Source organism: Kitasatospora sp. NPDC092039, assembly GCF_044756065.1.
Lineage (GTDB): Bacteria > Actinomycetota > Actinomycetes > Streptomycetales > Streptomycetaceae > Kitasatospora.
On the sequence record NZ_JBIVSD010000004.1, the window covers coordinates 378,014 to 432,520 of the forward strand.

Here is a 54,507-nt window from a genome sequence, read left to right on the forward strand (position 1 = left end):
CCGCCTCCAGGTAACCCTCGCCGCCGCGCAGCACGGCGACGCCGAGCGCCCGGGCACCCGCCGGCAGGCCGGCCGCGATGCCGGCCAGGGTGCCGCCGGTGCCGACCGGGCAGCAGACCACGTCCCGCTCGCCGAGACCTGGCAGTTCGGCCGGGATCGCGGCCGCGCCGACGGCGGCCAGGGCGTTGGAGCCGCCCTCCGGGAGCACCAGGCAGGGGCCCCAGCGGCGGAGCAGGGCGTCCGTGCCGTGCTCCCCGCCGGCCCGGCCGGTGGCCTCCCGGTACTCGGCCCGGGTCAGGAACGCCAGCCGCATCCCCGCCGCCTCGGCGGCCCGCAGCGACCAGTTGCGCGGCCGGTCGGCCAGCTCCTCGCCGCGGACCAGCCCGACGCTCTCCAGCCCGAGCGCCCCGGCGGCGGCCGCGACGGCCCGCAGGTGGGTCGAGTAGGCGCCGCCGAAGGTCAGCAGCCGGGTGTGGCCGCGCTCCACGGCGGCGGCCAGGTTGGGCGCCAGCTTGCGCCACTTGTTGCCGGGGACGGTCGGGTGCAGCAGGTCGTCCCGCTTCAGCCGCAGCTCCACCCCGGCGCGGGCGAAGGCCTCGTCGGCGCAGTCCACCAGCGGGGTCGGCAGCAGGGCGGGTTCGAGCATCCGGCCAGCTTACGCGGGCCGCGAACGGCGGGCCCGGCCGCCGGAAGCGGCGGCCGGGCAGATGGGACGGGCCGGTCGGCCGGGTGCCCGGGAGGGGGCGGTCAGCCCGCCCCTCCGTCCGCGCTCTGCGCATTGACGGCCCGGCGCAGGGCGCGCGGGACGGGGCCGGCGGCGGGTGCCAGCTTGTCGATCCGGCCGCGGAACTCCCGGCGCTGGCGCCATGTCAGGGCCGAGCCCAGCCGGGCGGCGTCGACCAGCGCGACCAGGGCCGCGTCCGCCGGGTCGACCCGGCTGAACGGGCCGGTCAGCGCCGCCGCGACACCCGCCGCCAGCGCCTTGCGCACCCGGGGCTCCCGCAAGGTGACCCGCACGACCGGGAAGAGCCCGAGCACCCGGTGCTGCTCGACCCGGATCCGGCCGGCGGCCTCGAGCCCGTCGCGGACCACCCGGGCCGAGGCCGCCCGGCGCCCGATCCAGGTCTTCCAACTGCGTCGCCTCTCCTGACGGATCTGCTCCAGCAGCGCGGCCGAGAGCGGGTCGAGGCCGTCCCCCGCGCCGTCCACGCCGACCGGGTGCCGGCCGTCGTCGCGGATCAGCCCGCGGCGGAGGAGTTCGGTGAGCGCCGCCGCCCGCACGGCCAGGTCGAGGTGGAGGGCGGCGGTGACGCGCCCGCGCTCGGGGTCGTAGGCCAGCAGGTACAGCTTCTCGGGGAGGGTGGCGGGCAGGTCCATGTCGGTCTCCGGAAGGTCTTCGTGGGCCCGGCCGCCGGTCAGCTCGGCTCGGAGCCGCCGGGTTCGGGGCCGTCCTCGGCCGGGTTCTCCCCGGCCGGGCCGTCCTCGGCCGGGCTCTGCTTGGGTGGGCGTCCGCGCCGGGGAAGCCGGGCCGCGCCACCGGGCATCCGGCCCGCGTCGGTGAGGGCCCGGCGGAGCAGGAACTCGATCTGCGCATTGGTGCTGCGCAGGTCGTCCGCGGCCCATCGGGCGAGCGCGTCGTGAACTGAAGGGTCCAGTCGCAGCAGGAGCTTCTTCCGTTCCGTCGCCAAGGCCTCGCCTTACTGGTAGAGGGAGCCCGTGTTCACGACGGGCTGGGTGCCGCGTTCGCCGCAGAGCACCACCAGGAGGTTGCTCACCATGGCGGCCTTGCGCTCCTCGTCCAGCTCCACGACATCGCGTTCGGCGAGCCGTTCCAGCGCCTCCTCGACCATGCCGACGGCGCCCTCGACGATCAGCCTGCGCGCCGCGACCACGGCCCCGGCCTGCTGGCGCTGGAGCATCACCTGGGCGACCTCCGGAGCGTACGCGAGCCTGGTGATCCGGGACTCGACGACCCGCACTCCGGCCGAGGCGACCCGGGCGGCGATCTCCGCGGAGAGCATGCGGGCGACCTCGTCCGCGCCGTCGCGCAGCGACAACTGGCCCTCGTGGTGGGCGTCGTACGGGTAGCTGGTGGCGATGTGCCGCACGGCCGTCTCGGTCTGGATGGCGACGAAGTCGGCGTAGTCGTCCACCTCGAACATCGCCATCGCGGTGTCCTCGACCTGCCAGACCACCACGGCGGCGATCTCGATCGGATTGCCGTCCGCGTCGTTGACCTTGGTGGTCTCGGTCTCGTGGTTGCGGATCCGCAGCGATATGTGCCGGCGGTTGGTGAACGGGTTCAGCCAGGTCAGGCCCTCGGAGCGGACGGTGCCCCGGTAGTTCCCGAGCAGCTGCACCACCCGGGCCTGGCCGGGCGAGACCACGGTCAGCCCGAACGTCAGCAGCAGCGAGCCGAGCACCAGCAGCGGCCCGACGACCACCAGGGCGATGCCCAAAGCGCTCGTCCGCCCGGCCAGTTGGGCCGCGCCGACGACGGTCGAGCCGATCCCGGCGAGCAGGCCGAGCAGCGAGCCGCCGAGCACCGGCAGACCGGCCGCCCCGGTGATGACCCGTTCGGTGATCTTGGGGACCGGGAGGTCCAGCACAGGGCCGTCCTCGACGGCGAAAGGCTGTGTGGTCATGGGAGCGACTCCTTCGACGAGCATCCGCATCCGATGGCAAAGTGATATCACTTTTTCGCCGCAGAACGCCAGGGACGGGCGCGGGGACGCGTGGACGGACGGCCGCCGAGGGGCGGTGGACGGCGGTCGGGAACCGCCGGGGCCGATGCCCACGGGCGGGTGAATTCCGGCGCGCCACCCGGGAAAGGAAGTGGCCGCGGCCTAGACTCTGCGACGTCGCAGGAGGTGGGAGAGGTGGCGGGGCTCCGGCCCGACGGCCCGCCCGCGAAAGGTCGTGCGACGCTCGTCGCACGTCGAGAAGGTGGGGCGGGTGGGACTCGAACCCACGACCAAGGGATTATGAGTCCCCTGCTCTAACCGGCTGAGCTACCGCCCCGGTTCGCCGCACGCGCCGGTCGTCGGCACGGCAGCAGCAGACGGCCCCAGCGAGGCCGTCCCGGGCAGCATAGCCGGTCGATCACCCGTGGTGCGCGCCGGGGGCGCACCTGGGTGCGCGACGGTGCGCACCCCCCGGCGGCGCAACCCGGGTGGCGGCGGGGCACCCGTTCGGGGCAGCCTGGGCGGATGACGACACGTGGGACGGGGGTGGCGGCCGTGGCGTTGGCGCTGGTGCTGGCCGCGGCGGGCTGCACCACCGCGGCGGGACCGGTCGGCGGCGCCCCGACCGTCACCTCGGCACCGCCCACGGCCGCCGCCCCGGTCGACGGCCACGGCTGGAACCGGCAGCGGCTCAAGGCCGCGGCCGGCCGGCACACCGGGGTCACCCGCACCGCCAGGCCCACCGTGCTCAACGGGCTGGTCGGCGCGGTGTTCACGCGCACCGCCGACGGCGACCACTTCTGCACCGCCAGCGTGGTCGACAGCGCCGGGCTCAACCTCGTCGTCACCGCCGCCCACTGCGTCTGGGACCCGGGGCTCGGCCGGCGCGCCGACCTGGTCTTCGTGCCCGGCTACCGGGACGGCGAGACCCCCAGCGGCGTCTGGCCGCTGCTGGCCGTCACCGTGGACGACGGCTGGAACGACCACGCCGACCCGGACATGGACGTCGCCTTCGCGGTCGTCCAGGCGCAGAACGGGCGACAGGTCCAGCAGGTGCTCGGCGCCAACCGGCTGGGCGTCAACCGGGGTTACCGGCTCCCGGTGAAGGTCACCGGCTACCCGAGCAGCAGCGGCGTCCCGATCACCTGCTCCAACACCACCGCCCGGCAGAGCCCCACCCAGCTGCGGATCGACTGCCCCGACTACACCGGCGGCACCAGCGGCAGCCCCTGGGTCACCGACTTCGACCCGGCCACCAGGACCGGCACCGTGGTCGGCGTGATCGGCGGCTACCAGGAGGGCGGCGAGAGCCCGGACACCTCGTACAGCAGCTACTTCGGCGACCGCGTCCAGGCGCTGTACGACCGCGCCACCGGCTGACCGGGCGGCGGGCGGGCACCCGGTGGTGGCGCCGCCGGGCACGGCCTGGTAGATCTTCCTCACGAACGGCGGAACGCACGGCCCCGGTGCCCGCCCCGAGGAACGAGACGGAGCCCCGATGGACTCCCGCCCGGCACGGCCCGCGCGCACGGCGCGGACGGTCGCGCTGGCCGCCCTGCTGCTGGCCGTCGGCACCGGGTGCGGCGGGCAGGACGGGGCGCCCACGGCCGAGGTCGCGCAGCGGAGCCCCGCCCGGGACCGGATCGGCACCCTCTCCGTCCACACCGCGCAGGGCCCGCGGGCCTGCACCGCGAGCGTGGTGCGCAGCCCCCGGCGCAACCTGCTGGTCACCGCGGCGCACTGCGTGCAGTCCCGGCGGACCGGCCTGCTGAACGGCCTGGTGTTCACCCCCGGCTACCGCAACGGGTCCGCCCCGTACGGGACTTGGCCGGTGCAGGCGATCACCGTCGACCCGCGCTGGGCGGCCGGCGACGACCCGGAGTACGACGTGGCGTTCGTCACCGTGGGCCCCGTCGACGGCCGGCAGGTCGAGGACGCGGTCGGCGGCAACCCGATCGGCACCGGCCAGGGCTTCGGGCTGTCCGTCTCGGTCACCGGCTACCCGAACGAGAGCGACGAGCCGATCACCTGCGCGGCCCGGACCCGCTCGCAGAGCGCCACCCAGGAGCGCTTCGACTGCGGCGGCTACACCGACGGCACCAGCGGCAGCCCGTGGGTCGCCGGGGACGGCGCGGTGGTCGGCGTGATCGGCGGCTTCCAGGAGGGCGGGAGCACCCCCGGCACCTCGTACAGCATCACCTTCGACCAGCGGGTCGCCGACCTCTACCGGAGGGCGACCGCCTGACCCGGCATCCTTCCGGCGCCGGGCGGGGCGGCGGGGCGGGCCGCCGGGCGGTGTCGCGTACGTCACGCCCCGGAGCCGGGCGGCGACAACACGAAGGCCCCCCGGTCGACCGAGGGGCCTTCGCTCTGAGCAGTCACCGGGCGGACCCGGTGCAGCTCCCGCAATTGGACTCGAACCAATAACCTGCCGGTTAACAGCCGGCTGCTCTGCCAATTGAGCTATGCGGGATCGCGGTACTGGACTTCCGCACCACGGACGGGAGTCGAGCCCCGAAGGGCCTTCTCCCGAGCTCCCCCAATTGGACTCGAACCAATAACCTGCCGATTAACAGTCGGCTGCTCTGCCAATTGAGCTATGGGGGATCGGCTTCCGCTCCGGCTCCCGGTTTCCCGGGCTCCTCGGCGCTCGCTGCGGGACATACATTAGCGCACTCGGGGGGGTGGTCCGCCAATCGCTTTCCCCGGTTGCCGCCGGGCCGCCGCCCGGCGTGCCCCGCGCGCGCCCGGCGGCGGGGCCGGGGATGCTGGGGCACGGACGGTTCGCCGTCCCGACGGACGGGTAGGGCAATGCGGCAGAAGCCGCCAGGAGAGGGTGGATCCGACCATGTGGAAGCTGTCGTTGGCCGCGGGTTTCGCGGCCGGCTACGTCCTGGGCTCGCGGGCCGGGCACCGGCGCTACGAACAGATCGCCAAGGTCACCCGGCAGATCGCCCGGAACCCCACGGTCCAGGGCGCGACCGACCGGGCCCGGCAGCAGGCCGGGGCGGTGGCCGGGAAGGCCGCCGGCGCGGTCGCCGACCGGGTCGGCGACCGGCTGCCGAGCGCCGTCACGGACCGGGTGCCGTACTTCAACCGCTCCCGGACGGAGGACGACGGCTGGGGCACCTTCCGTCCGTGACGGGAGGGTGACACCAGGGCCGGGCGAGGCCCGACCCGGTGTCGCGAACCGGCAACGGCTCACCCGGCCCGGACGCGTCCCGGGCCGGGCTGAGGCATGATCTCGGCATGGCCATCGTCGCGGGGATAGACAGCTCGACCAACCGCACGCGGATCGTCGCGTGCGACGCCGACACCGGCGCCGTCCTGCGCTCCGGCAAGGCTCCGCACCCCGTCCCCGAGGACCAGGACCTGCGCCCGGGCGAGGCCGATCCGCAGGTCTGGCTGCACTCGCTCGGCGACGCCGCGACCGGCGGCCTGCTGGAGGGCGTCCGGGCGATCGGGGTCAGCGCCCAGCAGCACGGGATGATCGGCCTGGACGCGGGCGGGGTGCAGGTCCGCCCGGCGATCCTGTGGAACGACCCGCGCTCCAGCGGCGCCGCCGCCAAGCTGCTGGACGCCCTCGGCGGCCGGGCCGCCTGGACCGCCGCGATCGGCGCCGTGCCCGCCCCCACGTACACCATCGCCAAGCTGCGCTGGCTGGCCGAGTTCGAGCCGGCCAACGCGCGTCGGGTCGCCGAGGTGCTGCTGCCGCACGACTGGCTGGTCTGGCAGCTGCTCGGCCACCCCAAGCGCCGCACCACCGACCGCGGCGACGCCTCCGGCACCGGCTACTGGTCGCCGATCACCGGCGAGTACCGGCAGGACCTGGTCGAGCTGGCGCTCGGCCACGAGCTCAGGCTGCCCGACGTCCTGCCCCCGGCCGAGCCCGCCGGGCACACCCCCGAGGGCCTGCTGATCTCGGCCGGCACCGGGGACAACATGGCCGCCGCGCTGGGCCTGGGCCTCGGCCCGGGCGACGCGGTGGTCTCCCTCGGCAGCGCCGGGACGATCTTCGCGGTGCACGAGGAGGCCGTGGTGGACGCCTCCGGCCTGGTCTCCTCCTTCGCCGACGCCAGCGGCCGGCACCTGCCGATGGTCGCCACCCTCAACGCCGCCCAGGTGCTGCGCTCCACCGCCGACCTGCTCGGCCGGGACCTGGACGGCCTGAGCGACCTCGCCCTGCACTCCTCCCCCGGCTCCTACGGCCTGGTGCTGCTGCCCTACCTGGACGGCGAGCGCACCCCCGCGCTGCCGCACGCGGCCGGCACCCTGACGGGCCTGCGGGCCGAGGCGATGACCCCTCAGCACCTGGCCCGGGCCGCCGTCGAGGGCATGCTGTGCAACATCGCCGACGCCCTCGACGTGCTGCGCGCCCAGGGCGTGCCGGTGAAACGGGTGTTCCTGCTCGGCACGGCCGGGCGGCTGCCCGCCGTCCGGCACATCGCCCCGATGCTGTTCGGCGTCCCGGTCGTGGTGCCGCCGCCGGGCGCGCACGCCGCCCGCGGGGCCGCCCGGCAGGCCGCCTGGGCGCTGGCGGGCACCCCGGAGCCCCCGGAGTGGGAGCTGCCGGACGCCGAGACCGTCGAGCCCGACGGGGAACAGGACCTGGCGATCGGCTCGGCGGTGCGTCAGCAGTACCGGGCCGCCCGCGACCAGATCCACCCGGAGGCGGCGGCCTGAGCCCCGGTCCGGGGCGACGGACGCCCCGTCGGGGGAGACGGACCGCGCGGATGCGTCGCCCGGCACCCGGTGGCAGCGTGGGTCGGGACACGGCCACCGACGCGAAGGGCGGCAGGACGCCATGGCGCTGCACAAGGGGGCCGGCGGCGACCGCCGGCTGAGCACCGGCCCGTACCCGACCGTCGCCGACCCGCTGGGCGCGATGGAGCTGGCCCCGCCGTTGCACCGGCTCGGCGACCGCCCGGTCGCGGCCGACACCGCGTACCAGCTGATCCACGACGAGCTGATGCTGGACGGCAACGCGAAGCTCAACCTGGCGACCTTCGTCACCACGTCGATGGAGGCCCAGGCCACCCGGCTGATGACCGAGTGCCTCGACAAGAACATGATCGACAAGGACGAGTACCCGCAGACCGCCGAACTGGAGCGGCGCTGCGTGGCGATCCTCGCCGACCTCTGGCACGCCCCCGACCCGGACCGCGCGGTCGGCTGCTCCACCACCGGCTCCAGCGAGGCCTGCATGCTGGCCGGCATGGCGCTCAAGCGCCGCTGGACGCGCCGCAACCCCGACCGCTACGCCGCCGGGGCCCGGCCCAACCTGGTGATGGGCGTCAACGTGCAGGTCTGCTGGGAGAAGTTCTGCAACTTCTGGGAGGTCGAGGCGCGCACCGCGCCGATGGAGGGCACCCGCTTCCACCTGGACGCCGAGCGGGCGGTCGCGCTGTGCGACGAGAACACCATCGGTGTGGTCGGCGTGCTCGGCTCCACCTTCGACGGCTCCTACGAGCCGGTCGCGGAGATCTGCGCGGCGCTGGACGCCTTCCAGGAGCGCACCGGCACCGACGTCCCGGTGCACGTGGACGGCGCCTCCGGCGGCATGGTGGCGCCCTTCCTCGACCCCGGACTGGTCTGGGACTTCCGGCTGCCCCGGGTGGCCTCGATCAACACCTCCGGCCACAAGTACGGCCTGGTGTACCCGGGCGTGGGCTGGGCGCTCTGGCGCGACCAGGAGGCGCTGCCGGAGGAGCTGGTCTTCCGGGTCGACTACCTGGGCGGCGAGATGCCGACCTTCGCGCTCAACTTCTCCCGGCCCGGCGCCGAGGTGGTGGCCCAGTACTTCGTCTTCCTGCGGCTCGGCCGGAAGGGCTTCCGGGCCGTCCAGGGTGCCTGCCGCGAGGTCGCCACCCACCTGGCCGAACGGATCGGGGCGCTGGACGGCTTCCGGCTGCTGACGAGGGGCGACCAGGTCCCGGTGTTCGCCTTCACCACCGAGGGGGACCTCCCGTTCGACGTGTTCGACGTGTCCCGGCGGCTGCGCGAGCGCGGCTGGCAGGTGCCCGCGTACACCTTCCCGGCGAACCGGGAGGACCTGTCGGTGCTCCGGGTGGTCTGCCGCAACGGCTTCTCCCGGGACCTCGCCGACCTGCTGCTGGGCGACCTCGAGCGGCTGCTGCCGGAGCTGCGGCGCCAGCCCGTCCCGCTCAGGCGGCTCGGGGTGCCGGCCCGGTCGGGCTTCCACCACTGACCGCCCTCCCGGGAAACCTCACGGCGGGGAGGACGCAGTGAAGCGCCCTCCCCGCCGGAGCGTCCCGGGCGGTCCGGGGCAGCCTCCCCCCGCGAGGCTGCCCCGGACCGGTGGGGGGCCGGGAGCGGGTGCGGTCCGACGACGGGTGATCGATCGGCGTCCGAACGGTTCCACCGACGGGTGGACCGCACCGGCCAGAGAACTCTGCACGATGACCACGGGATTGTTCGAGCGCCTCCGGGGGTTGTGAGACACTTCCGTCCGTCTCAGCGCCATGACCTGGGGTTTGGGACGCCAGGCCGATCGGGTTGGAGACGCCGAACGGCCCGGGCCGGGGCCCTGCCGCTCATCCGTCCCCCTCCCGTTTCCCTCAATTGGAGCGCCCCATTGGGTTCCGCCTGGAAGCAGCTGTCCGAACCCGCCAGACGCCTGGCGGAGGAGCTCCGGGCCGTCAAGGACACCGCCGGGCTCTCGCTGTCCGAGCTGGCCGCCCGGACGCACTACAGCCGGGCCTCCTGGGAGCGCTGGCTGAACGGCAAACGGATCGTCACCGAGCAGGCGCTGGAGGCGCTGGTCGGGGCGGTCGAGTGCGACGGGGCCGCGCTGCGGGCGCTGTGGCGGCAGGCGACGGCCGCCGCCCCCGGTGAGGCGGTGAAGCGGCCGACCGCCGCCGGGGAGCCTGCGGGCCCGGCAGAGTCCGCAGCCGGGGAGCCCGCGGGCCCGGCGGAGCCCGTTGCCGGGGAGTTCGCGGGCCCGGCGGAGCCCGCCGCCGGGGAGGAGAGCGCCTCCGGCGAGGAGCCGCCCGTTGCGGAGCCCGCCGTCGCCGACGCGCCGGTGACCGGGCAGGAGCCCGGGCCCGCCGCCGTGCGCTGGTCGCGGCGCGCGGTGGCGCTGGTCTCCGGGGCGGCCGTGCTGGCACTGCTGCTGGTGCTGGTGGGCCTGCGGATCAGCCGGCACGACGGGCAGGCCGCGGCGGCCGACCAGGCCGCCGCCACGGCCGGCGTCTCCCCCGGCGCCAAACCCGGCCCGACCTCCCCGGCCTGCCGGGCCGTCGGCTGCGCCCACAAGGACCCGAAGACCACCGGCTGCGGCAAGGACGCCCGGACCCTGCAGACCCAGGTGATCGGCAAGGTGGTCGTCTACCTCCGGTACAGCCGGACCTGCCAGGCCGCCTGGGCGGCCATCACCGAGGGCGAGCCCAAGGACTACGCGACGATCAGCGACAACACCGGCGACAGCGAGACGGCGCTCATCCACTGGGGCTACGACAACTACTCGCCGATGCTGAACGCGGCGGACCCGGCCGTCGCCTTCCAGGTCTGCGGCTACCAGCCGGCCGGCCACGACTGCACCGCGGTGGTCTCCGACCTGGCCATGGTGGTGGCCTCCACCCCGATCCCGATCGGGCCCGCCTCGCCCCCGCCGGGCACCGGCGCGGGGGCGCCCACCACCCCGGCCCCGGCCACTCCGGCCCCGGCCACTCCGGCCGAACCGCCGGCTCCGGCCGATCCCGCTCCGGCCGACCCGGCGGCTCCGACGGCTCCGGTCGGCCCCGTGGCTCCGACGGGCTCCGCGGGTCCGTCCCCGTCGCCGTCGCCGTCCGCGTCCGTGTCCTAGCGCGCCGGTTCCCGGTCACCGGTCAGTCGAGGTAGCCGCGCAGCTGCTCGGCGTAGGCGTGGTCGCGGAGCTTGACCAGGGTCTTCGACTCGATCTGGCGGATCCGCTCCCGCGTCACGCCGAACACCGCGCCGATCTCCTCCAGGGTGCGCGGACGGCCGTCGTCCAGCCCGTAGCGGAGCTGGACCACCTGGCGCTCGCGCTCCCCCAGGGTGGCCAGGACGGCCTCCAGGTGCTGGCGCAGCAGCAGGAAGGTCGCGGACTCGGCGGGCGAGGCGGCGTCGGCGTCCTCGATCAGGTCCCCCAGCGCGACGTCCTCCTCCTCGCCGACCGGGGTGTGCAGCGAGATCGGCTCCTGGGCCAGCCGGAGCAGCTCGCGCACCCGCTCCTCGGTCAGCTCCAGGGCGACGGCGATCTCGGCCGCCGTCGGCTCCTGGCCGCGTTCCTGGAGCAGGGAGCGCTTCGCCCGGACCACCCGGTTGATCAGCTCGACCACGTGCACCGGCACCCGGATCGTCCGGGCCTGGTCGGCCAGCGCCCGGCTCATCGCCTGCCGGATCCACCAGGTCGCGTACGTGGAGAACTTGAAGCCGCGGGTGTAGTCGAACTTCTCCACCGCCCGGATCAGGCCCAGGTTGCCCTCCTGGACCAGGTCCAGCAGGGTCAGCCCGCGGCCGACGTAGCGCTTGGCCACCGAGACCACCAGCCGCAGGTTCGCCTCGATCAGCCGGCGCTTGGCGATCCGGCCCCGCACCACCAGGGCGTCCAGCTCGCCGGCCAGCGGGTCGGGCGGCGGCGGGTCGCCGTTCAGCCGCTCCTCGGCGAAGACGCCCGCCTCCACCCGCCGGGCCAGCTCGACCTCCTCCTCGGCGGTGAGCAGCCGGATCCGGCCGATCTCCCGCAGGTACTGGCGCAGCAGGTCGGCGGCCGGCCCGGTGTCGTCCACGGGGCCGCGGCGCTCCTCCGGGTCCTCGGCCCCGGGCTGGACGTCGGGGTCCGGGTCCGGGTCCAGGCTGTCCGGGTGGCCCTCCGGCAGGCCCTGGGCGGGGACCCTGGCACCGTCCGGGAGCACCGCCCCGGCCCGGCTGTGGTGGGTCTCCTGCTCCCCGGGGCCGTGCTGCCGGCCGTCGGCCGGTTCGGCGGGGCTCGCTCCCGCGCTGGTGGTGGTCGCTGAGACGAGGCCTTGGTCCACGGGCATCCCCTCGGGGCGGGCGCGACTCTGGCGGACCCGCGCTGTACGGAGGTGGGCGGCCTCCAGTGTGCGGTACGCCACACTCCGTGGCCGAGACTCGTGCGCCGATTTTCTGTGTGCAGGTCCTGCGACGGTGCCGAGGCGGAGGTTACAGCGCCGCCGCGCCCCGGCTGCGCAGCTGCTGCCCGTACTGCTGGAGCTGCCACAGCTCGGTCTGCACCGCGTGCAGCTGCTCGGCCTCGGCCCGGGGGCCGAGCCGCTGGAGGTAGCCGCGGACCTCGGTGATCCGCCGGTCCACCGCCAGCAGGCGCAGCTTGACCAGGAACTCCCCCGCGTAGACCGCGTCCGCCTTGCGGCGCGAGCGCACCGGCTCGACGGTCAGCTCGGTGACCAGCGAGCGCACCTGGTCGTCCGGGGCCGCCTCGCGCACCGCGCTGGTGAAGTCGGGCAGGGTCGCCCCGTACGCGGCGCCGCCGGCCTTGGCGACGGCCTGCCGCACGGCGGTGTACGGCGGGGTCGGGAACTCGTCGTCGCCGTAGTGGTCGAAGGCCGGGCTGACCAGGTCCGGGTGCTGGAGCGCCAGCTTGAGCAGTTCCCGCTCGACGAACTGGGCCGGGTCGCGCGGGTTGAGCCGGAAGGCGGGCCGCGCGGGGCGCTGCGGCTGGGCCGGCTCGGGGCGGCGCTGGGCGGCCGCGCCGCGCGGGTTCTGCTGGCGCTCGCGGTCCCAGCGGGCCAGCTGGGAGATCCGGCGGACGACGAACTGCTCGTCCAGGATGCCGAGCATGCCGGCTAGGCGGACGGCGTACTCGTGCTGGATCGAGCGGTCCTTGATCTTGGCGACGATCGGGGCCGCCTCCTCCAGGGCCGCCGAACGCCCCTCCGGGGTGTCCACCCGGTGCCGGGCCACCACCGAGGTCAGTGCGAACTCGAACAGCGGGACGGGGTTGTCGATCAGGTGCTTGACCGCCTCGTCGCCCTGGGCCAGGCGCAGCTCGCACGGGTCCATGCCGCCCGGGCTGACCGCGATGGAGGTCTTGGCGGCGAACTTCTGGTCGTCCTCGAAGGCGCGCAGGGCGGCCTTCTGGCCGGCCGCGTCGCCGTCGAAGGTGAAGACGGTCTCGCCCCGGTACTGCGAGGTGTCCATCAGCAGCCGGCGGATGATCTTGATGTGGTCCTCGGCGAAGGCGGTTCCGCAGGTGGCCACCGCCGAGGTGACCCCGGCCAGGTGGCAGGCCATCACGTCGGTGTAACCCTCGACCACCACCGCCCGGCCCGACTTGGCGATCTCCTTCTTCGCCAGGTCGATGCCGTACAGCACGTGGGACTTCTTGTAGATCGGCGTCTCGGGGGTGTTGAGGTACTTCGGACCGTTGTCGTCCTCGCGCAGCCGACGGGCGCCGAAGCCGACCACCTCGCCGGCGATGTCCCGGATCGGCCAGACCAGCCGGCCCCGGAAGCGGTCGATCAGGCCGCCGCGCTGGCCCTGCGAGGCGAGGCCGCCCAGCAGGATCTCCTTGTCGGTGAAGCCCTTGCCGCGCAGGTAGCGGACCAGGTGCTCCCACCCCGCGGGGGCGTAGCCGACGCCGAAGGTCCTGGCGGCCTCCTCGTCGAAGCCGCGCTCGGCCAGGAAGCGGCGGCCGATCTCCGCCTCCGGCGAGGCCAGCTGCTCCTGGTACCAGGCGGCGGCCACCTTGTGCGCCTCGACCAGCCGGGTGCGCTCGCCCTGCTGGTGGCGGGGGCTGTAGCCGCCCTCCTCGTAGCGCAGGGTGATGCCGGCCTGCGCGGCCATCCGCTCGACGGCCTCGGCGAAGGTGAAGTGCTCGATCTTCATCAGGAAGGCGATGGTGTCGCCGTTCTCCTGGCAGCCGAAGCAGTGGAAGACGCCCTTGGCGGGGTTCACGTAGAAGGAGGCGGACTTCTCGTCGTGGAAGGGGCAGACGCCCTTGTACTCGCCGCCGCCACCGTTGGTCAGCTGTACGTAGTCGCCGACCACCGCGTCGATCGGCAGTGCGCTGCGCACCGCCTGCACGTCTTCGTCCCTGATCCGCCCGGCCACCCCGGAAGTCTACTGGGGCGGCCGGGCTTCCCCACTGCGCCGGGCACGGCCCGGCGGGACCGACGCACGCCCCCGGCGGGGGGCGGGGCGGTCACGCCCAGGCGGCGCCGACGAGTCGGGCGTGCAGGGCGAGGGCCGAGGCGTCCGTGAGGGTGGCGATCTGGTCGACGACCGTGCGGAGCGCGGCGCGGTCGTCCTCGGCCTCGCGGTACATGGCGGCGAACACCGGGTCCAGCCCCTCGGGGGCGCGCTGGGTGAGGACGTACGCCAGCTCGGCGATCACGATCCGCTGGCGGGCCCGCAGCTGGGCCTGCTCGTCGCGCTGCATCACGTAGCGGACGGCGACCGCCTTGAGCACCGTGCACTCCAGCCGGACGTGCCTCGGCACCACCAGCTCGGCGGCGTAGCGGGTGAGCCGGCCGGGGCCGTACCGGGCGCGGGTGGCCTGCTCGGCGGCCAGGCAGAAGCGGCCGATCAGCTGGCTGGTGAGGTCCTTGAGCCCGGCCCGGGCGCGGGCGGTGCCGTCGTAGGAGCGGGGCCACCACTCCTGGGCGAGCAGCCGGTCCAGGGCGGCGGCGAGCTCCTCCGGCCCGGCGTCCGGGGCGTAGCGCTCGGCAACCTCGAAGAGCTCGGCGCGCTCGCCGGGGGCGCGCAGGGCGGCCGGGTCGATGTGGCCGGCCTGGAGGCCGTCCTCGACGTCGTGGGTGGAGTAGGCCACGTCGTCGGACCAGTCCATCACGGTGGCCTCGAAGCACTTGCGCCCGGCCGGGGAGCCGGCCCGCAGCCAGCGGAAGACCGAGAGGTCGTCGGCGTAGACGCCGTACTTGGGCGAGGCCGGGTCGGTGGGGTGGGCGCCCTTGCTCCACGGGTACTTGGTGGCGGCGTCCAGGGCGGCCCGGCTCAGGTTGAGGCCGACGCTGCGGCCCGGCCAGGGGGCGAGCCGGGCGGCGGGCTGCTCTCCCTGGGGCGCGAAGCGCTTGGGTTCGAGCCGGGTGAGGATGCGCAGCGACTGGGCGTTGCCCTCGAAGCCGCCGCAGGCCTCGGCGGCCTGGTCGAGCGCCTCCTCGCCGGTGTGGCCGAACGGCGGGTGGCCGATGTCGTGGGCCAGGCAGGCGGTCTCCACGAGGTCCGGGTCGCAGCCCAGGGCCGCGCCCAACTCCCGCCCCACCTGGGCGCATTCGAGGGAGTGGGTGAGCCGGGTGCGGGGGAAGTCACTGCGCATCGGGGCGACCACCTGGGTGGTGCCCGCCAGCCGGCGCAGCGCGGCCGAGTGGAGCACCCGGGCGCGGTCGCGCTGGAAGGCCGTGCGGCCCGGACGTTTGTCCGGTTCGGGGACCCAGCGGGCCTCGGCTGCGTGGTCGTACGGGAGCGGGGCGGCGAGGCGGTGCGTGGTGTCGTCCATATGCCCCTCACGGTACGCCGCGCCCCCGACACGCGGGGGGTGCCGCGCGCGAAGGAGCGCGGGCCGGGGCGTGAACGGTGCGCGGCGCGCGGGTGCCCGCCCCGGCGAGTCGGCCCCACCCGGACGGCGCAGCCCCGCGCGCCCCGTCGCCCCCCGGCCGGGAGTCCTCAGCCCTTGATCGCCTTCAGGACCACGCCGGACACCGCCTCCTGGCCCTTGGCGTTGGGGTGGATCGGCGCCAGCCCTTGGGCCGGGAACGGCGGCTCCACCCAGCGCTTGTCCTCCCCCGCGCACATGTCGTGCCCGGCCGAGGGCCCGGAGAGGTCCACGAACACCGCTCCGGCGGCCTCCGCCCGCTTCCTGAGCATGCCGTTGAGCTGCTGCTCCTTCTCCACCAGGAAGCCCAGGTCGGCGGCGGCCACGGCGTTGCCGAGCACCGGCAGGCAGCTCGCCGGGTCGGCCGGGAGCAGCCCGGGGTACCCGATCACGTACACCTTGGCCTTCGGGGAGCGCTTCCTGACGTCCTGGAGCACCTGGCCGAGCCGGTCGCCGGCCGTGTCCACCTTGCGCTGGACCTCGTCGGTGCCGTTGCCGACGGCGTAGCGGTCACGGCAGGGCGAGTCGCTGATCCGGTGGTCGCTGTCGGTGATCACGCCCTTGACGATGTCCACCAGGTTCTCCTTGGCGCACTCCGTCACGACCTCCATGAAGCCCGCGTCGTTGCCGCCGATCCCCAGCGTGACCAGCCGGGTGTCCGCGGTCAGCGCGTCCAGCTGGGCCGGGTTGGTGCCGTCGGCGACCTTCTGCGGGCTGCTCAGGTCCCCGGTGCGGGCGCCGCTGCAGCTGACGTCCTTGAACTGCCCGGCGGCGAGCGAGAGCCCCTTCGCCACCAGGGACGGGTAGTTGGCCCCGGAGCGGTGGCAGCCGCCCGGCTCGCCGAGCTGCGGCGGGATCCTCATCCCGGCGGTGTACGAGTCGCCGAGCGCGACGTACGGGCCGGTGGGGGCCGGGGCGGCGGCCGGCGACGCGGCCGCTCCGGCCTGGACGCGGGCGGGCGTCACGCCCGCGGCGGCGCTCCCCCCGCTGTCCGGACCGGCGTTGTCGGTGCAGCCGGCCAGCAGCACAGCGGCCAGTCCGACGGTCAGGGCGATGGTCGGGCGTGCGGTCCTCGGCATGGTCTCCCCCCGGGGATACGGGTCACGGTCGGCTCCTCACGGCGGCCCGTCCCCCGGGCGCACCAGGGGGCCAACGAACGGCCGTGACCGATGACTCCCACCCCGGCGAAATGGCCGTCCGGCGTACCCGAACCGGCCGGATTCCGACCCCGGCCCCGACCGGCCCCGACCGGCCCCGGCCGACCGCGGCCTCCGCCGCCCGCTCCGACCGCCCCGCGCCGACCGCCCCGCTTCCGGCCCCTCCGCGCCGGCTACTCCGCGCCGCGCTCGTGCTCGGCCAGGAACTGCTCGAAGCGCCGCCCGAGTTCGTCCGCCGAGGGCAGGTCGACCGGCTCGGCCAGCAGGCTCTCCCGGCCCTCCGCTCCCGCCACGGCGTCGTACTGGCCCTCCATGCCGCGGATCGCCGAGCGCAACTCGCCGTCCCCCTGGGCCAGCTGCTCCTCGATGTCGGCGTAGACCTCGGAGACCTGTTCGCGCAGCCGGGTGCCGGGCAGCACCAGCCCGGTGGCGGACTGCGCCGCCTCCAGGATCTGCACGGCCGCCGCCGGGTAGGCGGAGCGGGCCACGTAGTGCGGGACGTGCACGGCGAAGCCCAGGACGTCGTGCCCGGCCTCGGCCAGGCGGTACTCCACCAGCGCCTGGGCGCTGCCCGGGACCTGCGCCTGCTCGAACCACTGCGGGTAGCCCGGGGCGAGGTCCAGCCGGTTGCCGTGCGGCGTCAGGCCGACCGGGCGGGTGTGCGGCACGCCCATCGGGATGCCGTGGAAGTCGATCGAGAGCCGGACCTCGAAGCGCTCCACCAGCTCGCGGACGGCGCGCGCGAAGCGCTCCCACTCGACGTCCGGCTCGGGGCCGGTGAGCAGCAGGAACGGCGCGCCCGCGGCGTCGTGGAGGAGCTGGAGCAGGATCTCCGGCGGGTCGTAGGACGTCCAGCGGTCGTGGTCGAAGACCATCGCCGGGCGGCGGGCCCGGTAGTCCACCAGGCGGTCGTGGTCGAAGCGGGCCACCACCTGCGGCGAGCCCGTCTCCAGCAGGTGGGCCACCACTTGGCCGCCGGCCTCCCCGGCGTCCATGAAGCCCTCGAAGTGCTGGAGCAGCACGAGGCCGGCACCGGTGTCGCGCAACTGCTCGTTGGCCGCGGCGACGGCGGCCACGCCCCGCTGATCCAGCTCGTACAACGCCTGGAAGTCACGCACCGCGCACCCAACCCCGTTCCCTGCTCGTTCCGGTCGACCGGCTTCTCGTCCTCTCCAGCGTGCCGGGCGCCGCCGGAATTCCCGCCCCGGTGCCCGTTCTGCGGAGACCCCGTCCGAGGGCCGCCGCACCGGCCGCTCCGCGAGCGGCTCCCGGCCCGTCCGGCGGCTCCCCGCGGGACGCGCCCGACGGCCTCGGCCGACCGCCCCGGACCATGATCGCACCCGAAGGAAGAGCCCCTGGTCACAGCCCTGGAAGGGGGCCGTCCGCAGGACCCGGGAGCGGCCCGCGCGCCCATTCGCGCGCCGCGAAGTGACGCACCGCCTTCTGGCGGGTATCGTCCTCTCGCTGCCTCGCATCGTCGCGTCGTCGTCACGTCGTCCGTAACGCCGTCGACCACGTCCCGGTCCGGTGCTCGGCCAGCCACCCACGACGCATCTTGCCTTCACCTGGCCGCCTGCTCCCCTTCGCGCTCTCGTTCCCTCTTCGGCCATTTCGCGGACGCACACTGTCCCCTCGCACGTCCCGCCGGACCGGTCCGAGGATCCGTGTCCGTTCCGGCACCCCGCGCCGCCCGTTCCGGGCCGCCGCCCCCGCCCCGTCCGACCGGCTCTCCGGCGTGCGCGGGTACCCGGCGGACGGACCCGGGCCCAGGCGTACCCAGACCAGCGCACCCCGTGCCGTACCCCGGCGTGGGAGGCTCCCTCCGACCGATGAAGGACCGAAGGTTCCGTGCCCGTACCTGTCATCCTCACCGGCCGCACCGTGCGGCTGGAGCCCCTCGCCGCGCACCATGCCGAGGCCATCGCCGAGGCCGGCGCCGAGGACCGTACGACCTACGCCTTCACCCCCGTCCCGCACGGCCTGGAGGCCGCCCGCGACTACGTCGCCCGGGCGCTCGCCGACCAGGCCGCGGGCCGTTCGCTGCCGTTCGCGACGGTGAACGTCGCCGACGGCCGGGTGGTCGGCTCCACCCGGTTCCTGGAACTCGACTACTGGCAGGGCCCGCTGGTGTGGCCGCCCGCGCCCGGGGTCCCGTTCGGCGATCCGGCCACGGCCGTCCCGGACGCGGCCGAGATCGGCAACACCTGGCTCTCGCCGCGTGCCCAGGGCACCGGCATCAACACCGAGGCCAAGCTGCTGATGCTCCGCCACGCCTTCGAGACCTGGGGCGTGCAGCGGATCTCGCTGCGCGCGGACGCCCGCAACCTGCGCTCGCGCGCCGCCATCGAGCGGCTCGGCGCGACCTCCGAGGGCGTCCGCCGGGCGCACTCGCGCGGGCTGGACGGGGTGGTGCGCTCCACCGCCTTCTACTCGATCCTCGACGACGAGTGGCCGGCCGTCCGGGACATCATCGAGCTGCGGATCGCCGCCGCGACCTCGCCGAGCGCCCCGGATCCGGCGATCAACCAGGAGTGCCTTAGACCGGGCGGCGGCGCCGGGCAGCTGATGATCACGGTCTGAAGCCGGTCCCCGGCGGGTCGTAGCCGACGACCGCCAGCGACAGGGCGAGCGGCAGGGCGTCGGGGTCGTCCCACGCCCGATGGTACGCCGGGTCCGCCTCGACCAGCGCCGACACCGGCCGCCAGCCGCCGCCCCGCACCGGGGCGACCCGGACCCGGTAGACCTCCCGGCCGCCCACGCCGCGGTACAGGTGCAGCGTGCCCTCGGAGGTGACGGAGACCCAGCGCTCCTCCACCGCCCGGGGCCGCAGGCCGCGCCTGATCCGCTCCCAGTCGTGGTCGGACCAGATCCGGTCCGGCACCGGGCACGGGCGGGGCAGGCTCATCGGCAGCAGGTGCGGTTCGCCGGCCGCGCGGACGCCGCCCGGCTCCGGGAACGCCCAGGCGGGCAGCGGCTCACAGGCGGCCAGCCAGGCCCGCGGGATGCCGCCGGTGCCGGTGTGCGCGGCGACCACCCCGCCGGTGATCGCGGCGACGGTGTCCACGTCGCCGCCGGCCGCGATCGCGTCCCACACGGCGGCGCGGTAGTCGGCCAGGTTCCGGGCGGCGCACCACAGCGCGTACGGGACGGTGTCGGCCGCGGACGTCCGGCTGCCGTTGCCGAGCACCCCCGCGACGAACCGGACGTCCGACCGGCCGAGCAGCGCCCGGGCCTCCTTGAGGCCGTCCTTGACCGGCCCGTTCGGGGTGAGGTCGGCCACCGACTCCAGGAAGCGCTCCGGCGTCGGCGGCCGGGTGCGGGTCCGCGCGGCGTACGCGGCCGCCACCGCGACCGCGATCGCGCCGTCCACGGCCTGCGGGTGGGTGTGGGTGATCAGGGCGGTGTCGGCGGCGGGGCGCACCACCGCCTTCGGGTCCTCGGCGTACGCGGCGCCGAGCGGGGCGACCCGCATCGCCGCGCCGTTGCCGTACGAGCCCTGGCCGTCGAAGAGTTCGGCGGCCAGCCGCCTCGCGTCGCCGCCCTCCCGGACCAGCCGCAGCAGCCGGTTGGCGGCCGGTCCGTAGCCGCGGTCGAAGTCGTGGCGGCGGGCGAAGGCGTGGGTGAGGTCGAAGGTGTCGATCGCGCCGCGCTCGGTGTGGGCGGCGTACACCGAGCAGGCCATCTCGGTGTCGTCGGTCCAGGGCCAGGGGCGGGGCGGTTCGGTACGGGCGGCGAGGTGGGCCCGGGCGGTCTCCGGGACGAAGAACTGGGCCCCGAGGGCGTCGCCGACGGAGAGGCCGAGGAGCGCGTCCAGCGCGGGACCGGCGTGGGTGAATGGAATGGTCATATGGCCCCCAGCTCAACGGCTCCGCCGCCGATCCGTCAACACCCGCGACCGCCACCCCCACCGGCGGGGGACGTTTCGCATACCTCCGATCCCGGCGGGCAGGCCCCGGGGCATGACCCGCGCGAATCCCCTCGACCCGGTCGCCCTGCTCGGCGCCGACCAGCAGCACATCGCCACCCGGGCGCAGCTGCGCCGGCTCGGGGTGCCTTCCGGCACCATCGCCCACCGGCTGCGCCCGGGCGGGCCCTGGCAGCAGGTGCTGCCCCGGGTGATCTGCCTCCAGAGCGGGCGGCTGACGATCCATCAGAAGATGCGGGCCGCCCTGGCGTACGCGACGCCGAAGGGCCGCGACGCGCGGGCCGGGGAGGTGCTGCTGACCGGCTTCGCGGTGTTGGCCGAGGCCGGGCTGCCGAGCGCCGGGCACCCGTCCGACCTGAGCTCGGTCGACGTCCTGATCCCCGCTCAACGGCGGGTCGGCGACAGGGAGTTCGTCCGGATCCACCGCGCCTCGGGGGCGATGCCGGGCGGCTTCGAGCGGGACGACGGGCTGTGGAGCACCACCGTCGCCCGGGCGCTGGCGGACCTCGCACCGAAGGAGACGGGGCAGCGCCGGTTCCGGGCGCTGTGCGCGGAGGCCGTGCAGCGGCGGCACTGCGAACTCGGCGAACTGCTCGACCAGTTGCTGTCCCGCCCGGGGGCGCTCGGACTGCCCCAGGTGGCCGGGGTGGTGGAGGACCTGACGGTCGGGGTGCGGTCGGTGGTGGAGGGCGAGGCCCGTGAGCTGCTGGCGCACGCGGGGCTGCCGGAGCCGCTGTGGAACCCGGTGCTCTTCCTGGACGGCCGCTTCCTCGCCGTCCCGGACGCCTACTGGCCGCACGCCTGCGTCGCCCTGGAGATCGACTCCCGCGCCTGGCACCTGCGCCCGGCCGAGTACGAACGGGGCCTGGCCCGCGCCAACCGCCTGACCGCCACCGGCCTGCCGGTGGTCCGCACCACCCCGGCCCAGCTGCGCCGGGACCCGGCCCCGGTGCTCCACGAGCTGACCGCCCTGGTCACCACCGGCCCGCACGAGCCGCACCCACGGATCACCTGGCGGCGGGCGCGGTGAGGGGCCGTCGCGCGCCCGGGCCGGGGCGGCCTGCCGCGGCCCCGCTCAGCAGCGGGAGTCGATCTCCTGGAAGGTGGCGTAGTGGTCGGCGGACCAGTACTGCTCGCCGGAGCCGCCGGTCACCACCCGGCGGGTGCCGCGGTCGTTGGAGCCCGGGGTGACCACGGTGTACTCGTGGTAGTAGCCGCCGGCCTTCCTGGGGAGGCGGTTCTCCCGGTTCTCGAAGACGACGCCGTCGCGGCTGTACGGGTAGGGCCCGCCCTTGGCGATCAGCGTGAGGGTGTCCACGGCCTGGCTGGGCAGCTTGGTGCGGCAGACGTCGGCCATGGCCGGGTCGGTCGGGACCCAGCCGGCGGCCGGGGCGGAGGTGGCGGCGCCCCCGGCGGGCGGGCTCGGCTTGGGGGCCGAGGGCTTGGCCGCCGTGGACCCGGCCGTCGACGGTCCGGCGGTGGCGGCCGCGGTGGGGCTCGCACCTGCCCCGGGGTGGCCGCTCCCCTGGTCCGTGAGGAGGTACCCGATCCCGGCCAGGACCGCCAGGAGCAGCACGGCCACGACGACGAGCGGGTTCTTGCGGTTGGTCATGCGGTCCAGCTTGGCAGGCGGCCGGTCCGCGCCGGGGGAGCCACCCGCGTGGCCGCCGCCACACCGGGGCCGGACGCGCGCCGCGTCCCGTCCACGGGCAGACGTACGGCCGGGCGGGAACGGACGCCGTTGTCCGTTCCCGCCCGGCCGTGTCACGTACGCCGGTTCTCCTGCGCCGAGCTCCGGTGTACGCCCTCCCGACGGGAGGGGGAGCGGTCAGTCGTACCCGCGCGTGCGGAGGGGATGCCTACCCTCCTCAGCGCGAGTCGCTGCCCGCCGACTCGATGGCGGCGCGGCCGGCCTCCAGGCGCGCCACCGGGATCCGGAAGGGGGAGCAGGAGACGTAGTCCAGCCCCACCTCGTGGAAGAAGTGGACCGAGTCCGGGTCGCCGCCGTGCTCGCCGCAGACGCCGAGCTTGAGGTCGGGGCGGGTGGCCCGGCCGGCCTCGACGGCGTGCCTGACCAGCGAGCCGACGCCGTCGCGGTCGATGGTCTCGAACGGGGAGACCCCGAAGATGCCCTTCTCCAGGTAGGCGGTGAAGAACGAGGCCTCCACGTCGTCCCGGGAGAAGCCCCAGACCGTCTGGGTCAGGTCGTTGGTGCCGAAGGAGAAGAACTCGGCGGCCTCGGCGATCTGCCCGGCGGTCACCGCGGCGCGCGGCAGCTCGATCATGGTGCCGAGCTTGATGTCCAGCGTCACGCCGGTGGACTTGGCGACCTCGGCGAGCACCCGCTCGCACTCGTCGCGGACCAGCTCCAGCTCCTGGACGGTGCCGACCAGCGGGATCATCACCTCGGGGCGCGGGTCCCCGCCGGCCAGCTTGCGCTCGGCGGCGGCCTCGGCGATGGCCCGGACCTGCATGCCGAACAGGCCGGGGATGACCAGGCCGAGGCGGACGCCGCGCAGGCCGAGCATCGGGTTCTGCTCGTGCAGCTTGTGCACCGCCTGGAGCAGCCGCAGGTCGTTCTCGTTCGGGTCCTTGCGGGCCTCGGCGAGGGCGACTCGCACCGACAGCTCGGTGATGTCCGGCAGGAACTCGTGCAGCGGCGGGTCGAGCAGGCGGACGGTGACCGGCAGGCCGTCCATCGCCTGGAACAGCTCCAGGAAGTCGCCCTTCTGCATCGGCAGCAGGGTGGAGAGGGCGAGCTCGCGGTCCTTGTCGTTGTCCGCCAGGATCAGGTGCTCGACCTCCTTGCGGCGCTCCTCGCCGAGGAACATGTGCTCGGTGCGGCACAGGCCGATGCCCTGGGCGCCGTAGCGGCGGGCGCGCGAGCCGTCCTCGGAGTTGTCGGCGTTGGCCCGCACGGCCAGCCGGCGGCGGCCGTCGGCGTGCGACATCAGCCGGTGCACGGCCTGGACCAGCCCGCCCTGGACGTCGGCGCCGGCGTGCAGGGTGCCCTCGAAGTACTCGACCACGGGGGACGGCAGGACGGGCACCTCGCCGAGGTAGACCTTGCCGGTGGCACCGTCGATCGAGACGACGTCGCCCTCGTGGATCACCTGGCCGTCGGCGGTGGTGAACTTGCGGGCCTTGGTGTCGACCTCCAGCTCCTCGGCGCCGCAGACACAGGTCTTGCCCATGCCGCGGGCGACCACGGCCGCGTGCGAGGTCTTGCCGCCGCGCGAGGTCAGGATGCCCTCGGCGGCGATCATGCCGTCCAGGTCGTCCGGGTTGGTCTCGCGGCGGACCAGGATGACCTTCTCGCCGGAGCGGGACCACTTGACGGCGGTGTACGAGTCGAAGACGACCTTGCCGATCGCGGCGCCCGGCGAGGCGGCCAGGCCCCAGGCGATCTGCTGCGACTCGGCGTTCGGGGCGAAGCGGGGGAACATCAGCTGCGAGAGCTGGCCGCCGGTGACCCGCATCAGGGCCTCGTCCAGGTCGATCAGGCCCTGGTCGACCAGCTGGACGGCGATCCGGAAGGCGGCCGCGGCGGTGCGCTTGCCGACGCGGGTCTGCAGCATCCAGAGCTTGCCGCGCTCGATGGTGAACTCGATGTCGCAGAGGTCGCGGTAGTGGTTCTCGAGCGTCTGCATGATCGCCATCAGCTCGTCGTACGACTTCTTGTCGAGCTTCTCCAGCTCGGACAGCTGCAGCGTGTTGCGGATGCCGGCGACGACGTCCTCGCCCTGGGCGTTGGACAGGTAGTCGCCGTAGACGCCCTGGGCGCCGGTGGAGGGGTCGCGGGTGAAGGCGACACCGGTGCCGGAGTCCTCGCCGAGGTTGCCGAAGACCATCGTGCAGACGTTGACCGCGGTGCCCAGGTCGTTCGGGATGCGCTCCTGGCGGCGGTACAGCCGGGCGCGGTCGCCGTTCCAGGAGTGGAAGACGGCGTGGATCGCCAGGTCCATCTGCTCGCGCGGGTCCTGCGGGAAGGCCCGGCCGGTCTCGCGCTCGACGATGCCCTTGAAGACCTCGACCAGGTCCCGGAGGTCGGAGGCGTCCAGGTCCAGGTCGTTGACGGTGCCCTTGGCGTGCTTGGCCTCATCCAGGGCCTCCTCGAACAGTTCGCCGTCGACGCCCAGCACGGTCTTGCCGAACATCTGGACCAGGCGGCGGTAGGAGTCCCAGGCGAAGCGCTCGTTGCCGGACTGGGCGACCAGGCCGGTCACCGAGGCGTCGGAGAGGCCGATGTTGAGGACGGTGTCCATCATGCCGGGCATGGAGAACTTCGCACCGGAGCGCACCGAGACCAGGAGCGGGTTGTCGGCCTGCCCGAGCTTCTTGCCCATCTCCCGCTCGAGGGCGTCCAGGTGGGCGCTGATCTCCTCGTGGAGGGAGGTGGGCTCGCTACCGGTCTCCAGGAAGACCTTGCAGGCCTCGGTGGTGATGGTGAACCCCGGAGGGACGGGGAGGCCCAGGTTGGTCATCTCGGCCAGGTTCGCGCCCTTGCCGCCGAGAAGATCCTTGAGGTCCTTGTTTCCTTCGGTGAAGGAGTAAACAAACTTCTGCTGGGACGGCACGGGTCGGTCTCCTCGTACGCGGTTGCCCTGACGCCGGAGAACATACCCATTTCGAAGGCGCTTCTCTGCCCTGAATAGGCCACCCGAGGCCGGTACCAAGCGGTAACCCGCTAGATCGAAAGCGCATAAAGGCGTTCACCTCTGTTGGTGAAATCGTCCGCCTGACGCTAGGCAGTGTTCAAGTCTTGAAGACAAGCCAGCCCGAAGATCACACGATCCGGACGCACGGTAACGGCCGCGCGTCGATGGCGTTGCCCCGGCTTGATTTCCTGCACCCGGATCGCCCGATCACCGGCCGACCGGCTTCGGGAAGCGATTCACAGCCGACCTGTCCATTTCGTCCACTGACCGGCCGTCAGTCCTCAGCCTATGTGGCAAGCGTCACCAGCGCATCTCACGGGTCGGGCGTAGGGCGCCTCCGCCGATCGTCGCACTGTGTCCAGAAACGTGTCCGCTCCGTGACGTTCGGACGACGAAAAGGAGCCCTCTTGTCCAGGACGGACAAGAGGGCCGGGACCTAGTGGCAGTCGCCCCGGAAGGGGTGTTTTCGCCGGTCCGTACAGATCATCCGCCAGAGGTGTCCGATTCGGCGTCCGCGCCCGGGCGGGCGCAGTCGTACGGATCGTCCAACCAGCCCTCCGGCAGGACCACCCGGTTGTTGCCGCTGGTGCGCCCGCGCGGGCCGTCCGCACCGACCGGCCAGCCCTGGGACTGCTCCACCTGGGAGAGGGTTCCGGCCAGTTCGGCCAGCGAGGAGGAGTTGGCGAGCCGCACCCGCAGCTCGGAGCCGACCGAGAAGCCCTTGGTGTACCAGGCGACGTGCTTGCGGAAGTCGACCACGCCGCGGGCCTCGTCGCCCAGCCACTCGCCGAGCAGCTGCGCGTGCCGCACCATCGCCCCGGCCACGTAGCCGAAGTCGGGGCGGGCGTAGTCCACCTCGCCCTCGAAGATCGCGACCAGGTCCCGGAACAGCCACGGCCGGCCCAGGCAGCCGCGGCCCACCACCACGCCGTCGCAGCCGGTCTCGCGCATCATCCGCACTGCGTCGTCGGCCGACCAGATGTCCCCGTTGCCCAGCACCGGGATGTGCGCCGGGACGGACTCGCGCAGCCGGGCGATCGCCGACCAGTCGGCCGTCCCGCCGTAGTGCTGGGCGGCGGTGCGCCCGTGCAGGGCGATCGCGGCCACGCCCTCCTCGGCGCCGATCCGGCCGGCGTCGAGGTAGGTCAGGTGGTCGTCGTCGATGCCCTTGCGCATCTTCATGGTCACCGGCAGGTCGCCCGCGTTGGCGACGGCCTCGCGCAGGATCTCGCGCAGCAGGTTGCGCTTGTACGGCAGCGCCGAGCCGCCGCCCTTGCGGGTGACCTTGGGGACGGGGCAGCCGAAGTTGAGGTCGATGTGGTCGGCCAGGCCCTCCTCGGAGATCATCCGGGCGGCCTTGCCGACGGTCACCGGGTCCACCCCGTACAGCTGGATCGAGCGGGGCTTCTCGCTCGGGTCGAACTTGATCAGCTGCATGGTCTTGGCGTTGCGCTCGACCAGCGCCCGGGTGGTGATCATCTCCGAGACGTACAGGCCCCGGCCGCCGCTCTGCTCGCGGCACAGGGTGCGGAACGGCGCGTTGGTGATGCCGGCCATCGGAGCCAGCACGACGGGCGGCCACACCTGGATCGGGCCGATGTCCAGCGGCGCGAACTCGGCGTCGGACGCGGTGGGTGCGGGCGTGGCTGTCATGCGCGGCTGACCTCGGGTAGTGGGGACGGGACTCTCCATTGTCCCCTACCCGGGTGAGCGGCCTCCGCCCGCTCCGGGGCGCCCCCCCGTCAGGGCGCCGGCGACGGCACCTCGGGGAGGGACGACGGCGACGACGGCGGGAGCGCCGGCTGCGTCGACACCGACGGCTCTGGCGACACCGACGGTTCCGCCGGTTCCGCCGCCGCCGCGGTCTTCGACGGGTTGATCGAGATCGACCCGGAGGTGACCGCGGCGTGCACCCGGTTCGGGCTGGCGGAGTCCGCCAGCACCGGGTCGATCCGGCCGTGGCCGCTGCCCACCTCGCTGGAGAAGGCGTACCGGCTGTCCTTCGGCACGGTCATCTCCACCGAGCCGGAGGTGGCCGTGGCGTCCACCGCGCGCGGGACCCTGGCGAAGTCCAGCGTCACCGAGCCCGAGCCCACCCGCGCCGTCACCCGCCGGGAGTCGAGGTTGGTGCCCTGCACCAACCCGGAGGTGGCCTGCACGGTCACGTCCCCCGAGGTGTCGGACAGCAGCAGCCGGCCGGAGGTCAGCTCCATCCGCACGGCCCCGCTCAGCCCCTCCACCTGGACGGAGCCGGAGCCCACCGAACCGGACACCTCGGTCGCGGCCGGCACGTCCAGCTCGATCTCGGCCCCGCAGCCGGCGTCCGTGAACGGCAGGATCAGGCGGCAGCGCATGGAGACGTCGAGCACCCCGTCGACGACGACGGCGGACACCACCGGCTTGCGCACCAGCCAGTCCAGGCTCTGGCGGACCACCACGTGGCCGTCCCGGCCGGCCCGCACCCGGACCGAGGCGCTGCCGGTCTCCAGGTGGACCCGGTGGATCGCCACGTCGTACGGCCGGCTGGTGCTGGTGCGCTGCTGCACCGCCATCGACCAGGTCTGCAGTCCGGCGCCGATCATGACCAGGACGATCACGACCGTCCCGGTGACCCGCCAGCCCTTCGCCCCCTTCACGGCTACCCGACCTCCAGGAAGCGCAGCACCGCCATCACCCGGCGGTGGCTGTCCTCGGCCGGCGGCAGGTCCAGCTTGGTGAAGATCGAGTTGATGTGCTTGGCCACCGCGCTGTCGCTGACCACCAGCGAGCCGGCGATCGCGGCGTTGGAACGGCCCTCCGCCATCAGGGCGAGCACGTCGCGCTCGCGCGGGGTCAGCTTCTCCAGCGGGTCCCGGTGGCGGCGCACCAGCAGCTGGGCGACCACCTCCGGGTCCAGCGCGGTACCGCCCTCGGCGACCCGCTGGAGCGCGTCCACGAAGTCGTCGACGTTGGCCACCCGCTGCTTGAGCAGGTAGCCGACGCCGCTGGTGTTGGTCGCCAGCAGGTCCGCGGCGTAGCGCTCCTCCACGTACTGGGAGAGCAGCAGGACGGCGGTGTCCGGCCACTGCCGGCGGATCACCATCGCCGCTTTCACCCCCTCGTCGGTGAAGCCCGGCGGCATCCGGACGTCGGCGACCACCACCTTCGGACGGTGCTCCTCGACGGCGGCCAGCAGTTCGGTGGCGTCCCCGACGGCGGCCACCACCTCGAAGCCCACCGCCTCCAGGACCTTGACCAGGCCGACCCTCAGCAGGACCGAGTCCTCGGCGATCACAGCGCGCACGGCAACTCCACGGTGATGGTGGTGGGGCCCCCGAGGGGGCTGAGAACGGACAGCGTGCCGTCGACCGAGGCGGCGCGCTTGCGCAGGCCGGTGAGCCCGGTGCCGCGGGACGGGTCCGCGCCGCCCACGCCGTCGTCGCTGATGACCAGGCGCAGCCGGCCGCCGGCCGTCCGCACCGAGAGGTCGACCCGGCTGGCCCTGGCGTGCCTGGCCACGTTGGTGAGCGCCTCGGAGGCGGTGAAGTAGGCGACCGCCTCGACGGTCGGGGCGATCTGCTCGGCGAGGTCGACGTCCAGGCGCACCGGCAGCGGCGCCCGGGCCGCGATGCCGGACAGCGCCGCGTCCAGGCCGCGGTCCTCCAGGACGGCGGGGTGCAGCCCGCGGACCAGGTCGCGCAGCTCGTCGATGGCCGCCTGGGCCTCCTCGTGCGCGTCGACGATCACCTGCATCACCTCGGGCGGCACGTCCTTGAGGGTGCGCCGGGCCAGGCCCAGGTTCATCGCGAGGGAGGTGAGCCGCTGCTGGGCGCCGTCGTGCAGGTCGCGCTCGATCCGGCGGCGCTCGGCGTCCACCGCGTCGACCAGCCCGGCCCGGCTCTCGGCGATCTCCTCGACCCGCCGCTCCAGCGCCTCCGCGCGGTCCGGGCCGAGCAGCCGGAGGGCCGCCCACGCCTCCAGCCGGGCCAACTGCGTCCCCGGCAGCGGAAGGACCGCCAGCAGCAGCACCCCGCCGACGGTGAGCAGGACGTCCTCCCCGGCCAGGCCGGAGCGCAGCGCGGTGCCGGCGGGCAGCAGCCAGATCCAGCCGTACACGGTGGCCAGCACCAGGGCGGTCGCCCAGGCGTACAGCACCCCCAACGCGGCCACCGCCAGCAGCGGGCCGACCACCAGGTGGTGGAGCACCTGACGCCAAGTCAGTCCGAGCAGGAGGCGCCGGAGTCCGGTCGGCGGCCGCAGCGGCGGCACCTCCACCCCGTGCAGGGCCCGCAGCCGGCCGCGCTGGACGCCGGTCAGCGGGCGGGTGCAGAGCAGGACGGCGGCGAGCACGGGGAAGAGCATTCTCGAATCGGTGACGGCCAGCCAGACCGGCACCGCCATGGGTATTCCGGCGGCTATGAAGCGGACGTCCCGCCAGACCTCGGGCGACCACGGTGGGCGCCGAAGGCTCCTGACGAGTGCTCGGCGCAGCGTGGTGGAGGGCATGCCCGACAGCGTAGGGCCCGGTGATCACGGGCCGCCATGAAGGGGGGTTCCGGGTGGGGGTGTAGCTAGGTACACCCCCGATTCGGTGTAGGGCACCACCGACAGGACGGGGGTCCCGCCGGAAGGCTTGAGGGCATGACGAGCACTGCATCGCACTCCGCCACTCCGCCGCACGGGCGGCCCAGTCCGGGGAGTGCTTCCGGGACGCCGGCGCCGACGAGGGCGCTGTCGGAGGGGGCGCTGCCCGGGGGGCGGCTGTCCGACGGGACGCTGATGTCCGAGGGGACGCTGCCGTCCCACGGGGCCCTGTCGTCCGGCGAGGCGCTGCTGTCCCACGGGGCGCTGCCGGACGGGGCGTCGACCGAGAGGGAGCTGCCCGAGGGGGCGTTGCCGACCGGGGGCGGGCCCTGGTCGGTCCGCGGCGTCGGGCCCGGCCGCGGCCGGGCCGCGCTGGAGCTCTACCAGTACGGGGAGTTGACCGACGTCCTGGTCGCCGCCCGGCTCACCCGGCACCTGCTGCGCGGGGCCCGGCACTGCCCGTCCACCGGGCGGAACCGGCACGTGCTCGCCTGGGGCCGGCTCGCGGCCGACGGCGCGGCGCCCACGGTGGTGTTCAGCGGGCGGCGGCCGTTCCGCCGGGTGCGGTCGACGGCCGAAGTGGCCACGGTGGCCGGACGGTTCTGGGTCGCCTGGGCCGAGGGCCCCTTCGACGCGGTACGGGTCGAACACCCGGCGGGCGGGACGGCCGAGCGGCTGCCGCTGGAGCGGGTGCGGGACCGGCACCGGGACCGGCACCGGGGTGCGGCGTGACCACCGCCGTCCTCGCCGCCCGCTCCGACCGCTCCGCCCGCTCCGCAGCCTCGTACGTCCTGCCCGCGCGCTTCGCCCGGGTCCCGGTCATGGCCGCGGTCGCGCTGCTGCCCTGGCTGGCGGTCCTCGCCGTCTGCCACGAGACCCCGTGGGTCGTGCTGGACCTCACCGAGTTCGCCGCCCTGCTCTCGCTGGACGCGCTGCTGCGCCGGCGCAGCCCCGCCGCGCTGTGGGCGGGCGCGGCGGTGGCCCTGCTGCTCACCGGGGACGCGCTGGCCGACATCGCCTGCGCCGGTCCGGGCCACGCCGTGCTCGCCGCCCTGGTGATGGCCGGCTGCATCGAACTGCCGCTCGCCGTGGTGTGCCTCTGGCTCGGGCGGGACGCGGCGGCGCGGGCCTGCGGCCGGTTGGGCCCGGGTCGGTTGGGCTCGGGCCTGGCGAGTTAGAACCGGGTGGCCAGTACCGGGTTGGCCGCTGCCGGGTGGCCGCTACCGGATGGGCAGCGCGTCCATCAGCGCGCGGGTCTCGTCGTCCAGCGGGGTGTACGTGATCATCCGGGTCCCCCGCTGCGGGCCGAGCCAGAAGTTGGTGTACTCGCAGCGCAACAACCCGACGCCCGGCACCTGGAAGCGCTTGATGCCGTTACCCGGCCGCATCACGTCGTGCCGCTGCCAGAGCTCGGCGAAGTCCGGCGAGGCCTTGAGCACCCGGGCCAGCAGTGCCTTCCAGGCCGGCTCCGAGCTGTGCTCGGCCATCGCCGAGCGGAACCGGGCCACCATGCCCAGGCGTTCGGTGCGGTAGTCGACCAGCACCTCGCGGAACTGCGAGGGCGTGAACGCCATCCACATCAGGTTCCGGTCCTCGGGCGCCAGGGCACCGAGGTCGCCGACGATCGCGGTGTACTGGGCGTTGTGCGCCAGCACGTCGTAGCGGGAGTTGACCACCACGGCCGGGTAGGGCGCCAGTTGCTCCAGCAGCAGCCGCACGCTCGGGGTCACCGAGGGGCACTCCCGCACCGGTGCCGGGTCGTCCGCGCCGGCCAGGGTGAACAGGTGGGCGCGCTCGCTCGGGTCCAGCAGCAGCGCCCGGGCCACCGAGTCCAGCACCTGGGTGGACACCTGGATGTCCCGCCCCTGCTCCAGCCACGTGTACCAGGTCACCCCGACCGCGGCGAGCTGCGCGACCTCCTCCCGGCGCAGCCCCGGCGTCCGGCGGCGTCCGGTCATCGGCAGGCCCACCTGCTCGGGCGCCAACCGCTCGCGGCGGCTGCGCAGGAACGCGGCCAACTCGTGGCGGCGGGCTTCGCCGGGGGTGGGCCGGTGCTGCGCGGCGGCGGTGGCGACCGGACGGGCTTGCGCTGCGGCTCGCGCGGCGGCGGCCGGGCGGGCTTGCGCGGAGGGTGTGGCGAGGCTCATGCTCCCCAGCATGCGGCAGCGGCCAGCCTGTTGCCAGGTACTTCTTATACCTGGATAACCACACTCTGGTACCAGGGTACGGCGCGGCGGATCGTAGGACCCGTGACCCAACCACTCGCCGTCGCCCCCGCATCGGGCCGCACCGCCACCACCCCGGGCGCCGCGGCCACCGCCCCCACCACCGCCTCCGGATCCACCGGACCCGCCGGATCGGCCGGATCGGCCGGATCGGCCACCGGACCCGCCGCCGCCCTCGGCACCGCCGGGCTGGTCACCGTCCTGCTCGGGGCCTTCCTGCCGATGCTCGACTTCTTCATCGTCAACGTCGCCCTGCCCACCATCGACCACGACCTGGCCGCCGGGCCCGCCGTCCTCGAACTGGTCGCCGCCGGCTACGGCATCGCCTTCGCCGTGCTGCTCGTCCTCGGCGGGCGCCTCGGCGACAGCTACGGCCGCCGCCGGCTCTTCGTCGTCGGCGCAGTCGCCTTCGCCCTCACCTCGCTGGCCTGCGGCCTGGCCCCCGACGCGTGGTCCCTGGTCGCCGCCCGGGCCGCCCAGGGCGCCTCGGCCGCGCTGCTGATCCCGCAGGTGCTCGGCACCATCACCGCCGCCACCGAGGGCGCCCGGCGCGGCCGCGCGCTCAGCGTCTACGGCGCGGTCGGCGGGATCTCGGTGGTGATCGGGCAGGTGCTCGGCGGGATGCTGGTCGCCGCCGACCTGTTCGGCACCGGCTGGCGCTCGGTGTTCCTGCTGAACGTGCCGTTCGCGCTGCTCGCCGTGGTGCTCGCGGTCCGCTACGTCCCGGAGAGCCGGGCCGCGACGGCCGCCCGGGTCGACGTGCCGGGCACCGTCCTGCTCACCGGCACGCTGCTGTCCCTGCTCATCCCGCTGATGGAGGGCCGGGCGGCCGGCTGGCCGCTCTGGTCCTGGGTGCTGCTGGCGCTGTTCCCCGTCCTCGCCGTCGCCTTCGGCACCGTGGAGCGCCGCGCCGAGCGGCGCGGGGACACCCCGCTGGTGCCGCCGTCCCTGCTGCGCATTCCGGAGATGCGGCGCGGCCTCGGCATCGCGCTCCCCTACTTCGCGGGCTTCGGCGGCTTCATGTTCGTCATCGCGGTGGCCCTCCAGCAGGGCCTACGGCTGGGCCCGGTGGCGGCCGGCTGGGCGCTCGTCCCGATGGCGGTCGGCTACTTCTCCGCCTCGCTCGCCGGCCCGCGGCTGATCGGCCGCTGGGGCAGCCGGGTGCTCAGCGCTGGTGCCCTCGTCCAGGCCACCGGCCTCGCCGTCCTCGCCGTGACCGTTCTGGCCGACTGGGCGCACTTCTCCCCGCTGCGGATGGCCCCGGGCGTCGCCCTGGCCGGCATCGGGCAGGGCCTGATCGGCACCCCGCTGTTCCGGGTCGTCCTCGCCAAGGTGCCCGCCGCCCGGGCCGGCGTCGGCAGCGGCGTCCTCGCCACCGGTCAGCAGTCCAGCCTCGCCCTCGGCGTCGCCACCCTCGGCACCCTCTACCTCTCCCTCTCCCCCGTCCTCGGCATGGACCGGGCCCTCGCCCTCTGCCTGGGCATCCAGCTCCTCGGCTCCTTCACGATCCTCTACCTGACCACCCGCCTTCCCCGCTCCATCGGCTGACGCCGGGCCTCGGGGTCCTGACCCTCAGGCCTCGGCCCCGGCGATGGCGCTCTGCGATGGCGACGCGCGGCCTCCCGACCGGTACGACTCGTACGACCGGTCGGGAGGCCGTCGGCGTTCCCGGCACCACGGGTTCCGTGCTCCAGCCGGTCCGAGCCAGTGGCCCAGCAGGGTTCGGAGGGTTTCACCGGCCTCGACCTGGAGGTTGTGGTCGACGCCGTCGAGGACGGCGGCGGCCGTCCGCGGGTAGGGGTCGATCAGGGCGAGCTGGTCACGTCGGCCGACCAGGGCGTCCTCGGCTTGGGCGGCGCCGCCACCCTCCTCCAGACCGCCGTCGCCGACGCGGCCGGGCCGGCCAGGGTCATCGCCCAGCCGCTGCTCGTCCCCTGCTGGAACCTCGGCATCACGCTCGGCGGGCTGGTCGGCGGCCTCCTCCTGGACCAGGCCGACCCGACCCCCCTGCCCCGGCCCGCCCTCACCGGGCGGCGCGACGGCTTCCCAGCGAGGGGAAGCACTCGTTCGCGTGAAATCGACGCACATTCCTCTGACGGCCGTACGGTCCGTTTCTACCGTGAGTCGTATGACAGCCAGAGTCCCGATCCGACAGCTCCAGCAGCACGCCGGCGAGTCGATCGACCGGGTCGCAGCCGGTGAGCGTGTGGAGATCACCCGCAATGGCCGGCTGATCGCCGTCCTCGCACCGCCCGACCCGGAACAGCGGGTGCTGGAGGGCCTCATCCGCGACGACACCATCACCCCCGAGAACGCCGTCACCGCGCGCGGCTTGGCCGACGGGAGCTTGCCCACCGTCGGCACCGGGCTGGCCTCGGCCGCCGACGCCCTGCACGCTATGCGGGAAGAGGAGGACCGTTGATCCACCTCGACGGCTGCGCGCTCCTCAGACTTCTGGTCCTGAGGGCGAGTCCGCCGCGCTGCGAACGTTTCTCTCCTCGCGCGGCTCCGAGGGCCATACGACCAGCGCGCTGGCGCAGGTCGAAGTGCCACGCGCACTGATCCGGATCGGCGCACCACCTGAGTTGCCGGACGCATCGGCGGACCTGCTCGACCGGCTGCTTCTCATCCACCGCTCCGATCCCGCCCTCCGATCCCGTCCTCCGAGCCGCCTGCCGGTTTCCCGCCCGGCACCTCCGCACTCTCGACGCCATCCACCTCGCCACCGCAGAGCATTTGGAACACGCGCTCACTGCCTTCGTCACATATGACAAGCGCTTGGCCGACGCGGCTGAGGCACGGGACCTGCCCGTGGTCACCCCTGGCCAGCCAGCCGACTCCAGGTGAGCAGACGTCCGGACGCCCGACCGCGCAGGGTGCCCGGCGGATCCGGGCTAGCTTCCCGTGCCCAGGGCGGCGACGAAGCGGTCCAGTCGCGAGGTGACCTGCCGGAGGACGTCGATCGAGCCCAGGGGGTCGTCGGGCAGTTCGAGGCCGTGGTCGGCGGCGGGCAGTTCGAGGACCTGGTGGCCGGTCGCGCCGGCGGTCGGGCGGTCCCACAGCTTGTCGGCGGTTCCGCCGACGAGGAGGGTCGGCGCCCCGGAGCGGTGCAGGGCGCGGGCCACCTGGTCGACGGTCAGGAGGGGGGTGAGCCAGGCCGCCGGGAGGTTCCGGTCGGCGGCGACGGAGGCGGCGAGGGAGCCGAGGGACTTGCCGACGAGCAGCCGGCAGGCGCCGCGCTCGGCGTCGGCGGCTCCGGCGACCTGCCGCTCGACCCACGCGATCCGGTCCTCCGTCGCCGACTCGTCGAAGCCGTGCGGCACTTGCCACCACAGCTCCTGGACCGTCCAGCCGTGCCGGAGGAGGACGGACCGGGCGAAGTGCAGCAGCGGCCGGGCGGGCGAGTAGCCGACGCCGGGGACGATCAGCGCGACCCGGTCGGGGTCGCCGTCGAAGCGGGTGGGGACGGTCGGCGCGTTGGGGGCGGACATGGCCGCAGAGTACCCGCGGGCCTCCGGTGAGGTGTTGTCAACCCTGACCATCGTCATGGTCGTTGCCTGACTTTCGGGTCGGGTGGACAGGGCTCCTCGACCTCTACCGTCCGGACCATGACGTACACGGACAGGAAATCCAGGGATTCCGGAGCCGCCGGACGGAGGGCACCGAGGGTGGGTCGGGCAGCCGTCCGGGGCAGGCCCGTCCTCGCCGCGGCCCTGCTCTGCGCGGGGGCCGGGGTGGTGGCCTGGCTGGCGCCGGAGCGGGGCGGCGGCGCGGGGCCGGTGCGGGTGTCGGCCGGGTGGTCGGCCGACGGCTACCGGCGGGTGGCGGAGGCCGTCGCCGACGCCCCGCACGCGGTGGCCTCGCTGTCGGAGCCGGCCACCGAGGCCGGGCTGCTGGTACTGGGGCTCCTGCTGGCGTTCTGCTGGTGGACGGCCCGGGCCCGGCGGGCCGTCGGGGTGGTCGTGGGGGTGACGCTGGTCGGGCTCGGCACGGTGCTGGCGTACGGGGCCAGCGAGGTGCTGAAGGTGCTCCTCGACGAGGAGCGTCCCTGCCGGGCCCTGGTCGGGCTGCCGGGCACGGCGGTCGCCGAGTGTCCGACGCCGGGCGACTGGTCGTTCCCCAGCAACCACGCCACCCTGGCGGTCGCGCTGGCGACGGGGCTGGTGCTGCTGCGCCCGCGCTGGGCGCTGCTGGTCATACCCGTCGGCGGCGCCACGGCGGCGCTGCGGGTGGCGGCCGGGGTGCACTACCCGCACGACGTGCTCGCCGGTGCCGCGCTCGGCGGCACGGTCACGGCGGCGGTGGTCCTCGCCCTGCGGCCGGTGGCCACCACCGCGGTGACGGCACTGACCGGGGTGCCCGTCCTCGGGCGGCTGCTGTCGGCGCCACCGGCACCGCCGATACCGTCGGCCCCGGGCTCGGGAACGGGCTCGGGAACGGGCGCGGTCCCCGCCCCGGCGGTCTCAGTCCCGTGGGCCGCCCGCGCAGGTCGCGCCGAGGGTCAGCCCGGCCTCGTGCGCGAGCACGGCGGCGGCCGCCCGGTTGGCCACGCCCAGCCGCGCCAGGATGGAGCTCACATGGGCCTTCACGGTGCCTTCCACCAGCCCCAGCCGTCGGGCGATCTGAGCATTGGACAGCCCGGCGGCGATCAGCGTCAGGACGTCCCGTTCCCGGGTGGTCAGGGCGGCCACCTGTTCCCGGGCGCCGGCGCGCCGGTCGGCGGGTCCGCCCGCCCCGGTGGCGGCCAGGTGGGCGACCACCCGGGCGGCCACCTTGGGTGAGAGGTAGGCCGCTCCGCCCGCCACCGCGTGCACCCCGGCGAGCAGTTCCTCGGGCTCGCCGGACTTGATCAGGAAGCCGTTCGCGCCGCCGCTGAGCGCGCGCAGGATGTAGTCGTCCTCCCCGAAGGTGGTCAGCATGAGAACTCCGGTGGCCAGGCCGTTCCGGCGGATCTCGGCGGCGGCCGTGATGCCGTCCGTGCCTGGGGGCACCTCCCGGCCGCCAGGCTGGGGGCGCATCCGGATGTCCAGCACGGCGACGTCCGGCCGGTGGCGGCGGACGAGTTCGACGGCCTCTCGGCCGTCCCCGGCCTCGGCGACGATCTCGATGCCCGGGTCGGTGGCGAGCACCGCGCGCAGTCCGGCGCGGATCATGGGCTCGTCGTCGGCGAGCAGCACCCGGATCGGTGCGGTGGTCATCGTCGGCTCCTGTCGTTCGGTCGGTACGGAGGTGAGGGGGAGAGCGGGGTGCGGTGGGAGGTCAGGAGACGAGCACGTCGCGGGAGACCAGCCGGGAGTCCTGGAAGCAGAGCCGGTAGGCGTCGCCGGACCGGTCCACGAACAGTTGGGCGGTGATGGCGTAGTACGCGCACGAAACCCCTTCCTCCGACGGCGGCGCGGGCGTCGACGGCCCGCTCGGCGGGTGGTACGGCAGCCGGTGGCCCGGCAGCACCCGCTCGACCGAGGCCTGGTCCTGCCCCACCCGGAGGGAGGCGTAGACCTCCGGGTCGAGCACCGACAGGCTGACGACGTAGAGCGTCCATACTCGCAGCACCACGATCAGCAGCACGGCCGTCGCCAGCGGGACGAGCACCACGGCGGCCAGCGTCCGGCCCACCCTCCGGCGGGCCTGTCGCAGCTCGCGCACCGGCGACGGCGGGGCGGCGGGCGGCGGCGCGACGGGCCCGGCGGTACGGCGGGGCAGGTCGGCCACGACCTCGAACCCGCCGTCCGGGTGGGGCCCGTGGGCGAAGGTGCCGCCCGCGAGCCGGACCCGCTCGGCCAGCCCGACCAGTCCGCGACCGCCGGTGGGCCGCCCGGCAGGAGCCGGGCCGGGCCTTCCGCCGCGCGCCGCGGTGGAGGTGCCGACGAACGGCCCGGTGAACGCTCCGGAGATCGTCCCGGTGGGCGTTGCGCTGCGCGGGGTTGACACGGACTCCGGCGAAGCGGGCTCCGACCATGCGGGTGCCGGCGAAACGGGTACCGGCGACGACGCCGCGGGGACGGTGGATGCAGGAACGGTGGACGCGAGAACGGTGGGTACGGGCGCGGGGCCGTTGGCCACCCGGACACGGGCGCCCTCGGCCGAGTACGCCAGCTCCACGGTGACGGCCGCTCCCGGTGCGTGCTTGGCGGCGTTGGTCAGCGCCTCCTGCACCACCCGGTACGCGGCGTGCTCGGTGGCGCGCGGGAGCCCGTCCGGCTCGCCGGTGACGTCCGAGCGGACGTCCAGGCCGGCGGCGGCCGCCTCGGCGACCAGGTGCGGGATGTCCGAGTCGGCCGGCCCCCGGGTCGCGGAGGTGCCGCCGCCCTCCTCCTCGTCGCGCAGGATGCCGATCACCTCGCCGAGCCGGTCGACGGCGGCGGCCGCGCCCGCCCGGATCTCCTGCACGGCCTCCCGGTGGGGCGGCGCCAGGTCCGGGGCGAGCTTGAGGGCCCCGGCACGCAGGGCGATCAGGCTGAGGTCGTGCCCGAGGGCGTCGTGCATGTCCTGGGCGATCCGGGCCCGTTCGCGCAGCCGGGCCTGCTCGGCGATCAGCTGCTGCTCGCGCTCCAGCCGTTCGGCCCGCTCCCACCCGGCACGCACGAGCTCCTGCGACTGCCGCCAGAACCGGCCCAGCAGCCACGGGCCCATCCCGGTGCTCACGGCGAGCGCGATGAACAACAGGCCCAGAACGATCCAGGAGGGCACCGCTCCGACCACCAGCACACCGGCCGTGACCAGGACGGCGAACACCACCGCCGCCGGCCGTACCCGCTCCGTCCGCAACCCGGCCAGGAAGGAGAACCCGATCGCCGGAAGCGCCCACCAGAGGCTCGTGACACCGAGCCCGATACACACCGACGCCACCACGGGCAGCGCCGCCCCTCTCATCCGCATGCCCACGACCCTACGAGGGCCGCCGTCGCAGCGGATCTGTCGAAAGTCATGTCCGGAGCCGTCACCCGACTCATCTCCCGGGCCGGTTCCCGTCCCGTCCCCGCCCCCGCCCCCGGCTGCGGCTCTTACCAGGGGGCTCGTAAAACAGTAGCCATGGACATAGTAGCCATGTACCGTATCCGCCGTGAGTTCAACAGCTGAGGACGCCACCCCGGGATTCCTGGTCTGGCGCCTGTCGATGAAGTGGCGGGTGGCGGTCGACCGGGCGGTCGCGCCACTGGGGCTGACCCACGCCCAGTACGTGGTGCTGGCCTCGTTGTACGGCATGTCGCGCTCCGGGCTGCGGCCCAGCCAGCGCCGGCTCGCCGACCGCACCGGGCTCGAAGCCCTCTACGTCTCCAAGCTCGCCCGCGCCCTGGAGGCGGGCGGGCTGGTGGCCCGCACCCGGGATCCGGACGACCCGCGCGCCATGCAGCTGTCACTCACCGAGCAGGGCGGCGACGTCACCCGCCGCGCGATCACGGTGGTCCAGGGCCTCCTGGACCAGTTGCTGGAGCCGCTCGGCGGCCGGCACAGCCCCCGCGCCCGGGAGTTCACCCGCGAACTGGCCGCCCTGCTCGACGCACCTCTGGATCCGCACACCGAGAACGACGAGGAGCCGACATGACCACCACCGCAACCACCGATACCACCACCCCGGCCACCGCACCCGCCACGCCTGCCGCGCCCGCACCCGCACCCGCACCCGCACCCGCACCCGCACCCGTCAACGGCCGGGTCGTCGCCCTGGCCCACTACGCGGCGCGCGCCCTCCTGGAGGGCGTACTGGAGCGCCACGGCGTCACCTTCCAGCAGAGCGTGACGCTCCGGGCCGTCGTGGTCGCGGACGGCGCCATCGCCCGGGACGCGCTCGTCCGCGAGGTCACCGGCTCGCTGAAGGCCGAGGAGTCGGTCGTCCACGACGTGATCGACGGCCTGACGACAGCCGGGCTGCTGGAGCAGGACCCGGCGGGGCCGTCCCGGCTGCGCCTCACCGCACCCGGCCGCGAACTGTACGCGCGCACCACCGCCGAGTCCGCCGAGATCACCGCCCGCCTGTACGCCGGCATCCCGGCCGAGGACCTCGCCGCCGCGGGCCGCGTCCTGGCGCTGGTCACGGAACGTGCGAACGCCGAACTGGCCGGCGTCTGAGTCCCGCACGACCGGATTGGACGCACCCGAACCGGGGGAAGGCTGGCGTCATGGGTCTCGTCCTGGTGTTCCTGCTCGTCCTCGTCGCCACCGTCGTCGGCGCCACGGTCTTCCTGCTGCTCCGGGAACGCGCCCGGCGGCACGCGTACGACACCTCCGAGGGAATGCTGATCGAACAGCAGCGGACGGCCCAGGCCGCACGCATGCGGGCGACGTACTCGAGCCTGTCCGTCCACCACGGCAACGGCGTGGTCGGCGACGAGGGGAACCGCCACCGTTCCTGACCTCATCTGACCCGCCCTCATCCGACCGACCTCACTTCAGTAGCCCTGCCTCGGCCCCGCCCGGCAACCCGCTCAGCGGCACAGGGCGGCGTCCACGACGGCTTCGAGGTGCCGGGTGACGGCGTAGTCGGTCGGGACGGTGGTGACCGCGATGTTCACGGCGCGCCCGTCGTCGGTGGCGCCGCCCCGGGTCTCGTAGCCCGGGATGTCGCCGCCGTGGCCCCAGTAGACCCCGCCGCAGGAGAGCGGCCGGCTGAAGACGCCCAGTCCGGCGCCGGCGCCGCTGCCCCCGATCGGGACGGTGGTGCGCATCTGGGCGAGCTGGGCCGCTGGCAACAGGCGGCCCGGGCGCAGCAGTTCGGTGAAGAAGCGGTCGAGGTCGGCATTGGTGGAGATCATCTGCCCGGCCGCCCACCCCGCCGAGGGGTCCATCTCCGTGAAGTCGGTCAGCGGCCCGTCGGCGGAGTCCCGGCGGTAGCCCCTGGGGTGGGCTTCGCGGATGGTCCGGTCGCCCGCGGCCGGGAAGTAGGTGTGCCGCAGCCCGATGCGCCGGACGATCCGCCGGTCGATCTCCTCGGCGAGCGGCCGGCCGGTCACCCGCTGGACGATCAGCCCGGCCAGCACGTAGTTGGTGCTGCTGTAGCCGAACCTCTCCCCGGGCGCGAAGGCGGGCTTCTGCCGGAGGGCGAGGTCCAGCAGCTCCCGGGGCTCGAAGTACCGGTTCCGGAGGGAGGCTTCGTCCAGCAGCCCCTCGTAGTCGGCCAGGCCGCTGGTGTGCTGGAGGAGCTGCCGGACGGTGACGCCGCTCCCGTCGACGCCCTCGCCGCGGGCCAGGCCGGGGAGGTAGGTCCCGACGGAGGCGTCGAGGTCGACCTTCCCCTCCCCCACCAGCTGGAGCACGACGACGGCGGTGAAGGTCTTGGTGTTGCTGCCGATCCGCACCTGGCCGTCGGCGGGGACCTCGGCGCCGGTGGCCAGGTCCCCCACACCGGCGGTGTAACCGCGGGTCCGGCCCCGCCCGTCCCGGACGGTCGCGAGCGCGGCGGGCACCCCGTCCGTCCGCACCAGCGCGTTCAGCCCCTGCTGGACGACGTCCGGCGGGGCCGCGGCCGAGGCGGCGGGCGGTGTCTGCATCCCGACGACCGCGGCGGTCGAGAGCGAGAGGGCGAGTGCCATGTGGCGGATGCGCGAACGACGCACGGGTCAACTCCACTGGAATCGTGGGGAGTAGCGAGGAACCCCCCGGTCACGACCGCCAGTCTGGTCGCGCGGCGCTCGCCCGGCCTCCCCCGATCGAGGGAGCGCCTGGCGCCCGGCGTCAGGGCCGGCCGGGCCCGCGGAGCGGCAGCGTCCGGCTGTAGACGACGCTCGTGGTGGTGGTGCCGAAGCCGGCCAGCTCGTCCACCAGGGTTTCCAGGTGCTCCATGGAGGTCGCCGCCACCTTCAGGGTGTAGCAGTCGTCGCCGGTGGTGCGCAGGCACTCCAGCAGCTCCCGCCGCTCGGCGAGCAGCCGGCGCAGCGGCTCGTGGCGGTTGCCCGGGTACTTCAGCCGGACGACGGCGAGCACCGGGTAGCCGACCTTCGCCAGGTCCACCGTCGCGTGGTAGCCGGTGATGACGCCCAGGGACTCCAGGTTGCGGACCCGTTCCGTGGTCGCCGACGGGCTGAGGGACACCCGCCGCCCCAGCTCGCTGAGGGAGAGTCGGGCCTCCCGCTGCAGCTGCTCGATGATCGCCCAGTCGGTGTCGTCAAGATTCACGGCCATGACGGGAATCTACCGGGAAAACCACGACGATCGGCCCGTCACACCAGGAGGATTCCGTTCCGTCCGCCATGATCACGGGGATAGCCTCGACCCATGCGACTCGGCGTCAACGTACCGAACTTCGGCCCCGGGACGGACCCCGGCGTGCTGCGCGAGTGGGCCCGGACGGTGGAGGGCCTCGGCTTCGACCTCCTCATGGTGTCGGACCACGTGGCGGTCACCCCGGACGTGGCCGAGCGGTACCCGGAGCCGTTCTACGAGCCCTTCACCACGCTGTCGTGGTTCGCCGGGGCGACCACCGGCCTGCGGCTGGGCACCACCGTGCTCGTCCTGCCCTACCGGAACCCGCTGCTGGTGGCCCGGATGGCGAGCACCCTCGACCGGCTCAGCGGCGGCCGGTTCGTCCTCGGCGTGGGGGCCGGCTGGGCGCGCCAGGAGTTCGACGCCCTCGGTGTGCCGTTCGGCGCGCGCGGCAGGCTGACCGACGAGTACCTGGGCACCCTGCGGGACGCCTGGGCGGCCGAGCCCGACCGCCGGGCGGTGCCGGTCTGGGTCGGCGGCCACAGCGGCGCGGCGCTCCGCCGGGCGGTCCGGTTCGGCGACGCCTGGCACCCGCTGCGGCTCCCCCTCGCCCGGATGCGGTCGCTCCTGGCCGAACACCCGATGCCGGGCTTCGCGCCCCGCATCGCCCTGCGGCCGACCACCGCACCGGTCGACGACCCGGAGCGGCCGGCCGGCGTCGGCACCGTCGACCAGATCCTGGACGACCTCCGCCGACTGCGCGGTCTCGGCGCCGAGACCGTCGTGTTCGACCCGTACCACGGGGATCCGGAGGAGACCCGCCGGCCGCAACAGGCCTGGCAGGCGCTCACCACCGTGGCCACCCGCTGGAGGACCGCGTGATCACCGAAGCCGACGAGACCCTGCTGCGCCGCGCCATCGCCATCGCCGCCCGCGCGGTGGCCCTGGGCGACGCCCCGTACGGCTCCCTGCTGGCCGGCCCGGGCGGCGAGGTCCTCGCCGAGGCCCACAACACCGTACGGCGCGACGACGACATCACGGCCCACCCCGAACTGAAGCTCGCCCGCTGGGCCGCCCGCGAACTCGCCCCGGACGCCGCCGCACGCACCACGCTGTACACCAGCTGCCAGCCCTGCGGCATGTGCGAAGGGGGCATCCTCCGCTCCGGCATCGGCCGCGTCGTGTACGCGCTCTCCACGGAGCAGCTGGTGGGGCTCAACCCCGACTCGGGCGCCTGGCCGGCGGTGACGACGGACGGCCCGGCGCTGCCCGAGGAGGCCCGGGCCCCGATCCGGTCCTACTACCGGCCCGCCTGAGCCGCGCTCCCGACTCCGGGGTCAAGGGGCGTGCTCCGGGGCCGGGGTGAGGGGCCGGGGCCAGAGGACCGCATTCCCGACTCCGCGGCCGGGATGTCAGAGGCACGGGAGACGCTCGGTGGCCAGCACCATCGAGAACGGGAGCCCACGCATGCCGATCCGCGTCGCCGGCCGCCGCCGCACGACGGCCTCACTGACCGCCGCGCACCCCGGCGCGGAGATCATCGACGTGACCTCCAAGGCGCCGGACCCGTGGGTGCGGCTGAGCCCGTTCTACCCGCACGGGGGCATCCCGGTCCCCTACGGCGACGGCGTGACCAGCCAGTCGGTGGAGGGGATCTGGCAGGCCCTCAAGGTCTTCCGGGACGCCGACGTCGACCCCGCGAAGCTGCGCGTCACCACGATGAAGGGCCTCAAGCGGACGGTACGGCGGTTCGGCCCCGTCCTGGGCCACCGGACCGGCCCGCACGGCGACCGGCTGCTGCCCTACGAGACGGCGCGCCGCCGCATCTACCTGCCGGCCTACCGCTGGGTCCTCGAACACCGCGCCGCCGACCTGGTCGACCGGCTCCGGGAGAAGGAGGAGGTCGTGCTCCTGGACTACACCACCAACGGCGACGTCGCCGACACCTCCAGCCCGCTCTCCCACGCCGCGCTCGTCCAGCTGTACGTGGAGGGCCGCTGGCCCGACGAAGAGCGGGAATGAACCCGCCGGCCGCGGGGCCCGTCCGGGAACACCGCCGGTACGACCGCGCCGGACGCGGGCGCCCGTCCGCACGCTCGCGCTCGCCCGGACGCGGGCGCTCACCCGCGCGCGGTCACCCGCCCGTGCGCGGGAGTTCGTCCAGGTGCTCGCGGGCCCAGGCGCAGGCCACGTCCATCGGGCCGAGCAGCGATCGCCCGAGTTCGGTGAGGGCGTACTCGACCCGCGGCGGGTTCTCGTCGTACGCGGTCCGGGTGAGCCAGCCGTCGCGTTCCATCGCGCGCAGCGTCTCGGTCAGCACCTTCGGGGCGACGCCCCTGAGCGGCGCCTTCAGCTCGGTGAACCGGCGGGGGCCGTCCTCCAGGCAGCGGAGGATCATGCCGGCCCACTTGTCGCCGACCCGGATGGGCATCCGGTGGCTGCAGTGCGGGTCGAACGGGTCGGTGTCCACGCGGGCGGTCATGGCTCCACGATAGGGCCGGTTCCGTTGAAGTAACCGGGCACCTCCCGCTTACCGTCCTCGTGCATCAGGCCCGAACGGGCCGTCGAGGGAGGAACCATGAGCAGGATCGTGATCTTCGGCGCGGGTGGACGCGTGGGGCGCGCGGCCGTCGCCGAAGCCGTGCGGCGGGGGCACACCGTGACGGCGGTGGTGCGGGACCCCGGGAAGTACCGGGAGCTCGGCACGCCGGACGCGGTGACGGTGGTGCGCGGCGACGCGACGGACGCCGAGTCGGTGGCGGCGGTCGCCGCCGGGCACGACGCGGCCGTGAACGCCTCGGCTCGGCTGGACCTGCCCGCCGAGGAGTACTTCACCGCGGCCGCGCGGGCGCTGGTCGACGGGCTCGGACGGGCGGGAGTGGGACGGCTCCTGGTGCTGGGCATCGCGACCACGCTGGAGGTCTCGCCGGGCGTGCGGGTGATGGACGACCCGCTGTTCCCGGCGGAGTACCGGCTGTTCTCCCAGGGGCACGTCGCGGAGTTCGAGCTGCTGCGGTCCGCCGCGGCGGACCTCGACTGGCTGATGGTGGTGCCCCCGATGGACCTGGACGCGGAGGCCGAGGCCACCGGGCGCTACCGCGGTGCGGTCGGCGCGGTGGTGGGGCAGGGCCGGATCTCGCACGCGGACCTGGCGGTGGCGCTGCTGGACGAAATCGAGACGCCGCGCCACCACCGGGTGCAGTGGGCGGTGTCGCACTGAGGCCCGCGGCCGGGCTCGGCACCGCTGTCGGCGGCGGCCGCTAGGGTCCTGCGGACCGTCACCCACGACCGCCGCACCGCCCCGGAGGACACCGTGCCCGCGCTCCACGACTTCGCCACCTGGGAGCCGCTGCTGACGCTCCTTCGCGCCGAGCACGCCGACCGCCCCGCGGCCGGCACCGGCCACCTCGCGGGGACCGTCAGTTCGACGGGGTGGAGTCTGCCCCTGGACCACCGGTCTGTGCAGCCCCATCGCCGTCAGGCCGTCGCCCGGGCCGCGGCGCCGGTGCAGCGCGCGCTCGCGGAGGCGGGCCTGCGCGAGGCGATGTTCGCGGCGGACGTCTCGCCGGACGGGCGGACGGTCCTGCACGTGTTCGGCGACAGCCCCGCCGTGGAGTCCGGGTCCGGACTCCCGAGCCCGGGCACGCTCGTCCTGGTCGAGGGCGCCGTCGCCGAACCGTGGCGTCGTCTGCCGTCACCGGCTCCCGGGGCGACGCCGGCGCCGTCCGCGGACCCGGCCCTGCTGGAGCGGACGCTCCGCGAGCGGCTGCCCGACGCCGTCGGCGCGACCGAGGAGGAGATCGCCGCCGCCGAGGAGCGGCTCGGCGTCGCGCTGCCCGAGGAGCTCAAGGCGCTCTACCGCGTGACCAGGGTGAGCCCGGCGGGGCCGGGCGGATCGGGGGACTGGGAGGCCGACTTCGCGGAGATCCAGGCCGCCGGGTCCGCCGTCGGCTGCGAACTCAGCTCCTTGGACGGGCTGTTCGTCGCCGATGCGGCCACCCGGCCGTGCCCGTGGCAGTACGCGGCGACGAAGGCGGCCGCCACCCCGCCCGACGCCGCCGTGCAGGCCCTGGTCGGCTCGCCCGGCTGGATCGCCTTCGGCGGAAACGGCGGTGACACCTTCGCCGTCGACCTGACGCCGGGCCCGCGCGGACACCTCGGACAGGTCATCCTGATCGACCACGAGCAGAGCATCGGCGCCGAACTGTACGGCGAATCCCTGACGGAGCTGGTCCTGAGCAGGTTCTCGAACGAGGCCCCGGTCGGCCACCACGAGCGGCTGCCACCGGTCGCGGCCCGGGTGGGCGACCACCACGAGCTGGACGACCTCGCGTCCGCCGCGCACCCCGACCTGGAGGTCGTGAGGATCTTCCGCCGGAGCGGCGCGCCCCTCGGCCTCGCCCCCGTCGCCGGGCTGCCCCGGGTCCGCACCCTCACCGCCCATCCCGGCACCCTCGCCGACCCGTTGGAGGTCACCGGCCTGCCCGCTCTGGAGTACCTGGGCCTCGGTCCCGACGAGTGGCGCGTCCTCCTCGACGCCGGGGCGGTCCCGAGCGGACTGTCCGCGGCCGGCGTCGAGGTGCGGGGCGACGAGCACCCGCTGGCGGTCGTGGCCGTGGCCAACGACCTCCTCGCCCTCCGGGACCGCCCGCCGATCCCCCACACCACCGTCGAGGGACACCTCGGCCCCGCACCTCGGCCCCGCGCCCCGCACGCCTGACCCCCCGCCCACACTCCACCCCACGTCCCGCACCCCGCGGTGAAACGGTTCGCGGCCGTGGACCCTTTATGTCAGACTGACGATATGAGCGAGATGCACGTGGGGGACCTGGCCGCCGTCCGCAGCCGCGAGGAGTTGGCCGCGGCGATGGCCGACGGGATGCGCCCGAAGTGGGTGATGTTCTGGGGGCACACCGAGCGCAAGGGCGGCGGGACGCGACAGGAGTGCCTGAGCCAGTGGTGGCCCGGCGAGTTCACCGTCGACGGGGTGACGTACGCCTCCGCCGAGCACTGGATGATGGCCGGCAAGGCCCGGATGTTCGGTGACGAGGAGATCGTGCGGCAGGTGCTGGCGGCCCGGACGCCCGCCGAGGCGAAGAAGCTGGGCCGGCTGGTCAGGGGATTCGACGACGAGACGTGGACGGCCGGCCGGTTCGAGCTGGTGGTGGCGGGCAACGTCGCGAAGTTCGGGCAGGACGAGGCGCTGCGCGACTACCTGCTGGGCACGGGTGACCGGGTGCTGGTCGAGGCCAGCCCGCTGGACCGGATCTGGGGCATCGGGCTCGCCGCCGACGACATCCGGGCCCAACGGCCGACCGAGTGGCGCGGGTTGAACCTGCTCGGCTTCGCGCTGATGGAGGCACGGGCGCGGCTGGGCGGCGCGTGAGCGTCATCGCTCCGCTGCTGGACGGAACGGTGGTGGCGTCGGCCGCCACCGCCCTGTTCCTGGCACCGAGGGTGCTGCGGCGCACGGCTCCTCCCCGGCCGCCCGGTCGAGTGTCGGGGCCGGAGCCGGTGCTGGCGGTCGTCGTCGCGCTGATCTACCTCAATCAGGTGCTCGTCGCGGTCTACGTGAACCGGGTGCACCACGGGGACGTCTCCTTCATCGCCCGCCACCTGCCGCCCGGCTGGTTCGACGTGCCACGCCTGGACGCCCTCGCCGCCCGCTTCCCGGCCCCGGAGCTGCTGGCCCCGTCGGTGCTCCGGGTGCCGGCCCTCCTCGAACTTCCGCTGGTGCTGCTGGCGTTCGTCGCCGTCGTCCGGCGGCTGGACCGCGCGCTGTACGTCCGGTTGGCCCGCTCCCCGCTGATCCCGCTCGCCGCCGCCTCCTACACGGTGGCGTTCTGCGCCGTGGAGTGGGACCTGCGGAACCCGTACACCGTGGACGACCTCGTCCTGCGCGTGGTCGCGGCCTGCCTCACCCCTCCCCTGATCGCCCGGCTGGCCCGGCACGAGCCCGTGCCCGAGGGTGAGGGAGGGGCCGACCCCACCCTCGGCCTGTTCCGCTTCGCACTCGACCTGTGGGCGTACGGCCAGCTGATGCTGGTGCTGTACGACACCGCGCTGCTCTACAACCTCGCCCGGCTCGGCGACCATCTCCCCTCCGTCGCGGTCGCGTTGGCGGTGCTGGTCGCGACCCGCGCCGTCCCGGCCCGGCCCGGCGACCCGAGCCGGCCGACCGGCCCGCACAGCGCCGCCCTCGCCGGGACGATCGGCCGGGCGCTCGCCCTGTTCCTCGTCCCCGCCCTGTCGATCCGCTACGCGGAGTCCTTCGGCACACCCGAACTCGCCGCCCTGGCCGGGATACTGGTGATCGGGGCGGCGGCCCGCCGGGACGCGACCCGCCTGCTGCTGCCCGCCCTCGCGGGCGCGGTGGTCGGATACGCCGTCGCGACGCTCGCCCCCGGCCCGTACTACGAGGCGACCCTGCTACGGAGCGCGACCGGCGCACTTCTCGCGACGACCGCCGTCTGTGCGCTCCTGGACACCACTCGGACACGACTGGTCGTGCGCTCTTAACTCCTCAGCCACATACTGACGTCAGGATGTCACGCAGTCAGGGTCTGGATGGACGGGGTGGGGCGATCATGCGCATGCGGCCGACGGCAGAATCCGCAGGCCGGCAGCCGGGGGGCGAGCAACAGGCCGACGAACTCCGAGCGGAGCTGGACGAGTTACTCCGTGCGAGCCGCTACGCGAGCCAACGTGAACGACGCCTGAACGAGGCGGTCCGGGCCACCCCCGGCCGTCAGCGGCCGGACGGGGACCTGCTGCGGCAGCTCGCCCAGGCCCGCACCCTCCGCGAGGGCCTGGGTGCCCGCTGCCTCCAACTCAGCGACCAGCTGGAGGCGTTGGAGAGCCGGATCAGACACCAGCAGCAGCCACCGCCGCCCGGGCACGAACAAGAGCAACAGCAACAACAAGAGCAGCAACAGCAGCGACGACAACAGCAACAGCGGGCCCCGCGGCAGCAGTACCAGCAGCAGCCACCGCAGCAGCAGGCCCCGCCACCGCCCGCCCGCCCCGACCTCGGCGCCCTCACCGAGCGGATCAACGCCCTCCACCGGTCCGGCTCCCTCACCGAGGCCACCGAGGTGATCGACGCGGCCGCCGCCCGCCTCACCACCGCCGACGCCGCGCTGCTGGTGGGCATGCTGGCCCGGTACGGCCCGACCGGCGCCTCGCTCCACCTCGCCCGCGGCATCGCCCGGGCCGCGCCCGACCACTGCGTCGCCGTGCTCGCCGAACTGCGCGAACTGGGCCTGGCCGAGGAGGCGGCCGAGGTGTTCCACGCCTTCTGGGGCTATCCGGCCGCGTCCGTCCCCGGTCTGCTCTCCGCGCTGGAGCGGGCCGGCCTGGCCGCCGACAGCGCGACACTGCTCTGGGAGTGGGGGTCGGCGCCGGTGCCCGAGCTGACCTCGCTGGCCGCCTGCCTCCAGCAGCACGGCCGGGCCGAGGACGTCCGGACCTTACTGCGCCAGGCCGCCGGCCGCTCCACCACCGACCTCGCCGACCTCGCGGCCGGCCTGCCGACCGTCCTCGCCGACCTCCTGCTGAACGAACTGGCCGTGCTGCGCCCGCCCGCCGAGGTGGTCCGGCTGGCCTCCGCCCTGAACGGCGCCGGCCACGCCGAGCTGTACGCGCGGTTGCTGGCCGCGATGCTCGCCGACGAGACCCGCCACCGCACCACCCTCGCCGCCCTGCGCACCGCCGGCCTGCCGACCCGCCCGCCGGCGGCCCCGCGCTCCCGCTGGGGATGGCGGTAGCCGGCAGCCGGCACCCGGGCCGCCCGGAACGACGTCCGTAACGGCAAGGAGCCCTCGTCCGCCCCGACAGGGCGGACGAGGGCTCCGAGCGGGAACCTGCTAGCAGCCGATCAGCCGCGCGCCCAGGTACGCCTTGACCTGGTCCAGCGACACGCGCTCCTGCGACATGGTGTCGCGGTCGCGGACGGTCACCGCGTTGTCCTCGAGGGTGTCGAAGTCGACCGTGACGCAGAACGGCGTGCCGATCTCGTCCTGGCGGCGGTAGCGCTTGCCGATGGCGCCGGCGTCGTCGAACTCGACGTTCCACGCGGTGCGCAGGTCGGCGGCCAGGCCGCGGGCCTTCGGGGACAGCTCGGCGTTGCGCGACAGCGGCAGGACGGCGACCTTGACCGGGGCCAGGCGCGGGTCGAGCCGCATGCCGACGCGCTTCTCCATGACGCCCTTGGCGTTCGGCGCCTCGTCCTCGAAGTAGGCGTCGATCAGGAAGGCCAGCATGGCGCGGTTGAGGCCCGCCGCCGGCTCGATGACGTACGGGAAGTACCGCTCGCCGGACTCCTGGTCGAAGTACTTCAGGTCCTGGCCGGAGGCCTCGCTGTGCACCCGCAGGTCGTAGTCGGTGCGGTTGGCGACGCCCTCCAGCTCGGAGAACTCGCTGCCGCCGAAGTTGAAGCGGTACTCGATGTCCACGGTGCGCTTGGCGTAGTGGGAGAGCTTCTCCTTCGGGTGCTCGAAGAAGCGCATGTTCTCGGTGCGCAGGCCGAGGCCGACGTACCAGTCCCAGCGCTGCTGGAGCCAGTACTCGTGCCACTGCTCGTCCTCGCCCGGCTTGACGAAGAACTCCATCTCCATCTGCTCGAACTCGCGGGTGCGGAAGATGAAGTTGCCGGGGGTGATCTCGTTGCGGAAGCTCTTGCCGGTCTGGGCGATGCCGAACGGCGGCTTCTTGCGCGAAGTGGTCTGGACGGCCTTGAAGTTGGTGAAGATGCCCTGGGCGGTCTCCGGGCGCAGGAACGCCAGGCCGCTCGCCTCCTCGGTGACACCGAGGTGGGTCTTCAGCATGCCCGAGAAGTCCTTGGGCTCGGTGAACTGGCCCTTGGTGCCGCAGTCGGGGCAGTTGACGTCCTTGAGGCCGTTCGGCGGCGGGAAGCCGTGCTTGGCCTCGTACTTCTCCTCCAGGTGGTCGGCCCGGTGGCGCTTGTGGCAGGAGAGGCACTCGGTCAGCGGGTCGTTGAAGGTGGCGACGTGGCCGGAGGCCTCCCAGACCTCGCGGGCGAGGATCACCGACGAGTCGAGTCCGACGACGTCCTCACGGGCCTGGACCATCGCGCGCCACCACTGGCGCTTGATGTTCTCCTTGAGCTCGACACCCAGCGGCCCGTAGTCCCAGGCGGCACGCGTGCCGCCGTAGATCTCGCTGCAGGGGTAGACGAAGCCACGGCGCTTGCTCAGGCTGACGATCGTGTCGATCTTGTCGGCGGCCACAGTGCTCTCTTCAGTACGTACGGCACGGTCAGGGCACGGCTGGTTGCGCGTACCCGAATACCTCAGGTTACCGGCCATACGGGTACGTGATTCAAATCGGTACGGTCCGGCCGCCCCCACCCTCCGTCACCTGCCGTTCACCCTTTCGGGTGATTTGACAATCATTTCCATGTGAGATGAGAATGATTGTCATGATGATCGGACTGCCTCGACTCGGACTCTCCCGCCGCGCCCGCCGCTCCCTGGCCTTCGGCACGACCGCTCTCGCCGCCTCCCTCGCCCTCACCGCCTGCGGAGGCAGCAGCAGCGCCGACAGCGGCAACGGTCGGCTGAAGGTCGTCGCGTCCTTCTATCCGATGGAGTTCCTGGCCCAGCAGATCGGCAAGGAGCACGTCGCGGTCACCGACCTCACCGCGGCCGGGGTCGAGCCGCACGACCTGGAACTCACCGCCAAGCAGGTGGGCACGGTCCAGAAGGCCGACGCGATCATCTACCTCAAGGGCCTCCAGCCCACCGTGGACCAGGCCGTCGCGCAGTCGTCCAGCAAGCACAAGGTCGACGCCACCGCCGCCAGCCCGCTGGTCGACCACCACCTCGACGAGGGCGCCGAGGGCGAGGGCCACGGCGACGAGGGCCACAAGCACGAGGAGCCGGCCGGCGACCCGCACGTCTGGCTCGACCCGACCCGCTACGCGGCGATCGCCAAGAGCGTCGGCGACGAGTTCGCCAAGGCCGACCCGGCCCACGCCGAGGACTACCGGAAGAACACCGACGAGCTGGTCACCAGGCTCACCGCGCTCGACCAGGAGTTCCGGGCCGGGCTGAAGGACGCCGGGACCAGGACCTTCGTCACCAGCCACGCCGCCTTCGGCTACCTCGCCGACCACTACGGCCTGACCCAGGTCGCCATCAACGGCGTCGACCCGGAGTCCGAGCCCACCCCGGCCCGCCTCGCCGCGGTGCAGAAGGCCGCCAAGGACAACGGCGTCACCACGGTCTTCTTCGAGACCCTGGTCAGCCCCAAGCTCGCCGACACCGTCGCCAAGGACCTCGGCCTCAAGACCGCCGTCCTGGACCCGCTGGAGGGCGTCAAGGACCCGTCCAAGGACGACTACCTGACGGTCATGAAGCAGAACCTGGCCAACCTCCGGGCCGCCCTCGGCGCCCCGGCCGCCCCCGCTCCGACGGGCACCGGCCCGGCCGCCCCCGCCGGGACCGACGCCACCACCCCTGCCGCCACCAGCTGACGGGACCGAGCACCATGACCGACCCGATACCCCCGGCCGTCCTCCTCCGTGACGCCGTCGCCTCGCGCGGCGGCCGACCGGTGCTGCGCGGCGTCGACCTCACCGTCCGGCCCGGCGAGGTCGTCGCCCTGCTGGGCGCCAACGGCTCCGGCAAGTCGACCACCGTCAAGGCCGTGATCGGCTCCGTCCCGCTGGAGCAGGGCACCCTGGAGCTGTTCGGCACCCCGTACGGCTCCTTCCGCGCCTGGCACCGGATCGGTTACGTCCCGCAGCGCACCACCGCCGCCTCCGGCGTCCCCGCCACCGTCCGCGAGGTGGTCTCCACCGGACGGCTGCCGCAGCACCGGCTGCTGCCCTTCCGCCGCCGGGACCGCGAGGCGGTGGACCGCGCGCTGGCCGCCGTCGGCATGCTGGAGCGGGCCTCGGACGGCGTCGCCGACCTGTCCGGCGGCCAGCAGCAGCGGGTGCTGATCGCCCGCGCCCTGGTCGGCTCCCCCGACCTGCTGATCATGGATGAGCCGATGGCCGGCGTGGACGCCGCCAGCCAGCAGGTCCTCGCCGACACCCTGCGCGCCGAGGTCGGCCGCGGCGCCTCCGTCCTCCTCGTGCTGCACGAACTCGGGCCGCTGGAGCCGCTGATCGACCGCGCGGTGGTGCTGCGGGACGGCTGCGTCGCCCACGACGGCCCGCCCGTGCCCAACACCGGCCTGCACGCCCTGCCCGGCCACGACCACGTCCACCCGCACGCCGACCTGACCCCGCCGAGGCTGCTCGCATGACCGAGATGTTCTCCTACGACTTCATGCAGCGCGCCCTGCTCGCCGCCGTCCTGGTCGGGATCACCGCTCCGGCCGTCGGCATCTACCTGGTGCAGCGCCGCCAGGCGCTGATGGGCGACGGCATGGGCCACGTCGCGATGACCGGCGTCGGCCTCGGCTTCGTCTTCCAGACCAGCCCGGTCTGGATGGCCGTGCTGGTCTGCGTGCTCGGCGCCGTCACCATGGAGCTGGTCCGCTCGCGCGGCAACCAGCGCGGCGACATCGCCCTCGCGATGCTCTTCTACGGCGGCATGGCCTGCGGCAAGCTGCTGGTCTCGCTCTCCGCCCAGGCCGGGGCCGGCTCACTGGAGAGCTACCTGTGGGGCTCGATCCTCACCGTCGCCCCCGCCGACCTGGCCGCCATCGCGGTGCTCGGCGCGGTGGTCGTCGCGGTCACCGTCGGCCTGCGCCGCCAGCTCTTCGCGATCTGCCAGGACGAGGACTTCGCCCGGGTCACCGGCGTGCCGGTGCGCACCCTCAACCTGCTGCTCGCGGTGATGGCCGCGGTCACCGTCACGGTCGCCATGCGGGTGGTCGGGCTGCTGCTGGTCAGCGCGCTGATGGTGGTCCCGGTGGTCGCCGCCCAGCAGCTCACCCGGTCCTTCGCCGCCACCCAGGCCGCCTCGATCGCGCTCGGCGTGGTGGTCTCGCTGGCCGGCGTCACCGGCTCCTACCACCTCGACGTGCCCTCCGGCCCGGCCATCGTGCTGCTCGCCATCGCGGTCTTCGCGGTGTTCAGCCTGCTCGCCGCGCCGCTCGCCCGCCGGCGCCACCGCGGCGCGGGCGAGCACGGGCCGCAGGTGTGCGACGTCGAACTGCCCGGACAGGCCGCCTCCGGGCCGTCCGGCCCGACCACCCCTGAGCGACGTGCGGGGCTGGCACAATGATGTGCGAGACGCCCACGACCCCAGGAGGACCCACGGTGACCACCGCAGGCCCGTCGCCGCGCGCCCGCTCGACCCGGCAGCGTGCCGCCGTCTCGGCGGCCCTGGACGAGATCGCGGACTTCCGCAGTGCCCAGGAGCTCCACGACCTGCTCAAGCACCGCGGGGACTCCGTCGGTCTGACCACGGTCTACCGCACGCTCCAGTCGCTCGCGGACGCCGGCGAGGTGGACGTGCTGCGCACGGCCGACGGCGAGGCGGTCTACCGCCGGTGCAGCAGCGGGCACCACCACCACCTGGTCTGCCGGCACTGCGGCGCGACCGTCGAGGTGGAGGGCCCCGCGGTGGAGCGCTGGGCCAACTCGGTCGCCGCCGAGCACGGTTTCA

53 protein-coding genes, 3 tRNA genes and 1 pseudogene (2 of these 57 only partly in view) are annotated in these 54,507 nt (G+C 74.3%); 29 read left to right on the forward strand and 28 right to left on the reverse strand.

Annotated features, from left to right (window positions below):
* From ACIQI7_RS11290 to ACIQI7_RS11310, 5 genes are all read right to left on the reverse strand, one after another.
* Positions 1-646, reverse strand: the 5' portion of a protein-coding gene (locus ACIQI7_RS11290) for a 1-aminocyclopropane-1-carboxylate deaminase/D-cysteine desulfhydrase (RefSeq protein WP_401107618.1). 266 nt of this gene lie to the left of the window's left edge; the window shows 646 of its 912 coding nt (coding positions 1-646); its start codon is at positions 644-646; the stop codon falls past the left edge of the window.
* 101 nt (positions 647-747) lie between these two features.
* Positions 748-1,377 (reverse strand): GPP34 family phosphoprotein, encoded by a 630-nt coding sequence (locus ACIQI7_RS11295; protein ID WP_401107620.1) that lies wholly within the window; start codon positions 1,375-1,377, stop codon positions 748-750.
* A 38-nt stretch (positions 1,378-1,415) separates the two neighbouring features.
* Positions 1,416-1,688, reverse strand: coding sequence for a hypothetical protein (locus tag ACIQI7_RS11300; RefSeq protein WP_387748415.1), 273 nt, complete (start codon positions 1,686-1,688; stop codon positions 1,416-1,418).
* A 9-nt stretch (positions 1,689-1,697) separates the two neighbouring features.
* Positions 1,698-2,645, reverse strand: a complete 948-nt coding sequence (locus tag ACIQI7_RS11305; RefSeq protein WP_401107623.1) for an SPFH domain-containing protein — start codon at positions 2,643-2,645, stop codon at positions 1,698-1,700.
* A gap of 302 nt (positions 2,646-2,947) precedes the next feature.
* A tRNA-Ile gene (locus ACIQI7_RS11310) sits at positions 2,948-3,021 on the reverse strand.
* Positions 3,022-3,209: 188 nt separating this feature from the next.
* Here ACIQI7_RS11310 and ACIQI7_RS11315 point away from each other — a divergent pair.
* Together ACIQI7_RS11315 and ACIQI7_RS11320 are read left to right on the forward strand one after the other, a co-directional pair.
* Positions 3,210-4,064, forward strand: a complete 855-nt coding sequence (locus ACIQI7_RS11315; RefSeq protein WP_401107625.1) for a trypsin-like serine peptidase — start codon at positions 3,210-3,212, stop codon at positions 4,062-4,064.
* A 118-nt stretch (positions 4,065-4,182) separates the two neighbouring features.
* Positions 4,183-4,929 carry a trypsin-like serine peptidase gene (locus ACIQI7_RS11320; RefSeq protein ID WP_401107628.1) on the forward strand — a complete coding sequence of 249 codons (747 nt, stop codon included), beginning with the start codon at positions 4,183-4,185 and terminating at the stop codon, positions 4,927-4,929.
* A 155-nt stretch (positions 4,930-5,084) separates the two neighbouring features.
* Here the strand turns inward: ACIQI7_RS11320 and ACIQI7_RS11325 are convergent.
* Both ACIQI7_RS11325 and ACIQI7_RS11330 read right to left on the reverse strand, forming a co-directional pair.
* Positions 5,085-5,157, reverse strand: a tRNA-Asn gene (locus ACIQI7_RS11325).
* Between the two features lie 61 nt (positions 5,158-5,218).
* Positions 5,219-5,291 (reverse strand) — tRNA-Asn (locus tag ACIQI7_RS11330).
* Positions 5,292-5,520: 229 nt separating this feature from the next.
* Between ACIQI7_RS11330 and ACIQI7_RS11335 the strand changes: the two genes are divergently transcribed.
* The 4 genes from ACIQI7_RS11335 to ACIQI7_RS11350 all read left to right on the forward strand — a co-directional run bounded on the left by ACIQI7_RS11335 (position 5,521) and on the right by ACIQI7_RS11350 (position 10,509).
* On the forward strand, positions 5,521-5,826 hold the full coding sequence (locus ACIQI7_RS11335) for a hypothetical protein (RefSeq protein ID WP_401107631.1): 306 nt from the start codon (positions 5,521-5,523) through the stop codon (positions 5,824-5,826).
* Between the two features lie 107 nt (positions 5,827-5,933).
* The gene (locus ACIQI7_RS11340) at positions 5,934-7,367 is read left to right on the forward strand and encodes an FGGY family carbohydrate kinase (RefSeq protein ID WP_401107633.1); all 1,434 of its coding nucleotides are present in this window, start codon (positions 5,934-5,936) and stop codon (positions 7,365-7,367) included.
* 121 nt (positions 7,368-7,488) lie between these two features.
* Entirely contained in the window at positions 7,489-8,892 is a 1,404-nt protein-coding gene (locus ACIQI7_RS11345) for a glutamate decarboxylase (RefSeq protein WP_401107636.1), read from the forward strand.
* Positions 8,893-9,279: 387 nt separating this feature from the next.
* The gene (locus tag ACIQI7_RS11350; RefSeq protein WP_401107639.1) at positions 9,280-10,509 is read left to right on the forward strand and encodes a DUF2690 domain-containing protein; all 1,230 of its coding nucleotides are present in this window, start codon (positions 9,280-9,282) and stop codon (positions 10,507-10,509) included.
* A gap of 22 nt (positions 10,510-10,531) precedes the next feature.
* Here the strand turns inward: ACIQI7_RS11350 and ACIQI7_RS11355 are convergent, their stop codons facing one another.
* From ACIQI7_RS11355 to ACIQI7_RS11375, 5 genes are all read right to left on the reverse strand, one after another.
* The gene (locus ACIQI7_RS11355; RefSeq protein ID WP_401107642.1) at positions 10,532-11,707 is read right to left on the reverse strand and encodes an RNA polymerase sigma factor; all 1,176 of its coding nucleotides are present in this window, start codon (positions 11,705-11,707) and stop codon (positions 10,532-10,534) included.
* A gap of 142 nt (positions 11,708-11,849) precedes the next feature.
* Positions 11,850-13,757 (reverse strand): DNA primase, encoded by a 1,908-nt coding sequence (gene dnaG / locus ACIQI7_RS11360; protein WP_401107645.1) that lies wholly within the window; start codon positions 13,755-13,757, stop codon positions 11,850-11,852.
* A gap of 91 nt (positions 13,758-13,848) precedes the next feature.
* Positions 13,849-15,159, reverse strand: coding sequence for a deoxyguanosinetriphosphate triphosphohydrolase (locus ACIQI7_RS11365; protein WP_401107648.1), 1,311 nt, complete (start codon positions 15,157-15,159; stop codon positions 13,849-13,851).
* A gap of 167 nt (positions 15,160-15,326) precedes the next feature.
* Positions 15,327-16,334 (reverse strand): SGNH/GDSL hydrolase family protein, encoded by a 1,008-nt coding sequence (locus ACIQI7_RS11370; RefSeq protein WP_401107650.1) that lies wholly within the window; start codon positions 16,332-16,334, stop codon positions 15,327-15,329.
* Between the two features lie 251 nt (positions 16,335-16,585).
* A complete protein-coding gene (locus tag ACIQI7_RS11375) occupies positions 16,586-17,530 on the reverse strand; it encodes a PAC2 family protein (RefSeq protein WP_401107653.1) in 945 nt (314 codons plus the stop codon).
* A gap of 730 nt (positions 17,531-18,260) precedes the next feature.
* Between ACIQI7_RS11375 and ACIQI7_RS11380 the strand changes: the two genes are divergently transcribed.
* On the forward strand, positions 18,261-18,992 hold the full coding sequence (locus ACIQI7_RS11380) for a GNAT family N-acetyltransferase (RefSeq protein WP_401107656.1): 732 nt from the start codon (positions 18,261-18,263) through the stop codon (positions 18,990-18,992).
* On the opposite strand, the gene ACIQI7_RS11385 is transcribed toward ACIQI7_RS11380, so the two are convergent.
* Positions 18,982-20,259 (reverse strand): ADP-ribosylglycohydrolase family protein, encoded by a 1,278-nt coding sequence (locus tag ACIQI7_RS11385; RefSeq protein WP_401107659.1) that lies wholly within the window; start codon positions 20,257-20,259, stop codon positions 18,982-18,984. The two genes, ACIQI7_RS11380 and ACIQI7_RS11385, sit on opposite strands and share 11 nt — an antisense overlap.
* Before the next feature lie 112 nt (positions 20,260-20,371).
* On the opposite strand from ACIQI7_RS11385, the gene ACIQI7_RS11390 reads away from it, so the two are divergent.
* On the forward strand, positions 20,372-21,367 hold the full coding sequence (locus ACIQI7_RS11390; RefSeq protein ID WP_401107661.1) for a hypothetical protein: 996 nt from the start codon (positions 20,372-20,374) through the stop codon (positions 21,365-21,367).
* Positions 21,368-21,412: 45 nt separating this feature from the next.
* Here the strand turns inward: ACIQI7_RS11390 and ACIQI7_RS11395 are convergent, their stop codons facing one another.
* The 6 genes from ACIQI7_RS11395 to ACIQI7_RS11420 all read right to left on the reverse strand — a co-directional run bounded on the left by ACIQI7_RS11395 (position 21,413) and on the right by ACIQI7_RS11420 (position 29,480).
* Entirely contained in the window at positions 21,413-21,949 is a 537-nt protein-coding gene (locus ACIQI7_RS11395) for a ribonuclease (RefSeq protein WP_401107664.1), read from the reverse strand.
* A 256-nt stretch (positions 21,950-22,205) separates the two neighbouring features.
* Positions 22,206-24,914 (reverse strand): pyruvate, phosphate dikinase, encoded by a 2,709-nt coding sequence (gene ppdK / locus ACIQI7_RS11400; protein ID WP_401107667.1) that lies wholly within the window; start codon positions 24,912-24,914, stop codon positions 22,206-22,208.
* Between the two features lie 564 nt (positions 24,915-25,478).
* Positions 25,479-26,648, reverse strand: coding sequence for a tRNA dihydrouridine synthase DusB (gene dusB / locus ACIQI7_RS11405; RefSeq protein ID WP_401107670.1), 1,170 nt, complete (start codon positions 26,646-26,648; stop codon positions 25,479-25,481).
* An 89-nt stretch (positions 26,649-26,737) separates the two neighbouring features.
* Positions 26,738-27,631 carry a DUF4097 family beta strand repeat-containing protein gene (locus tag ACIQI7_RS11410; RefSeq protein ID WP_401107673.1) on the reverse strand — a complete coding sequence of 298 codons (894 nt, stop codon included), beginning with the start codon at positions 27,629-27,631 and terminating at the stop codon, positions 26,738-26,740.
* Positions 27,632-27,633: 2 nt separating this feature from the next.
* A complete protein-coding gene (locus tag ACIQI7_RS11415) occupies positions 27,634-28,278 on the reverse strand; it encodes a response regulator (RefSeq protein ID WP_401107676.1) in 645 nt (214 codons plus the stop codon).
* On the reverse strand, positions 28,266-29,480 hold the full coding sequence (locus ACIQI7_RS11420; protein WP_401107678.1) for a histidine kinase: 1,215 nt from the start codon (positions 29,478-29,480) through the stop codon (positions 28,266-28,268). The genes ACIQI7_RS11415 and ACIQI7_RS11420 overlap by 13 nt, the downstream gene beginning before the upstream one ends.
* A gap of 135 nt (positions 29,481-29,615) precedes the next feature.
* Here ACIQI7_RS11420 and ACIQI7_RS11425 point away from each other — a divergent pair, with 135 nt between their 5' ends.
* Positions 29,616-30,290 (forward strand): hypothetical protein, encoded by a 675-nt coding sequence (locus ACIQI7_RS11425; RefSeq protein ID WP_401107681.1) that lies wholly within the window; start codon positions 29,616-29,618, stop codon positions 30,288-30,290.
* Positions 30,287-30,736 (forward strand): hypothetical protein, encoded by a 450-nt coding sequence (locus ACIQI7_RS11430; RefSeq protein WP_401107683.1) that lies wholly within the window; start codon positions 30,287-30,289, stop codon positions 30,734-30,736. Before ACIQI7_RS11425 ends, ACIQI7_RS11430 begins: the two co-directional genes overlap by 4 nt.
* A gap of 42 nt (positions 30,737-30,778) precedes the next feature.
* On the opposite strand, the gene ACIQI7_RS11435 is transcribed toward ACIQI7_RS11430, so the two are convergent.
* A complete protein-coding gene (locus tag ACIQI7_RS11435; RefSeq protein ID WP_401107686.1) occupies positions 30,779-31,705 on the reverse strand; it encodes a helix-turn-helix transcriptional regulator in 927 nt (308 codons plus the stop codon).
* Between the two features lie 102 nt (positions 31,706-31,807).
* On the opposite strand from ACIQI7_RS11435, the gene ACIQI7_RS11440 reads away from it, so the two are divergent.
* The gene (locus ACIQI7_RS11440) at positions 31,808-33,331 is read left to right on the forward strand and encodes an MFS transporter (RefSeq protein ID WP_401107689.1); all 1,524 of its coding nucleotides are present in this window, start codon (positions 31,808-31,810) and stop codon (positions 33,329-33,331) included.
* 24 nt (positions 33,332-33,355) lie between these two features.
* Here ACIQI7_RS11440 and ACIQI7_RS11445 read toward each other — a convergent pair whose 3' ends face one another.
* Positions 33,356-33,871, reverse strand: a complete 516-nt coding sequence (locus ACIQI7_RS11445) for a hypothetical protein (protein WP_401107691.1) — start codon at positions 33,869-33,871, stop codon at positions 33,356-33,358.
* A gap of 40 nt (positions 33,872-33,911) precedes the next feature.
* Between ACIQI7_RS11445 and ACIQI7_RS11450 the strand changes: the two genes are divergently transcribed.
* Together ACIQI7_RS11450 and ACIQI7_RS11455 are read left to right on the forward strand one after the other, a co-directional pair.
* Positions 33,912-34,205 (forward strand): type II toxin-antitoxin system Phd/YefM family antitoxin, encoded by a 294-nt coding sequence (locus tag ACIQI7_RS11450; protein ID WP_401107694.1) that lies wholly within the window; start codon positions 33,912-33,914, stop codon positions 34,203-34,205.
* A 218-nt stretch (positions 34,206-34,423) separates the two neighbouring features.
* Positions 34,424-34,630, forward strand: coding sequence for a PIN domain-containing protein (locus ACIQI7_RS11455; RefSeq protein WP_401108019.1), 207 nt, complete (start codon positions 34,424-34,426; stop codon positions 34,628-34,630).
* Positions 34,631-34,677: 47 nt separating this feature from the next.
* Here the strand turns inward: ACIQI7_RS11455 and ACIQI7_RS11460 are convergent, their stop codons facing one another.
* Complete coding sequence (locus ACIQI7_RS11460) at positions 34,678-35,274, reverse strand: alpha/beta hydrolase (RefSeq protein WP_401107696.1); 597 nt, start codon at positions 35,272-35,274, stop codon at positions 34,678-34,680.
* A gap of 117 nt (positions 35,275-35,391) precedes the next feature.
* On the opposite strand from ACIQI7_RS11460, the pseudogene ACIQI7_RS11465 reads away from it, so the two are divergent.
* Positions 35,392-36,033 (forward strand): annotated as a pseudogene (locus tag ACIQI7_RS11465) (phosphatase PAP2 family protein); the annotation flags it as partial.
* Positions 36,034-36,246: 213 nt separating this feature from the next.
* On the opposite strand, the gene ACIQI7_RS11470 reads toward ACIQI7_RS11465, so the two are convergent.
* Both ACIQI7_RS11470 and ACIQI7_RS11475 read right to left on the reverse strand, forming a co-directional pair.
* Entirely contained in the window at positions 36,247-36,981 is a 735-nt protein-coding gene (locus ACIQI7_RS11470) for a response regulator (RefSeq protein ID WP_401107699.1), read from the reverse strand.
* Between the two features lie 61 nt (positions 36,982-37,042).
* A complete protein-coding gene (locus ACIQI7_RS11475) occupies positions 37,043-38,662 on the reverse strand; it encodes a histidine kinase (protein ID WP_401107701.1) in 1,620 nt (539 codons plus the stop codon).
* 238 nt (positions 38,663-38,900) lie between these two features.
* Between ACIQI7_RS11475 and ACIQI7_RS11480 the strand changes: the two genes are divergently transcribed.
* The 3 genes from ACIQI7_RS11480 to ACIQI7_RS11490 are packed head-to-tail and all read left to right on the forward strand — an operon-like array spanning position 38,901 to position 40,137.
* Entirely contained in the window at positions 38,901-39,329 is a 429-nt protein-coding gene (locus tag ACIQI7_RS11480; RefSeq protein ID WP_401108022.1) for a MarR family winged helix-turn-helix transcriptional regulator, read from the forward strand.
* Positions 39,326-39,853, forward strand: a complete 528-nt coding sequence (locus ACIQI7_RS11485; protein WP_401107704.1) for a MarR family transcriptional regulator — start codon at positions 39,326-39,328, stop codon at positions 39,851-39,853. The genes ACIQI7_RS11480 and ACIQI7_RS11485 overlap by 4 nt, the downstream gene beginning before the upstream one ends.
* A 50-nt stretch (positions 39,854-39,903) precedes the next feature.
* Positions 39,904-40,137 (forward strand): hypothetical protein, encoded by a 234-nt coding sequence (locus ACIQI7_RS11490; RefSeq protein ID WP_401107707.1) that lies wholly within the window; start codon positions 39,904-39,906, stop codon positions 40,135-40,137.
* 72 nt (positions 40,138-40,209) lie between these two features.
* On the opposite strand, the gene ACIQI7_RS11495 is transcribed toward ACIQI7_RS11490, so the two are convergent.
* Both ACIQI7_RS11495 and ACIQI7_RS11500 read right to left on the reverse strand, forming a co-directional pair.
* Complete coding sequence (locus ACIQI7_RS11495) at positions 40,210-41,313, reverse strand: serine hydrolase domain-containing protein (RefSeq protein ID WP_401108025.1); 1,104 nt, start codon at positions 41,311-41,313, stop codon at positions 40,210-40,212.
* A gap of 142 nt (positions 41,314-41,455) precedes the next feature.
* Positions 41,456-41,902, reverse strand: a complete 447-nt coding sequence (locus ACIQI7_RS11500; RefSeq protein WP_401107709.1) for an Lrp/AsnC family transcriptional regulator — start codon at positions 41,900-41,902, stop codon at positions 41,456-41,458.
* Between the two features lie 93 nt (positions 41,903-41,995).
* Between ACIQI7_RS11500 and ACIQI7_RS11505 the strand changes: the two genes are divergently transcribed.
* From ACIQI7_RS11505 to ACIQI7_RS11515, 3 genes are all read left to right on the forward strand, one after another.
* Positions 41,996-42,805, forward strand: coding sequence for an LLM class flavin-dependent oxidoreductase (locus ACIQI7_RS11505; protein WP_401107711.1), 810 nt, complete (start codon positions 41,996-41,998; stop codon positions 42,803-42,805).
* Positions 42,802-43,239, forward strand: coding sequence for a nucleoside deaminase (locus ACIQI7_RS11510; protein ID WP_401107713.1), 438 nt, complete (start codon positions 42,802-42,804; stop codon positions 43,237-43,239). The genes ACIQI7_RS11505 and ACIQI7_RS11510 overlap by 4 nt, the downstream gene beginning before the upstream one ends.
* A 151-nt stretch (positions 43,240-43,390) precedes the next feature.
* Positions 43,391-43,945, forward strand: coding sequence for a DUF6939 family protein (locus ACIQI7_RS11515; RefSeq protein ID WP_401107716.1), 555 nt, complete (start codon positions 43,391-43,393; stop codon positions 43,943-43,945).
* A 112-nt stretch (positions 43,946-44,057) separates the two neighbouring features.
* Here ACIQI7_RS11515 and ACIQI7_RS11520 read toward each other — a convergent pair whose 3' ends face one another.
* Positions 44,058-44,405, reverse strand: a complete 348-nt coding sequence (locus tag ACIQI7_RS11520) for a winged helix-turn-helix transcriptional regulator (RefSeq protein WP_401107718.1) — start codon at positions 44,403-44,405, stop codon at positions 44,058-44,060.
* Positions 44,406-44,501: 96 nt separating this feature from the next.
* Here ACIQI7_RS11520 and ACIQI7_RS11525 point away from each other — a divergent pair, with 96 nt between their 5' ends.
* The 5 genes from ACIQI7_RS11525 to ACIQI7_RS11545 all read left to right on the forward strand — a co-directional run bounded on the left by ACIQI7_RS11525 (position 44,502) and on the right by ACIQI7_RS11545 (position 49,689).
* Entirely contained in the window at positions 44,502-45,143 is a 642-nt protein-coding gene (locus ACIQI7_RS11525) for an NAD(P)-dependent oxidoreductase (RefSeq protein WP_401107721.1), read from the forward strand.
* Positions 45,144-45,236: 93 nt separating this feature from the next.
* Positions 45,237-46,643 (forward strand): SMI1/KNR4 family protein, encoded by a 1,407-nt coding sequence (locus tag ACIQI7_RS11530; RefSeq protein ID WP_401107722.1) that lies wholly within the window; start codon positions 45,237-45,239, stop codon positions 46,641-46,643.
* 84 nt (positions 46,644-46,727) lie between these two features.
* Entirely contained in the window at positions 46,728-47,309 is a 582-nt protein-coding gene (locus tag ACIQI7_RS11535) for an NADAR family protein (protein ID WP_401107724.1), read from the forward strand.
* On the forward strand, positions 47,306-48,442 hold the full coding sequence (locus ACIQI7_RS11540; RefSeq protein WP_401107726.1) for a hypothetical protein: 1,137 nt from the start codon (positions 47,306-47,308) through the stop codon (positions 48,440-48,442). Before ACIQI7_RS11535 ends, ACIQI7_RS11540 begins: the two co-directional genes overlap by 4 nt.
* 68 nt (positions 48,443-48,510) lie before the next feature.
* On the forward strand, positions 48,511-49,689 hold the full coding sequence (locus ACIQI7_RS11545; protein WP_401107729.1) for a hypothetical protein: 1,179 nt from the start codon (positions 48,511-48,513) through the stop codon (positions 49,687-49,689).
* 99 nt (positions 49,690-49,788) lie between these two features.
* Here ACIQI7_RS11545 and ACIQI7_RS11550 read toward each other — a convergent pair whose 3' ends face one another.
* Positions 49,789-51,171: a glycine--tRNA ligase gene (locus ACIQI7_RS11550; protein ID WP_224279482.1), complete on the reverse strand. Its 1,383-nt coding sequence runs from the start codon at positions 51,169-51,171 to the stop codon at positions 49,789-49,791.
* 194 nt (positions 51,172-51,365) lie between these two features.
* On the opposite strand from ACIQI7_RS11550, the gene ACIQI7_RS11555 reads away from it, so the two are divergent.
* The 4 genes in view from ACIQI7_RS11555 to ACIQI7_RS11570 are tightly spaced (at most 35 nt apart) and all read left to right on the forward strand, a layout consistent with a single transcriptional unit that may run on beyond the window.
* A complete protein-coding gene (locus ACIQI7_RS11555; RefSeq protein WP_401108028.1) occupies positions 51,366-52,418 on the forward strand; it encodes a metal ABC transporter substrate-binding protein in 1,053 nt (350 codons plus the stop codon).
* A 14-nt stretch (positions 52,419-52,432) separates the two neighbouring features.
* Positions 52,433-53,197, forward strand: coding sequence for a metal ABC transporter ATP-binding protein (locus tag ACIQI7_RS11560; protein WP_401107732.1), 765 nt, complete (start codon positions 52,433-52,435; stop codon positions 53,195-53,197).
* Positions 53,194-54,123 (forward strand): metal ABC transporter permease, encoded by a 930-nt coding sequence (locus ACIQI7_RS11565; RefSeq protein WP_401107734.1) that lies wholly within the window; start codon positions 53,194-53,196, stop codon positions 54,121-54,123. The genes ACIQI7_RS11560 and ACIQI7_RS11565 overlap by 4 nt, the downstream gene beginning before the upstream one ends.
* Before the next feature lie 35 nt (positions 54,124-54,158).
* Positions 54,159-54,507 carry the 5' portion of a Fur family transcriptional regulator gene (locus tag ACIQI7_RS11570; RefSeq protein WP_049651097.1) on the forward strand. Its footprint extends 62 nt past the window's final position, so the window shows 349 of its 411 coding nt (coding positions 1-349); it begins with the start codon at positions 54,159-54,161; its stop codon lies off the right edge, out of view.

What these genes read in the sequence shown, in the direction of transcription:
- ACIQI7_RS11295 (WP_401107620.1), bottom strand. Translation starts at nt 1,377, where the DNA reads ATGGACCTGCCCGCCACCCTCCCCGAGAAGCTGTACCTGCTGGCCTAC.
- ACIQI7_RS11305 (WP_401107623.1), bottom strand. Translation starts at nt 2,645, where the DNA reads ATGACCACACAGCCTTTCGCCGTCGAGGACGGCCCTGTGCTGGACCTC.
- ACIQI7_RS11315 (WP_401107625.1), top strand. Translation starts at nt 3,210, where the DNA reads ATGACGACACGTGGGACGGGGGTGGCGGCCGTGGCGTTGGCGCTGGTG.
- ACIQI7_RS11320 (WP_401107628.1), top strand. Translation starts at nt 4,183, where the DNA reads ATGGACTCCCGCCCGGCACGGCCCGCGCGCACGGCGCGGACGGTCGCG.
- ACIQI7_RS11340 (WP_401107633.1), top strand. Translation starts at nt 5,934, where the DNA reads ATGGCCATCGTCGCGGGGATAGACAGCTCGACCAACCGCACGCGGATC.
- ACIQI7_RS11345 (WP_401107636.1), top strand. Translation starts at nt 7,489, where the DNA reads ATGGCGCTGCACAAGGGGGCCGGCGGCGACCGCCGGCTGAGCACCGGC.
- ACIQI7_RS11355 (WP_401107642.1), bottom strand. Translation starts at nt 11,707, where the DNA reads ATGCCCGTGGACCAAGGCCTCGTCTCAGCGACCACCACCAGCGCGGGA.
- ACIQI7_RS11365 (WP_401107648.1), bottom strand. Translation starts at nt 15,159, where the DNA reads ATGGACGACACCACGCACCGCCTCGCCGCCCCGCTCCCGTACGACCAC.
- ACIQI7_RS11370 (WP_401107650.1), bottom strand. Translation starts at nt 16,334, where the DNA reads ATGCCGAGGACCGCACGCCCGACCATCGCCCTGACCGTCGGACTGGCC.
- ACIQI7_RS11385 (WP_401107659.1), bottom strand. Translation starts at nt 20,259, where the DNA reads ATGACCATTCCATTCACCCACGCCGGTCCCGCGCTGGACGCGCTCCTC.
- ACIQI7_RS11390 (WP_401107661.1), top strand. Translation starts at nt 20,372, where the DNA reads ATGACCCGCGCGAATCCCCTCGACCCGGTCGCCCTGCTCGGCGCCGAC.
- ACIQI7_RS11395 (WP_401107664.1), bottom strand. Translation starts at nt 21,949, where the DNA reads ATGACCAACCGCAAGAACCCGCTCGTCGTCGTGGCCGTGCTGCTCCTG.
- dusB (WP_401107670.1), bottom strand. Translation starts at nt 26,648, where the DNA reads ATGACAGCCACGCCCGCACCCACCGCGTCCGACGCCGAGTTCGCGCCG.
- ACIQI7_RS11420 (WP_401107678.1), bottom strand. Translation starts at nt 29,480, where the DNA reads ATGCCCTCCACCACGCTGCGCCGAGCACTCGTCAGGAGCCTTCGGCGC.
- ACIQI7_RS11425 (WP_401107681.1), top strand. Translation starts at nt 29,616, where the DNA reads ATGACGAGCACTGCATCGCACTCCGCCACTCCGCCGCACGGGCGGCCC.
- ACIQI7_RS11435 (WP_401107686.1), bottom strand. Translation starts at nt 31,705, where the DNA reads ATGAGCCTCGCCACACCCTCCGCGCAAGCCCGCCCGGCCGCCGCCGCG.
- ACIQI7_RS11445 (WP_401107691.1), bottom strand. Translation starts at nt 33,871, where the DNA reads ATGTGCGTCGATTTCACGCGAACGAGTGCTTCCCCTCGCTGGGAAGCC.
- ACIQI7_RS11450 (WP_401107694.1), top strand. Translation starts at nt 33,912, where the DNA reads ATGACAGCCAGAGTCCCGATCCGACAGCTCCAGCAGCACGCCGGCGAG.
- ACIQI7_RS11460 (WP_401107696.1), bottom strand. Translation starts at nt 35,274, where the DNA reads ATGTCCGCCCCCAACGCGCCGACCGTCCCCACCCGCTTCGACGGCGAC.
- ACIQI7_RS11470 (WP_401107699.1), bottom strand. Translation starts at nt 36,981, where the DNA reads ATGACCACCGCACCGATCCGGGTGCTGCTCGCCGACGACGAGCCCATG.
- ACIQI7_RS11475 (WP_401107701.1), bottom strand. Translation starts at nt 38,662, where the DNA reads ATGCGGATGAGAGGGGCGGCGCTGCCCGTGGTGGCGTCGGTGTGTATC.
- ACIQI7_RS11480 (WP_401108022.1), top strand. Translation starts at nt 38,901, where the DNA reads ATGAAGTGGCGGGTGGCGGTCGACCGGGCGGTCGCGCCACTGGGGCTG.
- ACIQI7_RS11485 (WP_401107704.1), top strand. Translation starts at nt 39,326, where the DNA reads ATGACCACCACCGCAACCACCGATACCACCACCCCGGCCACCGCACCC.
- ACIQI7_RS11490 (WP_401107707.1), top strand. Translation starts at nt 39,904, where the DNA reads ATGGGTCTCGTCCTGGTGTTCCTGCTCGTCCTCGTCGCCACCGTCGTC.
- ACIQI7_RS11495 (WP_401108025.1), bottom strand. Translation starts at nt 41,313, where the DNA reads ATGGCACTCGCCCTCTCGCTCTCGACCGCCGCGGTCGTCGGGATGCAG.
- ACIQI7_RS11500 (WP_401107709.1), bottom strand. Translation starts at nt 41,902, where the DNA reads ATGGCCGTGAATCTTGACGACACCGACTGGGCGATCATCGAGCAGCTG.
- ACIQI7_RS11505 (WP_401107711.1), top strand. Translation starts at nt 41,996, where the DNA reads ATGCGACTCGGCGTCAACGTACCGAACTTCGGCCCCGGGACGGACCCC.
- ACIQI7_RS11515 (WP_401107716.1), top strand. Translation starts at nt 43,391, where the DNA reads ATGCCGATCCGCGTCGCCGGCCGCCGCCGCACGACGGCCTCACTGACC.
- ACIQI7_RS11520 (WP_401107718.1), bottom strand. Translation starts at nt 44,405, where the DNA reads ATGACCGCCCGCGTGGACACCGACCCGTTCGACCCGCACTGCAGCCAC.
- ACIQI7_RS11525 (WP_401107721.1), top strand. Translation starts at nt 44,502, where the DNA reads ATGAGCAGGATCGTGATCTTCGGCGCGGGTGGACGCGTGGGGCGCGCG.
- ACIQI7_RS11535 (WP_401107724.1), top strand. Translation starts at nt 46,728, where the DNA reads ATGAGCGAGATGCACGTGGGGGACCTGGCCGCCGTCCGCAGCCGCGAG.
- ACIQI7_RS11545 (WP_401107729.1), top strand. Translation starts at nt 48,511, where the DNA reads ATGCGCATGCGGCCGACGGCAGAATCCGCAGGCCGGCAGCCGGGGGGC.
- ACIQI7_RS11555 (WP_401108028.1), top strand. Translation starts at nt 51,366, where the DNA reads ATGATCGGACTGCCTCGACTCGGACTCTCCCGCCGCGCCCGCCGCTCC.
- ACIQI7_RS11560 (WP_401107732.1), top strand. Translation starts at nt 52,433, where the DNA reads ATGACCGACCCGATACCCCCGGCCGTCCTCCTCCGTGACGCCGTCGCC.
- ACIQI7_RS11565 (WP_401107734.1), top strand. Translation starts at nt 53,194, where the DNA reads ATGACCGAGATGTTCTCCTACGACTTCATGCAGCGCGCCCTGCTCGCC.